Here is a 57,671-nt window from a genome sequence, read left to right as displayed (position 1 = left end):
CATGCCGCTGCTGCGTGAAGGTCCTGCAGCACATCCGGCAATAACGGCTGCCCCTGCGAAGCACCAAAACCCCGATAATCCAGCGCCAACAAGCCAACCCCTTGTGCGGGTAACCAGGCAACACTGAGCAGGTGGGAGCTGATATTTTCTGCATTACCGTGTAGATACAGCACCACGGGTAGCGGCTCCTCGGTGTCGGTGTGTGCGGTCTCTGCAGACAATCCGGGGATTACGGAGTCAGTGCCGTGAGCCTTTTGCCCCGGCAGCCACCAGGCATGCAGCAAGGTGCCATCGGCGGCAGTCAGCTCAACATCGTCATACGCCAGCCCCAGGGCGGCGGGTGTTCGAACCCAGACCTGCTGCGGGTGAAAATACAGGCGCGTCAGCGAAGCACAGCCCGTCATCAATACCAGCAAGCCGATCGTACCAGCCATCACAAAACCGCCACGCCACCAACGGCGTAATGCCATCACAACCAGATCCTCACTTTTACGCCATCCAAACCCAAGACATCACAACCAGGCTGTTCACAACCAAGACATCCACACCATCACACCATCAAAACCGCCATTGGTTGGCCACATGACCCGGACCGCCTCAGAAATACCGCCTCAGAAATACCAGTTCAGGCCAAGCGACCATTGCTCAACCCACTCATGTTCAACGCGGTGGGTACTGGCTTTTAACCGGAGTTGTCCGGAATCCAGAATCGTGCGCCCCAACTGCCCTTGCCACTGCTGAAGGTCCAGTTGTTCTCCGGCAATCCCCGGTGTCCATTGTCCCGACAGCTGCCATTGCCATAACGCTCCTTGATACAGCCAGCCCGCCACTGGCCCCGCCGAGAGGTTCCAACCGGCATCACCCAGTTGTTGCCCGGCCATCAGTCGGGTTTCCAGCAGGGTATAAATACGCCCCATGCCATTGGGAGACAGTGGACTTTGGCCCAGCCCCCAGGTGTAGCCAAACACAGTATTCAGATAGCCATGACCGGCCCCGGCACGGCCGTCAAGGTCGGGCAAACGATCGTAGCCCGCATCCACTCCCCAGGAGAGTGGCTTTAACAGCTCCCCTCGACTGGCCAGAGACAAGACCTTGACCGCCGACAATTGCTGTACCCGGGCGCTGGTATCCGGCTGGTGACGCAGCGTCAGGTGTAACATCTGGATTTCAGAACCGGGGACAAAACCTTTCGCCCGATCCATCACATCGTGGTACGCCGGACGCAAGGACAGGTCGGTAAACCGTTTATCGTCCACCGCCCCCATCGCCACACCAACCCGGGTCGAGCCATGGCCAAGGTCATCACGGGTCGGTGCTTGCACTGGTAGTGGAAAGGCACTGCCGCTGGTCTGGTTCAATTGACTGCGCGCTTTCAGAATGGCCAGAGTCTGCCGCCGTAATGCCGGGCTGGCCTGTTTCTTTTTCACCGAGAGATAACGGGCATAGGTAAACGCAAGTTCAAGCACTTGTGCTTGTTGCTGATCATCCAGGTTATTGGGTAACTGCGCCGGTGATAGTTGACCGGCAACCAGTTGCAACGCCAGTTGAACCTGCGCTGGCGAGCTTTGGTATTCCATATTTTCCAGCTCGGCAGCAGCCGATGGCCGAAACACATGTCCGGCGATCAGGTCGGCGGAGTCCAGCGCCCGAATGGTTTCGACCGGAATGGCAGTTAACACAAAGTCATCAGCCAAGTCTGAACGCTCCGTGGCGGCATCGATCATCGCCAGCACCCGGTAGGAGCAATTTTCATCAAAGAAGAAATAATCAAACCCGGTATCTTTCAGCTCCCAGACATGGCGAACAAACTGGTCCACTTCTGTGGGCGTCAGTGCCAGTGGATACTCCCAGACATTACGATATTCCATATGCTGGTATTCACGGGTTTTGACATGGTACGGCATGACCGAAACCACGCCGGGATAGCCTCCGGTCAGCCCCTTATAGCTGAACACCAGTTCGTTATCATCCGGGTTGGCGTTGGCGGCAAAATTCACGCTGTAGGCCAATAACTTGCTCGACGCCGGGTCCTTGCGATCCATACGTATCAAGGTATGGCCATACATGGAAGATGGCGAATTGATATGCGCCGCCGGAAAGACCAGGGTCAGGGAATAAGCATCCAGTGTGGCACGCCAATCCTCAAATGCCGGGCAAGGCTGATCTTGCCAGTCGTATTCTGGTAACTGTTGTTGCAACCAATGATAACGGGCCGGGAAACGGCATTGTGCAGAAATATCCGGGCCGAGACCCCGTTGTAAAAATGCCTGCACATCGGCCTTGAGCTCTTTGCGCAGCCCTTCTTCGCCTTCCAGATGACCATCCGGGTGAGCCAGATAAAAATCCGGCGAATCATTCTGGGCCATCCAGCGAAAACTGAACGGGTGATAACGATAATGCAGCAAGTGCCGCCACTGAGGCGCGTCGGCCAGTGCATCCAGACGCTGTGATTCTGGTGCGGTCAATGGCTGTAGCATGGAGTCAGGCGGAGATGCCAACAGCATGTCAGGCTCAGGGGTGTCGGCTTGCGCCGGAACCAGGCCCAGACAACCGGCAACCGCACACACAATAAAGGCAAGCAAGCGCCGCGACGGTTCGGTCAAAGGGATACCGCTGCTGCAGCCGGGGTAACTATTCATTCACAATGTGCTCACTGATCAAGCCCATCAGATATCCCTCCTGTCGGGATACCCAACCAGCAACCTATCAATCTTTAGGGGACATCTCTATGTGCGTCCATATCGGCAGATCGAAATCGATAACGTAAATAAAGGACACAAAAAAGTGCGCCTTGGCGCACTTTTTCCAGATCACTGTTCAGCAATCTGTTACCTCTGAGCGATCAGATCAGCCCAGGTATTTTTGCAAGCTGGCATCCGCAGCCATCGCAGCAGTCATGGCTTCCAGCGCGGTAGCAGAAGTCGCATTTTCGTTGAACATGGCGTCAAAATCGGCTTGCAGTGCAGCAGCAAAAGTGGCGCGATCAGACAGATCAACACCCACCACTTCGGCCAGCGCATTCAAGGTTTCGCCTTCACCAACGGCAACATCAGCAGCCAGCTGATCCATATTGTCGTCGATAAATGCCTGGGTCAGTCCCTGGGACAGAGGACCATGAGCCGCCTCACAACCCAAGGTGCCAGAGGTCATGCCAAAAGTCTGGTTACCAGAAGTACCGTTAGTCGTGGCTGCCAGTACATGTTCATGCCATTCATTGGCATCGGGGAAAATAACTGCCGTACCCAAGCCACAACCAGCTGGGCCATTCGCAGCCAGTGCAAATGAAGATGATGCTGTCAGAATGGCAATTGCCGCAATTTTTTTCATAGTTTGTATCCTTGAACCGGGTCAATTCATTACGACAACCAGCGTTTTGTTATGTACTCGCTGCCGCACTCCATGGGGGACATTAATATGCCTTATCCACCTCATTTATGGTACCAACAACTGAAACCCTGTGTACGCCCTCGCTCTCATTTCCGCTGATGCAGCCAAAAAACAGTTGTACCACAGATGAACAATCACCACACAAAACCATCCCCTCTTCTGGTCAAAGCCCGGCGGCTATGGCAGCCTCTGCACAAACCCTGTTCGAGATCACCATGCCCTCACCCACCCCGCCCGCCGTGTTTACGGTCAGTCAACTGAATGAACGCGCCAAGCAACTGCTGGAAATATCCTTCGCCAATGTACGGGTAGAAGGAGAGTTGTCGAGCCTTGCCCGCCCGTCATCAGGCCATTGGTATTTCAGCCTGAAGGATCGCGGTGCCCAGGTGCGTTGTGCCATGTTTCGCTCTCGCACTGCGCAGTTAACTTTCTCGCCCAAGGAAGGTGATCAGGTTGAAATTCGCGCCAAGGTCAGTCTGTACACTGCCCGAGGGGATTACCAGCTGATTGTCGAGAGCATGAAACCGGCCGGAGAAGGGGCATTGCTACTGGCTTTCCAGCAGCAAAAACAACGACTGGCCGCCGCAGGGCTCTTTAATCAGGAGCACAAGCAGCCGATACCCAAAGCCCGCCGCCTGGCCATTATCACGTCATCCACCGGTGCCGCTCTGCACGATATTCTGACGGTGTTACAACGCCGTAATCCGTCCATTGAAGTGGATGTCTACCCGGCTCTGGTACAGGGACAGGACGCGCCAGCACAGCTGGTGTCTGCCCTTGAACGCGCCAACCGGGATCAGCGTGTGGATGTGATTATTCTTGGCCGTGGTGGTGGCTCACTGGAAGATCTCTGGTGTTTTAATGATGAAGCGCTGGTGCGGGCGGTGTTTACCTCGCGCTTGCCCGTGATCAGTGCTGTTGGTCACGAGGTGGATTTTACCCTCTGTGATTTTGTTGCCGACCTGCGCGCACCAACGCCATCCGCAGCCGCAGAGCTGGTCAGCGACGATCAGTCCAGTCGTTATCAGCAACTGGCTCAGCTGTTACAGCGTCTGCTACGGAGCCAGCGCCAGTCCTTACTGACCGCCAGCCAGCAACTGCAGCATCTGCAACAGCGGTTACGTCACCCAGCCCGGCAACTGGAACAAAACGCCCAGCAGCTCGACCAACTGGAGCAGCGGTTAATGGCGTCCTGGAAGCAGCAACAACAGCACCGCCAGTGGCACATCCAGCAATGGCATCAGCGGCTGCAGCACCAACATCCACAAACCACGCTGGCGGCGTTGGGCAGTCAGAACGACCAGTTGGGTATTCGCCTGCGCCATGCCATGCAACGTCTGTTGCAGCAGCGCCAGCAACAGTTGGGTAGTCAGGCGCAGCTGCTCAACAATCTTAGCCCGCTCAATGTATTGGGCCGGGGTTATGCCTTGTGCCAGACCCCCGATGGTGATGTGATTCGTGATGCCCAACAGCATCATGCCGGGGAGCGGGTTCATGCACGACTGGCCCAAGGCTGGCTGGAGTGTGAGATCATCACCCCGCACCCGGACACCGACGGAACGAGCACCTGAGCCGGACACCTGAGCCAACCATAGACATCGCGTACACAACGACAACGCCCGCAGATCCAGCGGCAGATACAGACAAGCAAGAGAAGGAAACAGCAATGATGCAGGATTCCAACACAAGCCGCCCAGCCACAACGACTTCCGGCAGCCTCTCAAACAGCCAGCCAGCCACTCGACGGAACACCACGCTGGCCAAATCCGCCCGTCTGCTATTCGCCACCATGACGGGACTGTGCCTGACGCTACCGGTCAGCGCCGATACACAGCAACAGCCACCCAAACAACCACTGCCCAAGCAACAACTGGTGCCTGGTGGTGTCGCCCTGTTCGACCTTGGCAACAGCGCCACTCCCCCCAAAGTAGAGGTCGGCGGTCGTCCAGTGATGACCATTAATAGCGGCGATGGCGACAACCATCACTGGACCGCCGTCGTCGGCATTGACCTGAAATCATCGCCAGGTCAACGCACCTTGACGATTAACGGCCAAAAACAAACCTTCGACGTTACCCCCCACAGCTACGCCGAACAGTGGTTAACGGTAAAAAACAAACACGTCAATCCCAGTCAGCCCGCGCTGGAACGTATCCGTGCCGAAAGCCGCAAGATGAAAAGTGTCTTTACGTCCTTCACTCCGGTTTCCGGCCAGCAAGCAACGGCTCCGTGGCAACCGATGATCTGGCCGGTAACAGGGCCAATTTCCAGCCCCTTTGGTTTACAACGCTTTTTTAATGGCCAACGCCGCAATCCGCACAGCGGGCTGGATATTGCCGCCGCCACCGGCACCGAGATCATTGCCCCGGCGCAAGCCACCGTGGTGCAAACCGGGGATTATTATTTCAACGGCAATACCGTGTTGCTGGATCACGGCCAAGGGCTGATTTCGATGTTTTGCCACTTGAGCCGTATTGATGTGCAGCCAGGAGACCAGCTGGAGGTAGGCGATCACGTTGGTCTGGTGGGCGCAACCGGGCGAGTTACCGGGCCACACCTGCACTGGACGCTCAGCCTGAACAACGCCCGGATAGATCCCATGCTGTTCCTGGAACCCAAACCGGAAGCTGCCAGCGAGACCGTTCAGCCCTGACGCCAGCCCGCCAGACTAATCCTCTGGCTGGCAATGGCGAATCAGACCTTCCTGGGCGATCGAGGCCACCAGCTTGCCATCGGCAGAAAACACCTGCCCGCGACAGAACCCCCGGCCACCGGAAGCCGTGGGGCTGTCGATGCTGTACAGCAGCCAGTCATCCATCCGGAACCGCCGATGAAACCAGATGCTGTGATCCAGGCTGGCAACCTGCATTTCTTTCTGGAATACCGTTACCCCATGGGGCAACAAAGCCGTTGTGATCAGATTGAAGTCACTGGCGTAGGCCAGCAAGGTCGTGTGATGACGAATGCTGTCGTCCATGGTGTCATCACTGCGCATCCACACCGTTTTGTGTGGTGGCCGTACTTCTGGCGAGAAAATATTAACCGGATCGACAACCCGCATCTCAACCGGCTTGTCGGCGGTATAAATCGGTCGTAAACGCTCCGGGAAACAATCCCGCCACTGCCGCGCCAGCTCCACCTGCGACGCAATGCCTTCCGGGCCTTCGGCGGCAGGTTTCGCGACCTGATGCTCCAACCCGGCCTCCGGGCGCTGAAACGAGCATGTCATGGTCATCACCGCTTTGCCCAGCTGGCTGACCAGCACTTGCCGGTTGGCAAAACTGCGGCCATCCCGCAGCACCGAGACTTCAAATTCCAGGCTGTCCTTGACATTGCCGGGACGTAAAAAATAGGAGTGCAAGGAATGGGGTAGCCAATCGCGATGAATATCACCTGGCAAGGTTTGGGTTGCCGCGGATAGTGCCTGACCCAGAACCTGTCCACCGAACAGGTTTTTAAAGCCAAGATCCTGACAGCGACCTCGAAAACGGTTCACTCCAATTGGCTCCAGGTCGAGTAAACCAATCAACTCATCCAGAACATCACTCATGCCGGGTTCCTTTTATAATTATAATCAATCGCCTGATGATATCAGCGGCCAGCGTTCCAGGAAAAATACCCGGGCAATGACCGCCAGGTTATTTTTCTTTTCAAGCTTCAGTGCAGTACGCTTGTTGTACTTTGCCAGCGCCGTATAATGCCCGGCTTTTTTCATTTACCTTTTTTATTCCTCCGCGGAGCTTACCCGCTTTTATGTCAGATCTGTACCAACCCGGCGTTACGCCAGCGCACTACCCGCAACTACTGGAACAAAAGTGCCAAACCCTGACGCAACGACTGTCTGAATTTGATCCCCCGGCACTGGAAGTGTTTGCCAGCCGGGTAACGCACTTTCGCTTGCGGGCCGAATTTCGTCTTTGGCACAGTGGCGACCGCTGTTTTTACGCCATGTTTGACCCGGAAGACCGCAAAAAACCGCTGGAAGTGCTCGATTTCCCCATTGCCTCAGAACAGATCAACGATCTGATGCAGCGCTTGCTGGCCGAGTTGCAAGACAACCAGCCACTGCGACGCAAACTGTTTCAGGTTGAGTTTCTCACCACTCTCAGTGGCGATGCCTTGATCACGCTGATTTACCACAAAAAACTCGATGCCGATTGGGAAGTGGCAGCCCGTGCCCTGATGGCGCGTATGAATGTCGCCATTATTGGCCGTTCGCGCAAACAGAAAGTTGTACTGGAACGCGACTATGTTACCGAGCAGCTGAGCGTCGATGGCCAGACCTATCGTTATCGCCAGATTGAAGGCGGCTTTACCCAGCCCAATGGTGAGATGAACCAGAAAATGCTCAGCTGGGCGCGTCGCTGTTCCGCAGGAATTGGCGGGGATCTGCTTGAGCTTTATTGCGGTAACGGCAATTTCTCCATCGCTCTGGCCAACTGTTTTGATCGGGTTATGGCCACTGAAATTTCCAAAACCTCCGTGGCTGCAGCCCAGGTCAATATTGCCGATAACCAGATCGACAACCTGATTATCGCCCGCCTCGCCAGCGAGGATTTTGTCCAGGCTTTACGCGGTGAAAAGCAGTTTGAACGGCTGAAAGACGTCGATCTCAGCAGCTATGATTTCCGCACCGTGCTGGTCGATCCGCCCCGGGCCGGACTCGACGACGAATCCGTCAAGCAGGTGCAGGGCTACGACAATATCATCTATATTTCCTGTAACCCGGAAACCCTGCAAGCCAACCTGCGACTGTTATCACAAACCCATACCATCCAGCGCTGCGCACTGTTTGACCAGTTCCCCTATACCCATCATATTGAGACCGGTGTGTTACTCACCCGGAGACCTGTCTGATGGTTGATCCCTGGAAAAACGCCCGCAGTGGCAAACTCGGTTCCCGCTCTTCTGCCCGCACCCGGCGCAGCGAGACACATCCGCAAAAAACCACGGCTAACAATACTGACACCTCTGCTGATTCCAGCCCTGCCGGCAACGCCGCCCGGTCGCATCAGTCCATCACGGATACACCACAGGCAGCCACCATGACCGACTCAACCCCAACCAGCAGTGAATTTGCAGCCCTGGATTTACCCGCAGAACAAATCGATAATCTGCGCACCATGGGTTACACCGCCATGACGGCTATCCAGCAACTGGCCCTGCCGCTGGCGCTGGACGGTAAGGATCTGATTGCCCAGGCCAAAACCGGCTCAGGTAAAACCGCCAGCTTCGCCATTCCACTGCTGACCAAGATCAATCCGCGCTTTTTTGGCGTACAGGGTTTGATTATGTGCCCGACCCGCGAACTGGCATCCCAGGTAGCCACCGAGATCCGCCAGCTGGCCCGTTATCTGGCCAATATCAAGGTCGTGGTATTAAGTGGCGGTGTATCCATTGGCCCACAAATCGGCTCACTGGAGCACGGCGCTCATATTGTTGTCGGCACACCGGGACGCCTGAAAGATCACCTGCGCAAAAACACACTGGACATCAGTCAGGTACACACTCTGGTACTGGACGAAGCCGATCGCATGTTAGATATGGGATTCAGCGACGACATCCAGCACATCATTGGCCACACTCCGGAAGACCGCCAGACGTTGTTGTTCTCCGCCACCTACCCGAACAACATCCAGAAACTGAGCGCTCAATACCAGCAGTCGCCAGAGATCATCAAGGTTGAATCCACTCACACCAGCAACAGCATTGATCAGCGCCTGGTCTTGTGTGATCGCCACCAGCGCCCGGCCGCTCTTGAACGGGTGTTAGCACACTTTGATATTCAACAAGCAGTAGTGTTCTGCAACACCAAGCAAAGCACCGAAGAAGTCGCCCAGCAGCTGAAATCACTGGGCTTTATTGCCCGGGCGATCAACGGCGACCTGGAACAACGCGACCGCGATGCCATTTTGACCCAGTTCAAGCAAGGCTCTGCCAACTTCCTTGTTGCTACCGACGTCGCAGCACGGGGTCTGGATGTTGACGACTTGCCAGCCGTGATTAACGTCGAGGTACCACGCGAGCTGGAAGTCTATACCCACCGTATTGGTCGCACCGGTCGGGCTGGCAAGGAAGGGATTGCCATCACCCTGATCGGCGACAGCGAAGATAACAAACGCAAGGCGCTTAACAACCAGCAAGGTATTGATATTCCTTGTATGGCTGTTGAGGAACTCAGCATCGATACCCCAATCCCGGTGCTGCCGGAATTTGCCACCCTGTGTATTGCCGCCGGGCGCAAACACAAAATGCGCCCCGGCGATGTGCTGGGAGCACTCACCGCACCCGGTGGCATCCAGGGCAAGCAGGTTGGCAAAATCCACGTGCTGGACATGGTGTCTTACGTTGCCGTTGAACGAACCGCCGCCCGACAAGCTGTTGAGGTCTTGAACCAGGGCCGGGTCAAGGGCAAAACCATCAAGGCCAGAAAGCTCTAAGGGATAACGCGGTTATCAGCGACTGGCGCGAGCAAACGAAATGGCAATCGCCACCTGCATCCCCTTGGGCGGACGATCAAATGGCGCACTGGCTGTAGCCGCGGCCAACGCGCGCTGATCAAGCTGGGGAAAACCGCTGCTGCGGGCCAAGTGCAGGCTGCCCGGCTCCAGATGACCATCCTCACGCAGCCGGAAGCTGACCACTGGCATACCAGTCTGGCGATAACGACGGGCATCATCGGGATATTCCAGGTTGCTCTGGATGGATTTTTTCAGCCGTGCTAAATAATGCCGCAAAGCCGATTTTGAGATCTCAGGCCGCTGTAATGTTTGCTGTTGCTGTTGCTGCTTTTGACCTGCATCAATGGCTTGTTTTTCCTCGGCCTGCTCCGTTGGCGGCACTTGTGCTGCCTGAGCTGCGGTCTGTGGCTTTGGTTGCGGCGGTTTTTGCTTCACTTTAACCGGGCTTTCCGGCTGTCGTGGCGCTTTCTTAACCGGGTCTGGTTCCGCTTCTACGGCCTGAGCCGCGGCGACTGGTGGAGGTGTTGGCCTGGCCTCGCCCACCGGTTGGTGAACCTGTGGCCGGGCACCCAGATGCTGTTGTTGTTGCTGGACTTGGCTTTCCAGGCCATCCAGCTCAATCACCAGCAATTCTTTCGACTCCGCCACCGGAGCCGCCTGCAGATCCAGCAGCCAGGGCAAGGCAATCAGTGCATGCAGCAAGACCGATATCAGAGCACCATGCCAAAGCGTAAATGGCCGCAGACTCATATCAGCCCCCTGCTTCCGTTTGGATGGCAACACGAGTAAAACCAAGGGTTTTGAGCGCGTCCATCACATCGACAAATTTCTGCAAGGCGATGCTTTTATCCGCCCGCAGCAGAAACGGTGTCTGGCGATCTTCCCCGGTTAATGCGCTATCCAGTTCCGCTACCTGCACTGGCAAGCTGTCCAGGTATAGCTGTCCTTCGGCATCCAGTTCCAGCATACGTTGCTGGTCACGATCCTTGTCGGTATTGCTGGCACTGGGCAGATTGAGCGGAATCTTGCCACTGACAATAAAGCTTGACGTCATCAGCACAATCGTCAGCAACACCAGCATGATGTCGATAAACGGTACCATGTTCATGCTTTCAAACGCCTTGTCATCCATTGGCGATCTCCCACTTCAGCATCAACACCTTGGCGCGCCGCATCAACAGGTTATAAAACACCACCGCAACCAGCGCGACCAACAGACCGGCAGCAGTGGCTTTCAACGCCAGCGCCAGGCCCACCATGATTTTGAGGGTGTCGATATTGGCGTCCATACCCATCCGGTAAAAGGTCAGCATGATACCCAATACCGTGCCCAGCAAGCCGATATAAGGCGCGTTGGCCGCCACGGTAGAAATCAGAATCAGCTTGTCAGACAACGCCAGTTCAAGACTTTTCAGGTCATTGAAATCGCTAAGTTTCAACTGCCGGTAGCGCACAAAGCGCTCCAGCCCGACGGCGACAACCACCACACTGAGAAACGCGAGAAACAGAATCACGCCATAGTCGATCACACCCGCCAACACATCCATATTCATACACTTGCTCCTGCTCAGAAAGTCCAGCTGGCCTGGGCCCAGATTCGTGGGGTTTTATCATCATCACTTTCCGGTGCCTCTGAACCTGCTTTCCAGGATGAGCTTATATCGACGGTAAAGTCGGCATAATAAAGCACTGCTGAGACCCCAACCGAGCTCAGGTGGCGGTGGTTGTCGCTGTCGTCCCAGCGGTCTTTGTTGATGGTCACGGCACCGTAGTCAAACAGCGCGTTCAACTGTACATAGTGATTGAGGTTGTAGCGCAATTCGGTAGTAGCCAGCCAGCCCAGGTCTCCCTGGGCTTCTCCCTGAGGATAAGCCCGCACACCACTGCTGCCGCCAAGGCTGAATTTCTCACCGCCCCCCAGGTTGCCATCCGCCCACTGGCCGCGCAGGCGGGCAAACAGACTGAAACGATCATCCAGTCGTTGCAGTCGCACCAGTGTTGGCCGTACGGTATTAAAACCACCAATGGCCTGGGCACCCAGTTTGTCGCTGTTTTTGTCTTCGGTGTTGAGCATATTCAAACTGCCGTGGCCCCAGCCCAGCGCAAAGGCATTCATACCGCCACCAAACCAGTGGTCCCGGTTATTGCCTTCCAACGTCAGGGTATTCACCCGGTAGCGATTTTTGCTTTCACTATCGGCCAGATCGATCTGGTCATGCAGACGCCGCCATTGGCGATCGAATTTGACGTCGAGCCACAAATCGCGGTGGGCGATCAGTGGCTGACGGACAAACAAATGACCGGAACGTGCGCTCCCATGGCTGTCGAGGTAGGAAAAATCTTCCCCCAGCTCGTAGGTCAACCAGGAATACCCGCCGCCGATACTGGTACCCCAGCGACCTACGGGAATATCAATGCCACCGTAATAGTACTGCTGGTTGCCGTTGCTGCCGACCAGGTTAAGGTCAACCCGTTCACCCAGCCCCAGCAGGTTATTCACTTTCAGTAACGCCATGCTGCGATAACTGCCGGTGAAGCGGTTGCCACCGTTGTCAATCGACACCTGGCCTTGCAGCGCAGGCTCGGGCTCCAGTGTCACCAGTAAATCAGTCAGGCCCGTGCTGCTGCCAGGGCTGAGCACGGCATGAGTATTAACCCCCGCCCGTTCGTTGGTCAGCAGCAGCGCCCGTTCCAGCGCATCGGTACGAATGGCATCACCGCTTTGCAGTAGCGTCAGCGGTGCCTGTCCAAAAGATCTCAGACGGGTATTGTTGGTGACTTCCAGCTCGCCCAGCCGACCTTCCAGTACCTGCATGTCCACGATGCCATCCTGAATGGTCTGGGCCGGAATCACCACTCGGGTGAGTGGATAACCATGATCGCGATAATGGTGAGTCACACGGGCAGCGGCACCTTCCAGATCACCTAGCCCCATCATGCTGCCAGCCAGATCCGCTAACAGTGCGCTTAATTCAGCATCACTGAAGACCTGATTGTCGATAAAGCGAAATCCAACTATTTGCATGGTTGTACCTGCAGACGAACGAGCAACAGGGTCAGCCATGGCAGGAATGGTCAGGTCCAGTTCTCGCGGTGCGGGTAATTCTGCCGCTGGCTGGATTTCTCGTAATACCTGATCGCCTGCGGGTGCAGTCTGGGCCATCACGGCCGTTGGTAATATGCCGATCGGTAATAACAACAGAGCACGATAAAGCAATCGATTCATGGACGATCCTCCCCCTGACAAGGTGGGTTATTGCATTGACCCGGCATGGCAATTCCCCCCTGCCGGATTTCAAACAGTGAATCGGGTTCGTTCTGCTGATGGAAGGTCACCCGGTCGGTCAATGGTTGCAGCAATTGTTGCTGGGCAATCTCTGTTTCTATTGCCTGCAACTGCTGGGCAGCGCTACCACCATGCTGTTGCACAGTGACGAACGGCTGCGGTTCAGGCTCGGCTGCCGCGGGCAAAGCCAGCAGCGCCAGAGTAGATGGCAGCAACGCTGCCTTCAGCAGAACAAGCAGCGGCTTGACAGTGCCAGATGGCTGGTTATTACAGCTTGGTTTCAGAGTGCTCACTGGTCGTCTCCCTGGCAGTCTTCGTTGGCTGGATCACAGTCGTCTTCGCTTAACTGATAGATCACCCCGTCAATCTCGATTTCATGGACGTCGGCGCTGTAACTGCCGTCATCCTGTTCACCACCGCCTTCACGGGCAGCAATCAGTGCCAGATCGTCGCTGGAGTCACCGTCAAAACGGTCGGTAGCGGATTCGGTTTCAGGCAGGTCTTGCTGGCTGGCATCCGCAGCAGCGCGTGCTGCTGTGGTTGCAGAGGTTGAGGTGTTGATATCTGAGTCGTCAGGATCCCTATCTGAGAGGGTACCTTCGGAGTTATCAATGGCCGATTGCGGCTCCAGAATATAGGAGACATCGCCACTGGATGTGGAGTTGGTGTAGCTGCCCTCTTCGTCGTGACCGACCAGGCCACCCGTGGCAACGGCGCCGTCAACATTACCACTGGCACTGGAATCGCTGACGCTGCCACCTTCGTTCTGGCCGACCAGGCCACCGACCATACTACCGCCAGTCACGTTACCAGTGGCGCTGGAGTTACTGATGGTGCCGTCTTCGAGAGTGCCGACCAGACCGCCGACTCCCACACTCATATAGGTGTAATAAGGGTCGTCAGTTGAATCGGCATAAACATCCCCGCTGGCACTGGAGTCCGAGATACTGCCTCCAGACATGTCGCCAATCAGGCCGCCAATGCTGGTCTGGAAGAAATGGTCGTTTTCGACGTTGTAGGCATAGACATCGCCACTGGCGGAGGCATCACTGATATCACTGTCGGTTGCAGCACCGATCAGACCTCCTGTGTAGCCGCCGCCATAGACATCGCCGGTGCTCCAGACGTGGCTGATAATGGCGTTGGCCACACTGCCAAAAAGACCGCCAACGGCGTAGGAAATATTTCCGGCAGTACCGTCGTCCAGGTAGACGTCGTCACCGCTGATGCTGCCCGTGTTCCAGGCGTATTCCACAACTGAGTCCACAACGGTGCCATCGGTGGCTGTGTAGCTATTGATTCTGCCAATCAGGCCACCCACACCAGAGTGCCCCATTACGTCGCCGGTGTTATAGGCGTTGGTCAGGGTAATGCCGGTGGCTCCACCGATAAGACCGCCAATGTTACCTGTAGTAATAGTGAAATCTGCACTGATAGCATCAGCCTGATTGCCTGTGACGGTGGCGGAGGACGACACATTATTTACGTTGCCCAGGGCTATGGCCCCGGCAATACCCCCGATGTTTGTATTGGTTTCAGTGCCGGTCTGGGTATTATCAACATTACCCGTAACCGCACCACTGACACGAATATTGTCGAGGGTGATATTGCTGCCATAGCCCAGCAAGCCACCGATATATGCGAACCCGGCAATATTAATGGTATCTAGAAACAGATCGCGGAACACAGCGTCGGTGGCCTGACCAATCAGGCCGGCGTAGTTCTCGTAACCAGTATCCACCGAGAGATTGGCAATGGTATTGCCCAGCCCGGCCAGCACGCCGGTAAATGTGGTGACGACCGCTTCGGTATAGCTGTAGGCACTGGCGTCAATGGTATTGGCAATGGCGTAGTAGCCACTGCCGCCGGCGTCATTGATGGCTTCAATATCATCCATATCATGCAGCAACCCATAGTCGTTGCCACCGATGGTGAGGCTGGCATTGGCACCACTGAGGGTAATGCCGGCGTCGGCATAGCCTGTGGTGTCAGCGTTGTAGTCCAGATGCTCGCTGTTAATGACGTAATCGCCCTCGATAATCAGTCCGGCACTGGCGCCGCTGGCGTCCAGGCGAGCATTGATGTCCAGGGTGTCTGTGCTGGCCAGTCCAAGGGTGCTATCGCTGCTCCAGCGGATGTCATCACTGATGGTGATGCCTCCATCCATGGCATTGAGCAACAGGTTGCGTACGGCCAGTTGGACTGCTACTTCGTCGGCGCTGAACAGGCCGCTGTCGCCAATGCTGATGGCAGGCACAGAGACGGACCAGGTTGCCGCTGCGCTGTCGTCGATCAGCGTCAGGCTGTCGAGGTTGAGGGTTTCACCGGCGGTTTCCAGCAGACCATTACTGATGCTGGCGCTACCACCGAATGTCAGTGCACCGCTGACATCGTCCAGCTGGTAGTCAGTCAGCCCAGTGTCGTCGGTGGTCAGTGTCAGCCCGGAAGTCGCGGCCAGTACCACACTGCCATTGGTGGCGGAGAGACTACCATTCTGGCTGACGCCCTGGCTACTGAGCAGCGCCAGCAAGCCCCCGTCGGCAATCACGATATCACCCTCGCTGACCACCGAGCCGGTTTCACTGGAGCCAACGGAGAAGATGTATTGGTCGTCACCGTCCATCAGCTCATCGTTGCTGAGGCTGAGCGTGCTGGCGACCAGAGCGGCCACGTCGACGTAGGAGCTGCTGCTGAACAACACGCCATTGGAGTTAAGAAGGAATACCCGGCCATTGGATAGTAAGGTACCGTCAATAATACTGGCGGCATCGCCGGTGACACGGTTCAGCAATACCGAACTGCCATCTGGCTGGGTGATGGTGACGGTTTCGCTTGCGTCAATCGAGAAGACCTGCCAGTTGATCCAGCTGCTGGATTCGGTGGTGGTGATGCTGGTGGTGTTGACGTCTTCATCCAGGGTGACGCCGTCACTGCTGGATATGGCGACCCGCAAGGCCTCGGAAATCACAAAGCTGGCATCAGCATCTACCAGAGTGTAGTTGCTGTTATCAATGCCCAGATTACTGATATCCAGTTCATTGCTTCCCTCTTCACTGGAAATCAGATCGGCACTGCCGCTGAGGTTGACAGTATCGCCTTCAAGCACACCAGAGAGGCTCAACTCGTCGGCGCTGATCGTCGTGCCGTCGAGTTCGGTGTCGGTGGTGCTGCCATACACGGTTAATACCAGTGGGTTGATGCTGGCTTCCGTGGTACTGGTGTCGTTTTCCAACAGATAATTAGCGGCACTGTCGCCAGCCAGGCTGATACCGCTGACGGTGACTGTCTGATCATCGCCAGCATCGGCGCTGTCGAAGTCGGCACTGTCGTACTCCAGGCTCAGTTCGCCACTGGCAAGGGTGTCAGCGGCGAGGCTGTCGGTGATGCTGAGGCTGACATCGGCAGTGGTCGTGCCGTCATAGGTCTTGTCACTGGCGCTGCTGCTGAGTTCCGAACTGTCGACCAGCCGTTGGGAAATTACTGCGCTGGCGGTAAAGCTGTCGCTTTTGAGAACATAGTTGGAAGACTTGCCGCCGTTGTCACCATCGCTGACACTGATATTGTCAACGGTAATAGTCTGGCTGGTGACATAGCCGTCACTCCAGGCGACATCGGCGGAGTCGTATGAGGCATCGTAGCTGAAGGTAAGGGTCTGGTCGCCGATCAGACCATTAAAGCTGCTGTTACCGTCAAGGTTCACATCCGTGGTGCCATCGTATTCTTTAGCGGCGTAAGTGGTGTAGTTATTATAATCGAGGTTGATCTCTGCCGGAGTGACGGTGAAATTACCGAGGATGCTGTAACCATCAACACTGCTCACCGTCACATCGGTGGCGTTGTAGTCGCCGGCATCCAGATACCCCCAGGACAGCGCACTTTCATCAATGAACAGCACATCGGCAGCGGTGTCGCCCGCCTGCAGGCCATAGGTGAAGAGATTCCCTGAGGTATACGCATCTTCGCCATAGTCCAGCGTTGTTCTGCTACTGAGTGAGTTGGACACATAAACCGCATTCAGTGCCGCCAGCATGGGGAAGCCGCTGCCAGCACTGCTCCAGATGTCCGAATCGAAACCGACATAGTTGGCGAAGCCGGAGGCTTCTTCAGCACTCAGCTCTGTGGTGAGATCGACGTAGTCATCAGAGCCATCGTCGTCGACAGAATCCACCGCCGTACCACCTTCGCTATGGGTCCAGTAGCTGTTGCTGATGGTACCGCTGTTATAAGAGATAAAGCCGTAGACGATGGTGGATGAATAGGCATCACTGGTATAGCGAGCGTAGCTGTTTGTAATGGTACCGCTGTTGATATAAGCAAAACCGGCGGCGGAGCCTCGATTGCCATCGAGCATATCGTAGGCATAGGCATTGGTAATGGTACCGGTATTTTCGCCAACAAAACCGCCCACACTGCTGAAGTACTTGGCCATGGTGCCGCTGCCACTTTCGATATCGTGATAGGCGTAAGACTGATCAATAATGCCGTTATTCTGGCCGACAAAACCGCCAGCGATCAGCTCGGGATAATCCTCTTCATCATCGTTACTGGTATTGATCAATACCGTCGAATAGCTGTTGCTGATAGTGCCGTTATTGACTCCAACCAAACCTCCCAGATAAGTCACCGTGTCGGCATCCGCACGCACGCCGGCACTATTGGCTCGGGTCGAGCTGTTAACAATCACACCGCTGGTTTCATTGGTACCGACCAGACCACCACCAATATTGACGCTATAAAGAACACCAGAATAAGTGTAACTGTTGGCCAACAGACCATAGTTGATACCCACCAGGCCACCAATGCTGGAGTTACCCTCGTCATCGGCCAGAATATCTTTCACTCCGACTGCGCTACCGACGTTGATAATGCTGCCGTAGTTGATATTGGCCAGTGCACCAATAGCACTGGCTGAGCCGCTGTCCTGACCGTCGATATTGCCAGCGGTCAGAATCAGGTTGGAGACCAGGGCGCTGTTTTCCAGTGTACCGAACAGGCCGCTGGCAATGCCGCTGTCGTCATAGTCGTTGCTATAACTGAACGTATGGCCAAAGCCGTTCAAGACACCGGCAAAGCTGCTAATGGTCTGGTCATCGAAGTCATCACCCAGATCCGCGCCCAGTACGTAGTAACCGTCGCTGGCAATATCGGCCAGCTGGCTGGCGTCGGTAATCACGGTATAGCTATTGCCGTTCATCACCACACCGACGCTATCGTCCAGGTTGACCTGGCCAGCGAAGCTGGAGGTTCCCTGTTGGGTATACAGGCCGTAGAGAACGCCGTCCTCATCGGTGCCAGTACCGTAATTGGCGACCAGTCCGGCGTTGTCGGTGGCTGTCATTACGGCATTGACGTTGATGTTATGGGTGGCGGTCAGAGTCAGAGTATTACTGCTCCAGCTGACATCGTCGGCAATGGTGATATCGCCGTCGTCGCCACTGCCATCGGTCGATTGAATGGTGACATTGCTGGTTTGCAGGGCGCTGGTCAGGGATGCTGCGGTCATATCGCCGTCGTCACCGACGGTAAAGCCATCCGGGTCGAGTAACCAACTGCCGGTTGCCCCGTTCGCAGCACTGGTGTCTATGCTGATGTCACTGGCGACGCTGAGGCTGCTGGCGCTGGTTTCAATCAGACCGCCGTCGCCGGAGGTGCTGCTACCGGTGGCGGAATACTGGCCACCTACCTGGGTGTCTTGTTCGGCGTACACCACAATGGTGCCACCGTCGCCGCTGCTGCCAGCGTCGGCCAGCAGGCTGCTGTCGTTATCAATGCTGATACTGGTGGCTTTGGTGAGACTGCTGCTGTCGGTCAGGCCGGTCGACGAATAATCACTGCCCTGATAACCGGCGCCGATTTCAATGCTGCCACCGCCTGTGGTGCCTGATACGTCCAGAGTGGCCGCTGTGAGGCTAATGCTGCTACCGCTGATCTGAATGGTTCCGCCGCTGCTGACTTCCTCGTCGGCTGCTGTGGTGTCGGCTGCTGTGGTGTCGAGAGTACCGGACACTTCAACAGCACCATCGCCGCCGTTGAGCACTATGGTGCCGTTATGGTCTTCCAGGCTGGCAGCCTGAATGATGCCGTCGTTATTCACCACGGTCTGTAACAGGCTGTCGGCGGCACTGGCGGTCAGAATGACCTGGCCGCCATCGGCCTGAATCAGCTGGTGGTTGGCAACCAGAGCATCCAGCGTGGCTTCATCAATGGCGATGGATAACAGACCATCGCCAGCAAAATCCAGTGTAATGACGTTACCTGCCGCGAGGGCTACCGTACCCAGTCGGGCACTGATGACACCGTTGTTGGTAACGCTGCCGCCAAGCAGGGCGACGGCACCACCATCGCTGCGGAGGCTGCCGTTGTTAACCACGGCGGCATTATCGCCATCGCCACTGAACTGGTAATTGCCGTCCAGAAAGTCGTCATCGCTGATATCCAGGGTCGAAGCCACCAGACCGGCAGTATCCACCGAAGCATTTTCACCAAACAAGATACCGCTGCTGTTGATCAGAAATACCTTGCCATTGGCACTCAGACTGCCGTAAATCTCCGACGCATCACTGGTCACTACCCGGTTTAATGCCACCGAATCCGACGATGGCTGAACAAAGGTCACACTGTTTTCTGCACCAATATCAAAGGTTTGCCAGTTGGTAATCAGGCTGTCTGTGCTCTGATTGATGGCCATATCGTTGCCGCTGGTACTGATACTGGCCTCGCCAGACACAATATCGGCACCGGTGGGTAAATCGGTCGCCAGAGCAGGCTGGCTGGCCAGCAAGCAAGAGGCCGATAACAACAGACCACCACTACGAATAGCAGCATGGGATATGGAACGAACAGTGGCACTACGGCTGTGGCGGCGGCTGAGTTCAGACGTCGCCTGATATTCACCCACCGCCGGGTTAAATACCGTGCGATAACATCGGTTCATACAAAGACTCTCCTAATACCAGACCCGCCAGTGCAGGTGGCATAGACATCAATAACGAGTTGAAACAAGAGGAACCCTGCAGTGATATCTGACAGGGAAGGCGAAATCAGAACGCCAGACAGTAGTCTTCCAGCTCGGCCTGACCGGCGCTGCTGGCAAGCCAGTCCATAAAGGCTTCGGCGGCATCATCGACATCACCGTCACCGCTGTAGATCTGGATTGCACCGTGATCGTAGGTGTCGTCAAACACATGATAGGTGGCACCGCTCGGCACACTGACGGCGCCACTGCTGCAATTCAGCGCAGTGGGAACAAAGCCGGATTCCATGGAACCTGAAGCCACTGCGCTATCGACGGCTTTAATCATTCCATACTGGGTGGTATCAGAAGACGATATGGGAGAATAGTCTGCAGCAATGACATCCAATGCCGCCTGACCATAAGGACCATTGGTCGGGTTGCAGATGCCAATACCAGGGCTGGTGTAGTTGGCAATAAAGTCTGTAGGCCAGTTGCTGGCGACATCAACGTTGCCGTTAGACCAGTGCATCAGCTTACCTTGGGAAACTACTTCTACATCGGAGGTATGACCCAATGCGTAGTAGTTATCATATAGGTCATCTGGATAGTCTGTATCGGCGGAGATAAACAGCTCATAGAGCACTACGTCGTTATCCAGATTATTGGCTATGGTGCTGGCGTAGGTGCCCGCTGGGCCTCTGGCGACGGTAAAATCGACGCTATAACCCAGACTGGTGTAGGCCGTGGAAGTTTTAAAAGCCTGAATCACCGGGCCTTCCACATCATAGGCGGTATCCCAAAGAGCATCTTCAAACAGCTTGGCAGCAGCGATATTCACTGTGACCGCTTGGGCAGAAGCGCTAAAGGTGATTGCCATGGCGAGGGTGCTGAACATTGGCAGAACTTGCTTTTTCATCGTGTTGTTCTCCATCAAGTGTCACTGGTGAGGGTTACCCGCTCGATGTTGCTACCACTTGCCAGCGCAGGGTTCTGGCAAGCGAATACTTTTATATGATGTTTAACTAAATAACGACACATACGGAGGGAATAGCAACAGATATACCAGTTGTTGCATGAAGTTTTATCAACCAGAAAAACCACCATCACTTAAAAATAACTATTTGATTTTTAAGTAAATAAATAAAAATTACAGTGATATACCGTGATGTACTGAAGGTGGCATCAACAGGAGATTGGCGGTGTTTGGCAGGCTTGCAATGTTATATGTAGTACAAATACCTATAATTGTCGTAAATAAGACGGAATTGTGTTTTTAGTAGCTTTTTGGTTCTTTTTTGATCCGCTTTTTGACTAGAAGGCTGTTTTTAGATCAAACAAGCCTGAGAAATATCCTATTTTTATATTACTTATATTTACATATATTGAGTCAACTGATTGTTAATCGAAGCTAGATTGACTTGTAGGGCTGGATAGCCAGTCCATTGAGACGGGGCAAGGCATGCGCCAGTGCGTTCACACTTCAGGTCACATCTATAAATGACAGTGCTCCAATAAATTGGAGCCTTCCCAAAAGCCGGGGTGATTCAGTTTTTGACTTCTGAACCCCAACCCCACTCTCAGCTTTCTTGAGGATTATGATGGTAACGCAAGGCGGGATAACTGCTTTCGTCCAACTGGTACAGCGTCCGGATAGACGCCGGGTTAATCACTTCTGGTGGCGGCCCCTGCTGCAGGATTTTTCCTTGATGCAACAACACCGCCCTCCCCGGCAACCCCAGAGCATGATCCGGGTAGTGGGTGGTTTTTATAATGCTGTAGCCGTCGGCGGCGAGATCTTTTAGCAGGGAAAGCAAACGCCACTGGTTACCAAAGTCCAGGCCGTTCACCGGTTCGTCCATCAGGATCACCGTCGTTTGCTGCGCCAGCGCCCGGGCGAGAAAACAGAGCTGTTGCTGACCACCAGAGAGTTCGGTACAGGTTTTATTGGCCAGGTCGGAGATCCCCAAACGCTGCATAGCCTCATCAATTGCCGCGTCATCATCTTTGCCAGGTTGATGATAAAAGCCGTGGTGAGGAATACGCCCCATCGCGACCAGGTCCCGTACCCGGTATGGGAAAGGCAGCTGTCCCGCCTGAGGAACATAAGCAATCAGCCGGGAAATATCCCGCCGCGTCCACTCCTGCACTCGCTTGCCAAGCAAGTAAACATCGCCTTGAGTCGGCTGCAACAACCCTTGCAACAGTTTCAGCAAGGTGCTTTTACCGCAGCCATTGGCGCCCAACAAGGACACCACTTCTCCAGTGCCAATATGAAAACTGATGTCATTCAGAATTGTCTGCTGAGGTTGGTGCGGGTAACGGAATGTCAGGTGACTAACCGTCATCACAATATCGTTCATGTATTCCACCCTTTACGAACATTACGCAACACCAACAGAAACACAGGCAGTCCGATCAGTTCGGTCACAACACCAATAGGGAGTTCCGCCGCCATCAGGCTTCTGGCTAACACGTCGGCGAACAGCATGAAAATGGCGCCAACCAGGGCGCTGGCCGGTATCAGCTGGCGATTTAATGGCCCGACCAGCAGGCGGGCAATATGAGGGGCCAGCAAGCCAACCCAGCCGATCATACCCACCAGCGAGACCGTTAATGCCGATGCCAGCGTTGCCAGCAGAATCAGCATCAGCCGTACCCGACTGACCGACAACCCCAGCGCCGTTGCACTATCGTCTCCCAGGGTCAGTATATCCAGCACCCTCCCCTGTAACGTCAAACCAATAATCGCTGCCAGCATCAGTGGTGCATACAGGGCCAGATCATCCATATTGGCTAACCCCAGCGACCCCATCAGCCAATAGATAATGGCTGGCAACTGCTCATAAGGATCGGCAGCGTATTTTACCAATGCCAGCAGGCCGGCAAACAAGGCGCCGGTAAAAATACCGCCCAGCACCAGCATAATGGTCGAGGCATTACCAAACATGCGGCCAATTCCCAGCGCCACTACCACGGCTAACAGGCCTCCAGCGATGGCCCCCAGCTGTACCATCCACCAGGCTGGCGCCAATACCATCATCAAGGCAGCACCGAATGAAGATCCTGCGAGTACTCCCAATAATCCGGGAGAAACCAGAGGGTTAATAAACACCGCCTGATAGGTTGAGCCAGAAACGGCCAGCGCAGCCCCCACCAAAGCCGCAGTTAGCAACCGGGGCAAGCGAATCTCCATCAGCAAGGTTTCCAGCAACTCGTAGCGATTGCTATCCATTGTCTGCCAGCCAATATGGGCCATAAAAAACTGTACAATATCCTGTATTTCCAGTGCATAACGGCCTGAAACCAAGGACAGTAGAATGGCGGCTGACAGTAGTCCGACCAATAGCATCCAGCGGCCAGACAGGTAATCTGGCCAGTGGTATGACAGTCGCCCGGAGGCTTTTAATAACCAGTCCGTCATTGCTCTAGGCGGCCAAACGCCGCCAGGTTGGCCAGCAGACTGGCCTGGGCATCTGCCAGCCGATAACGCGATAACGGCTCCATACGTGTGCGGCGGTTCACCATACGTAAAGAAAATGCCTCCATCCAACGCCAATAGGTGTCCCGCCAGTGCGATGGAAAGTCCACATCATCAAAGCTGCGCAATAATTCCAGCAACCAGACATCACGTGCGGCTTCATCAATACTGACAGGGAAATGTCGCTCACGCATACGCACCTCTCCATGCCGTTCGGTAAAATCAACCGGCCCCCCGGCCCCTTCCAGAATAAAGGCCACACTTTTGGCGACCGTAGCGGCAAAGGCATGTGGTTGCTGTGGAAACAAGGTACCGATCACGCTGAGCTGAAGCCGTTGGTGATGCCGCTCAACCAAGCCGGTCAGAGCCTCGGCCCCGACCTCGTTATACAATGCGCTGGAGGGTAATGGCACCGCTGGAAAAGCTTCTGTCTCTTTACGATTCATCCAGCGTTCCTGCGGTTCGGCTTGCAGCTGGGAGCCACTGCAAAAGCAGTCTATTTGTTTGGCATCTGCTGGTATCCGGTTCAATTCGTCGATATCACGCTTGCTCATTACTCATCTCCTTTGATTGCCTGGTCGCTATCCAGCAAGATTGCCAGCTGCTGATCGGTCAGATCCACACCCAGAAACAGCTGGTAAAAATGACGGGTTTCTTCTTTCAGGTTGAATGGAAACTGTTGTGGATAAAACGCATTCGCCAGCCACTGGATACCCAACGCCCGCATAAAAGACGGTGGCCGATCCAGCCAGTTCATGGGTAAATGCGGCACAGTCAGTACCCGTTGATTGAGGAAGGCTGAAAGCCGCTGCCAGCGTTTATCGGCAGCTGCCCTACGAGTAAACATAGAGTCCTGGGCGACGATATACTGCGGATTCCAAAGCATGACCTGCTCCATATCCACTCGCTCCTGCCCCATCATGGTTTTCGGCTGACAACGATAAAGGTTGTACCCGTGAGCCAGGTTGATTGCTTCAGTATGGAAGGAGGTATGACAATCGGTAGCCAGGCCGTCGGCTGTTTCGGCGTAATACACGGTCACCCGTTGTTTATTGCCAATACCAGCCAACCCGCTGCTAACCCGTTGCAAGGACTGGCGGATATAGGCGGCCAGTTGCTTGCCCCGTTCAGCCCGCCCAACCAAAGACCCGACATACTCAAATGCGGCTATCCAGTCTTCCAGCGTATCCAGCTTGACGTACACAATCGGAATGCCGGTGGTGCGGAACGGCTTTTCAATCACATCACTGCCTGGGGACATAAACCGGTTTAACCAAACCAGTGCCACATCCGGCTGCAATTGCAGCAAGGTTTCAGGGTTAACCTGGCGGCCATGCCCCATGGAACTGCCAATAATCGGCAGGGTCGACATCCGAGGATCAACAAAGCCATCGCTGGCCGGAGAAAAAGGAATATTCAACGCCAGTACCAACTCAGGATCGAGTGCGTAAAGCAGAGCAGTCAAGGGAGGAGCGGCCCCGAGTGGGCGATGTATATGATCAGGCAAGATGACTTCTCTGCCAGCCATATCGGTTGTCATCGACGTTGTCTTGGCCGCGACCACAGCCTGATGAGCAGACAGTAACATCACCCCCAAAAGGATATGCAGCAGCCAGCTATTACATCTTCCGGTTTTTTCCCACAACACGTTCACTTTGGTTACCTTTATAGGAATGCTTCAATAGTAATAACTTGAGAAGCAAAACAGGTACCATCTGTATAAATTTATAATATATTGATTTTTATAGATTTTTATAAATCAAACGTGACAGCTCATGTCGCAAAACAGACACCATGTCGTTATATATACAAACTACCTAACGAAGTAACAAACCTAATAAAAACAGCCTCCGTTGCAGATCCGGCAATCACAACAATGGCCTGAGGAGAGATAATCCATCAACACTGATCAAAAACAGCAACGCCCGCTTGAGACGAAGCTCAAGCGGGCGCTGTCATGCCAGACCAATGGCAGGGATTATTCAGAAAGGTGTTACTGGGTCGTGCCTAGTGGTCATGACCACATTCATGATCGGTATTATCGAAATCGATGGCCATAAAGATCGCGCTTTGTGGGAAGTCGGCCGGGTAGCACATAAAATACTGGGTCGCTTCATCGACCGGCCACCAGCAAGAAGCAGCACGCGGAATATCGGCCAGTTCAACGCGTTCGATGCAGTAATGAAGACCAAGACCAGCCACTTCAGGGAATTCTTGTTCGAAGCTGGCCGGGAACCCATCAATCGCTGTATCGGTTTTATCTTCCAGGCTCAGTGCCTTGAGTTTCTCTTCCCACTCTTTTGCCTGAGTGCATTCGACAAAAAAATCAGCCAGGTAACGTGTATGGTATTTTTTGGTGATACGGGCATTTGCCATGTAAATATCCTGTTGAAGCGGTTGTTGTAGCGGTGTGTATAACGAATGTCACCAGGGTAAAGGCTGGCCATTGGAGTGCCAGAAACCACCACTGTTGCTTATTGTCAGTTCATCGATGCGAGCAACCAGCCCTTCGGCTGCTTGCTGCGGAGAAATATCACCCGCAAAGTTCACCATGCGGGTTTGGACAAAGCCGGGATGTAATTGTGCCACGGCAATACCGCGAGGTCTGAGATCTTCTGCCAGGCTTTTGCCGAACGCGTTTAATGCAGCCTTGGATGCTCGATAGCCGTAGTAACCACCGGAACCATTATCTGCCATAGATCCCATGCGGCTGGTGATATTGGCAATTTTACTGCCCTCACACATCAGCGGCAGCAAGGTGTGTACGAGCCGCAGCGGTGCCAGGGTATTCACTTCAAACTGGCGACTGATCTGCTCGAAGTCCAGCTGATCCAGAGTGTCGTTGGCAAAGATACCGGCATTATTGACCAGTAGATCGAGCGGTCCATCCAACAGCTCCGCCACGATCGTTTGCAACCCCTGGACAGCCTCGGCATCGGTCATATCGATACCGGTAATAATCTGGTCTGCCAGTGTATCCAATGCTTCCGAAGACTCACGACAAACCGCCATAACGCAGTCTCCACGACTGGAAAAATGACGTACCAGTTCTAGCCCAATACCCCGGTTGGCCCCGGTAATCAGTACATTCGCCATGCCTCTCTCCTGTCTGGTCGGTTGATATGAACAATCCGCGCCATACTAACCAAGGGCCGTGACAGGATGCAATGACTATGGTGTTTTCCTGGCGACCACCTCTGATCAGGCAGGCGTCAGTTCAAGCATCAACGCCTGCATACGCTGGTGCTGCATTCTGAGCGCATATTCCAGCTCCTGGTAGCGCGTACGAATCGCCGCCTTTTCCCAGCGACAAGCCAGAGACTGACGCGTACTGGAGTAACGCTCCCCTTGCAGGTTGGTCCAGTCGTTCAGCATGGATTTAAACTGGGCATATTCATTTTCCAGCACCGCACTCCAGCGCTGGTAATCGGCTTCTTTAAGCTGCCGCAAAGCCAGCTCTTCCTTCGCTCGCTTGAACTGCATCTGAACCTTGGCGCGCTGGATTTTAAAATCAGATATGGTTTTCAGATTAGAGGCCAGGCCAACCCATGAGCAGGCCTTGATAAACCATTTGGTTGGGTCCCAGTGATACCAGCGAATACCATTGCGGTAGTCATTCTGGAAAATATGGTGGTAATTGTGATAGCCCTCACCATGGGTCAGAAAGGCAAAAAACGGATTATCGCGTGCAGTATTTTCATCGGTATAAGGCTGGCTACCCCATTTATGAGCAATGGAATTAATAAAAAAAGTAACGTGATGGGTCGTAAACAAGCGCAGCAAACCCGCCAGCAGCAACATGCCCCAGACATCCCCGAACATCCATCCCAGCGCAGCAGGCAGACCCACGTTCATGGCTAATACAATCCAGACGTAGTATTTGTCTTGCCACATCACAATGGGGTCTTTCAGCAGGTTTTTGACGTTGGCGTAGTCAGTTTTGCCTGACGGCCACTCTCGCAGCATCCAGCCGATATGGGAAAACCACAACCCCCGCTTGGCGGAGTATGGATCATGCTCGACATCATCAACATAACGATGGTGCTTGCGGTGGCCAGAACACCATTCCAACACGGTATTCTGCAGGGCAGAAGCTCCCCACAAGACGTACCACAGCCGCAACACCCAATGTGCTTCATAGGCATTGTGCGACCAGAGACGATGATAGCCACCGGTAATCGCCATCCCTGTCAGCCAGGTGATCACAATATAGGTAACCCAGGCCGAGGTCTCATAACCATAGGTGAAGCCATACCAGGGCACCAGGGTCAAGACGCCCAGCGTGCTGGCTGCAAACATGATGGTCGGAACCCAGTAGATAGGCGGCTTGTTATTGTTCTGATTATTTTCACTCTGCTCGCTGGCAGATGGTGCTTGATCGTTTGACAGCATAATACCCTTTCTAGTGACGGTCGGTGCAGTAACAAACACACCTCTAGTATTTATACTAAACCACGATTGTGTCATTCGACATGCGACATGAGTGAAATAGACTGAAATAGGGTTAAAAATGCCCCATTGTCACAATACCTTCCTGATGAGCCCGAGTTTCACTACCTTTCTATCGCCAGAAAACCGGGTAGCCCTCTTTGCGCTCAAATAACAGGCAAAAAAAAGCCGCGCTGTCAGCGCGGCTTTCAGGAACAACTCAGTGATCAGCCACCGAAGTCATCCAGCATGATGTTCTCAGGCTCAACACCCAGAGAAAGCAACATGTTGATTACAGACTGGTTCATGATTGGAGGCCCACACATATAGTACTCACAATCTTCTGGCGCAGCGTGATCCTTGAGGTACTGTTCATACAGTACGTTATGGATAAAACCGGTCAGACCGTCCCAGTTATCTTCTGGCTGTGGATCAGACATCGCCACGTGCCATTCGAAGTTTTCATTCTCTTCAGCCAGCTTGTCGTACTCTTCCTGATAGAACAGTTCGCGTAATGAACGCGCACCGTACCAGAAGCTGATCTTGCGCTTGGAGTGCAAACGCTTGAGCTGATCGAAGATATGCGAACGCATCGGTGCCATACCGGCACCACCACCGATAAAGACCATTTCCGCATCGGTATCACGAGCAAAGAACTCACCAAATGGACCGTATACCGTCACCTTGTCACCTGGTTTCAGGTTAAAGACGAAGGTCGACATAATACCTGGCTGAATACCCTGGGATCCTGGTGGTGGCGTTGCAATACGAATATTGAACTTCACCAAACCTTTTTCTTCAGGATAGTTAGCCATGGAATAGGCACGAATGGTGGTTTCCTTGTTAACAGCCTTGATGTCGAAGAAACCAAAACGCTCCCAGTCACCGCGATACTGCTCTTCAATATCGAAGTCAGAGAAGTTGATTTCATACGGAGGACATTCCAGCTGCACGTAACCACCAGCACGGAAGTCAACGTTTTCGCCCTCAGGCAAAGCCAGTGTCAGCTCCTTGATAAAGGTTGCCATGTTCGGGTTGGAAACAACGGTCGTTTCCCACTTTTTCACCCCAAACACTTCTTCCGGAACTTCAACCACCATATCTTGCTTGACTGGTGTCTGACAGGATAACCGCCATCCTTCACGGGCCTCACCCTTGGTGAAGTGAGAGGCTTCGGTAGGTAGCATTTCACCGCCACCTTCCGTTACCTTGCACTTGCACTGGGCACAGGTACCACCGCCGCCACAAGCAGACGACAGAAAGATATTATTAGCGGCCAGAGTTTGCAGCAGCTTGCCACCGGCTTCGGTTTTTACTTCCCGCTCGCCGTTGATCATGATGGTTACATCACCCGAGCTAACCAGCCGGGAGCGAGCGCCTAGAATGATGAACACCAGTGACAATACAATCACGGTGAACATCACTACGCCCAGAATAATTTCAATATCCAAAACTTCGTCTCCTTACAGTGATACGCCAGAGAAGGACATGAAGCCAAGAGACATCAGACCTACAGTCATAAAGGTAATACCCAGACCTTGCAGACCTGCTGGCACATCGCTGTACTTCAGTTTTTCACGAATGCCTGCCAAAGCAGCAATGGCCAACGCCCAACCCACACCGGCACCAATACCGAATACGGTACTTTCACCAAAGTTGTAGTCACGTTCCACCATGAACAAGGCAGCACCCATAATGGCGCAGTTCACCGTGATCAGCGGCAGGAATACACCCAGCGCGTTATATAAAGCCGGTACATATTTATCCAGCACCATTTCCAGAATCTGGACCATGGCGGCAATAACACCGATATAGGTCAGCAGGCCCAGGAAGCTCAGATCAACCGCAGCAAAATCGTTGGAGATCCAGGTCAACGCACCTTCTTTAAGCAAGTAGGTATAAATCAGGTTGTTGACCGGTGTGGTAATACCCAGCACCACGATAACCGCAACACCCAAACCAATCGCCGTTTGAATTTTCTTGGAGATTGCCAGGAAGGTACACATTCCGAGGAAGAACGACAGCGCCATGTTCTCCACAAAGACGGACTTAACGAACAGACTGATATAGTGTTCCATTAGTGACCTCCTGAGTGTTCAGTGTTAGGCAGGATTTTGAAATCTGGTGCTTCGACCTGTTCGGTCTTCACAGTACGCAGAATCCAGATGAAACCACCGATAATAAAGAAGGCAGACGGTGGCAGCAGCAGCAAACCGTTGGACTGATACCAGCCACCATCCTGAATCAATGGCAGGATCTCGAAACCAAACAATTTGCCAGAGCCAAACAACTCACGCACGGTCGCAACAGAAACCAGAACCACGGAGTAGCCAAGACCATTACCGATACCGTCAAAGAAGCTCAGCACCGGGCCATTTTTCATGGCAAAGGCTTCTGCGCGTCCCATCACGATACAGTTGGTAATGATCAGACCAACAAACACCGACAACTGCTTGCTGACTTCATAGGCATACGCCTTGAGGATCTGATCCACCACGATAACCAGTGACGCAATAATGATCATCTGTACGATGATTCGAATATTGTTTGGAATATGATTACGGATCAGCGCGATACCAAAGTTGGAACACGCCGTTACCGAAGTCAGCGCCAGACACATAACCAGTGTTACGTTCAGGCTGGTCGTTACTGCCAATGCAGAACAAATACCCAGAATCTGAACTGCAATCGGGTTTGCGCTGAAAAGCGGTTCGGTAAGAACTTTCTTCAGATCAGACATATTACGCCCCCTGTCCTTTCAGTTTGTTCAGCAATTCGCCAAAGCCTTTGCCACCAACCCAGAAACGTACCAGATTGCTGACACCACGGCTGGTCAAGGTAGCACCAGACAAGCCATCAACCTGATAAGGGTTACCGGCTTCTGCACCACCTTTTACGACACTGATTGCGACATTGCCTTGATCATTAAAGACTTTTTTGCCCACCCACAGTGCTTTCCACTTGGGATTATCGACTTCACCACCCAGCCCCGGGGTCTCAGCATGAGAATAGAAACCCAGGCCAACGATGGTATCCATGTCGCCTTCCAGCGCCAGGAAGCCATACAAGGTAGACCACAGACCATAGCCGTGAACCGGCAGGATAATCTTCTCGATATGATCGCTACCGCCGACAATAAAGACCGCCGCGTATTTTTCCAGACGCTTGATGCTGGCTTCATCTTCTTCAGAAGACAAGGCACGAGACAGCGCAGGCGTCTTGGACGATTTTTTCTGATCGAAGTTTTCGACCGTCAAACCGGCATCACGGATTTCCTGGAGTTCAGCATCCGTCGCAAAACGTCCTGCTTCCAGATTAACAATACGGGTAGAAATCTGTGTGAACTGATCAGCTACCGGCTGGCCTTCGACATACAAATCAGCAGCCTGTAATACCGCGATTTTTTTATCATTGGCCTTGTTTTCATTCTGTTTGCCACGCAAACCCACTGCGGCACCGGCAACAATCACCGAGCACACCAGGCACAGCAAAATAGCAACCGTCAGAGTTTTTTGAATGCTGTCGTTATTAGCTGACACGGGCGATCCTCCGCTTGATGTTTGCCTGCACTACGAAATGGTCGATCAGTGGCGCAAACAGGTTGGCAAACAGAATGGCCAGCATCATGCCTTCAGGGAAGGCCGGGTTAACCACCCGAATCATAACCACCATAAAACCGATCAAGGCACCAAAAGCATACTTGCCGGTATCGGTCATGGAAGCGGACACTGGATCGGTAGCCATAAAGATCATACCGAACGCAAAACCACCAACGACCAGATGCCAGTACCACGGCAGGGCAAACATATAGTTGGTGTCTGAGCCAATCATATTCAGCAACAGACTGAAGACCACCATGCCGCCAAACACACCCGCGACAATACGCCACGCAGCAATATTCATCACCAGCAGTACCACACCACCCAACAGGATCGCCAGCGTACTGGTTTCACCCATGGAGCCCTGGATAGTGCCGAAGAATGCATCACTCCAGCTAACACCCGCATCAATAATAGCTTGTACGCCGCCTTCAGCCGCATTACTCAATGCTGTCGCACCGGTAAAGCCATCGGCTGCCGTCCATACCGCATTACCTGACATATTGGCCGGGTAAGCAAAAAACAGGAAAGCACGACCCGTCAGTGCCGGGTTGAGGAAGTTTTTGCCCGTACCACCGAACACTTCCTTGCCGATCACAACACCAAACGAAATGCCCAGAGCCACCTGCCACAGCGGAATGCTGGGGGGCAAGGTCAGAGCAAACAGCACGGAAGTCACAAAGAACCCTTCGTTGACTTCGTGGCGACGAATGGTGGCAAACAACACTTCCCAGAAACCGCCCACAATAAAGACCGTGGCGTAAACAGGCAGGAAATAAGCAGCGCCAAAAACAAAGTTATCCCAGAAGCTGGCCGCATCGTGAGCACCACCGCCCAGCAATACAATCAGAAACTCGCGCCATCCTTCAATGACGGTACCGGCACCGGCTGCCATGGCTTCGTTCGCCTGCAAGCCAATGTTGTACATACCAAACAGCATCGCCGGAAAGGTACAGACCCATACCGTGATCATGATACGTTTGAGGTCAATGCCATCCCGTACGTGCGCCGTGTTATTGGTCACATTCGGTGGTGAAAACAGACCGGTATCAACCGCTTCATACAGCGGGTACATCTTTTCGTACTTGCCGCCCTTCTCAAACAAAGGCGCCAGGTTATCAAGCATAGTTCGCAGACCCATAATCAGCCCTCCGCCTCAATTCGAGTAAGATTTTTACGCAGGATCGGGCCGTACTCATATTTGCCTGGGCAAACAAAAGAACACAGAGCCAGATCTTCTTCATCCAGCTCCAGTGCACCCAGCGCAACGGCCGATTCCATATCTTCAACAATCAACGCTCGCAACAACTGGGTTGGCAGCATATCCAGCGGCATCACACGTTCATAAGCGCCGACAGGCACCATGGCACGTTCACTGCCGTTGGTTGAAGTCGAAAACGGAAAGCTCTTCTTCATCAGATTGGACAGGTAAATCGGCATCACAGAGAAGCGATTGGCACCTGGAGTCAGGTAATGCAGCAATGGACGCTCACGCCCTTCCCGCAGTACGCTGATCTGGTTGTGGTAGCGACCCAGAAAAGACTCAGCTCCGGCGGCAGTACGACCACCAAACACAGAACCTGAAACAATACGGTTCTCGGCATTGACCAGTTCACCAGCAGTCAACTGCTGCAAGCTGGCACCGACCAGAGTACGGATCAAGCGCGGTTTTTTGACTTGTGGGCCAGCCAGCGCGACGACGCGCTCGGAAGACAACTTGCCCGTCGTAAACAGGATACCAATGGCAATCACATCCTGATAACCGATTGTCCATACGGTGCGCTGTTCACTGACAGGGTACAGAAAATGAATATGCGTGCCCGCCAATCCAGCCGGGTGAGCTCCCGCAAACTCTTCCACTGTTTCTACACCAGCGGCCGGGATATTGGCGCCCGGTGCCTTGCAGACAAACAGCTTGCCAGTTGTCAGGTTTTTCAGCACCTGCAGCCCATGCTTGAAAGCATCGGCTTGCTCGGCAATGATCAATTCCGGATTGGCTGCCAGCGGGTTGGTATCCATGGCATTGACAAAGATAGCATCAGGCGTGCTGTCCAGTGCCGGTACCCGGGAATATGGACGGGTACGCAGAGTGGTCCACAAACCGGAGTTCACCAGATTGCTCTGGACATCGGCTGCCGCCAGGGATGACAGCGCATCTACTGGATAATGATTGAAGGTTTCTTCATCAGAACCTTCGAGCTGGATAACAATCGACAAGAATTTCCGGCGATCGCCGCGGTTTACCGCCTTGATCACACCCGCAACCGGAGCGGTAAACTGCACCCCCTCGGTCTTCTTGTCTGTAAATAGGACTTGTCCCTTCTTGACCGAATCACCTTCCTGAACAGCCATTGTTGGCTTCATACCAACATAGTCCGCGCCCAGTATCGCAACTTCCGTTACGTTCTGGCCCGATGTAATGGTTTGCTCAGGAATTCCGGTGATAGGTAAGTCGAGACCTTTTTTAATTTTGATCATATGCCTCGCCTAATCACATGAGTCCGCTGCGCCAGAATCCGCAACACAAACACACGAACAGGCCACCAAAATCATCACTGAAGCTGGAAGCAGGCTCGTATTACTTGCAATTGCATTGGGAAACAAGCACTTGGATACTCGTTTGCTAAGTTTACTAAGTGAAAAATCGGCGGTTAGTATAAAGAGGCGCACCCGAATAATCTAGCGATCAAGGGTGTAGGTAGATCATGCTTTAGAGGGAACAATCTATACCAAAAAGAGGCTATTCAGTGCCAAACAGCAAGAAACAGGAGTATCAGGAAGGTAGTCATGACAGGGAAATCAGAACGTTATCGAGAAGAAAATCGCTGCTTTCTCCTCGATAACGGCATGCATTGTACCGGCTCAGCAGCCCATTCAGAGCAGTCGTGAGCCGGTCAGCACTCAGTTTTGTACCGGTGGGTAAGTCGGGTATTCAACACCACACAACTGATGCGCGATACGGATAACCTGGCGGCTGTAGCCGTATTCGTTATCGTACCAAACGTACAGGTTGGCGTGATTGCCATTCACAATCGTCGCCTTGGCATCCACGATACCGGCATGGCTGTTACCAACAAAGTCGAGAGATACCACTTCCGGTGAGTTTACCCAGTCGATCTGACGATGCAGGTCAGAGCGCAGGGAAGCTTCACGCAAGTACTCGTTTACCTCATCAACGCTGACGTCCTTGCTCAGGTTCAACGACAGGATCGCCATGGAAACGTTAGGCGTTGGAACCCGGATCGCGTTACCGGTCAGCTTGCCTTTCAGTGCTGGCAATGCCTTGGCAACCGCCTTGGCAGCACCTGTTTCCGTAATTACCATGTTCAGCGGTGCAGAACGGCCACGACGATCCCCACTGTGGTAGTTATCGATCAGGTTCTGGTCGTTGGTATAGGAGTGAACGGTTTCAACGTGGCCGCTGACAATACCGTACTCATCGTTCATCACTTTCAGAACCGGCGTAATCGCGTTGGTGGTACAGGAAGCCGCAGACAGGATCTTGTCGGCTTCTGTGATATCACCGTTGTTAATGCCATAAACGATGTTCTTGATATCGCCTTTGCCTGGTGCAGTCAGCAGCACACGGGCAACGCCGTTACATTTCAGGTGTTGGCTCAGGCCATCTTCGTCACGCCATACACCGGTGTTATCAATCACCAGAGCGTTCTTGATGCCGTATTCCGTGTAATCAACGTCAGATGGGCTACCAGCGTAGATGATTTTAATCACGTTGCCGTTAGCGATCAGGCATTCGTTCTCTTCATCGACAGACAGGCTGCCACGGAAAGTACCGTGTACTGAATCGCGACGCAGCAAACTGGCGCGTTTGACCAGGTCATCACCCTTGCCGCGACGAACCACGATGGCACGCAAACGCAAACCACGGCCACCGCCGGATTTTTCAATCAGGATACGAGCCAGCAAACGACCGATACGACCAAAGCCGTACAATACGATGTCACGGTTTTCGCCATCTTCTGTGGTTTGGCCAACGGCGTCACCCAGCTCGTCAGTCACAAAGGTGCGCAGGTCGCGACCATTTGCCTCAGTGCGGAATTTTACCGCCAGACGGCCGATATCAACATGGACACGGTTGATATCCAGCTCTGCCAGAACCTGAAGAATCGGGAACGTGTCGCGGACAGTGACTTCCTGTTTTTCCATGTGACGGACAAAACGATGTGCTTTCAGAATATCAATCACAGAACGATTGATGATCGCACGACCATACAGGGATGTGATCACATTATGAGTGCGGTACAAACCACCAATCAGGGGAATCATGGATTCAGCAATCGCTTCGCGTTCCATCCAATCCTGCAAGCAGGTGTCGCGCATATCTTGAGTCACAGGCAAACCTTCCATTTAATTGTTCGAGGGATCATTACGGTGCAGATTATGCACGTGCCGGCCCAAGTTCACAATCCGACCAAAAAGCAACCGACTTTGTAGAAAACCTACCTATTTTTTCGAATTTGGTGAACCAGACGACCATTGCTCCTCCCATGCCACCATCAATCAGCCAGACCGGTTCAGGCCAGTACGGCCAACAATAGCGACTCAGCAAAGGCATATTCCATAGCATAGCCCCTGTTTGTCGTTATCTTGTTGTCATCGTCCTCAATACCCAAACCTGTCTGTCCCTCGCGACCAGGTCGTGGCTTTTGAAATCACCATCACAACACTCTTACCTCGATTCACATAATGACAAGCTGCACAATTAACGTAGTTAATTTCCAACAAAAACCGACCCAAACTGACAAAATACTTCCATTGCCCATTGGTTGACACAGGGTAAACAGCGGATTATTGGGCTCAAAAGGTGTCAAAATTCCTCGAATTGACACAATTCCATGACAAAACAGTCACGTGGTTACGTTCTCTCCAGGAGATACACAAGGCCCAACCGCTGATGATTTCTCAATGATTTCCTAATACCAGCCTGTCTGATCCGCATTGGCAGGGCAAAACAGCAGCCCTCTGACGGGAAACCTGTGACACCCTTCCAGCCATTGATTACACTTGACCGCCTGCCGATTCCACCCTTCGATATACGCACGGAGAACGCATGACCAGTCCGATGACTCCCGACCTGCCAACCAAAGCTGCCGAACGTCGCTTCTGGGGCAATCTTGAGGGAGCAAGCCTGGCGTTGGCCATTGCCCAGGCCGCATCATCCAATCAGGGCCTGACCCTGGTGGTATGCAACGACACCACCAACGCCTTGCAGCTGGAAGAAGATATTCGTTTTTTCGCCGCCAAACTGCCCGTGCTGTTATTTCCCGACTGGGAAACCCTGCCCTATGATGTGTTTTCTCCCCATCAGGACATCATTTCCCAACGGATCGCCACCCTCAGCCAGTTGCAGGATATTCGTCAGGCCGTTCTGATTATCCCGGTCGCAACCCTGTTGCATCGCCTGCCCCCTGCCAGCTTTTACCAAGGCCAGAGTTTTGCACTGGACGTCGGCCAGCACTTTGACGTCGACAATACCCGCAAGCAGTTACAGGCCGCCGGTTATCATTGTGTTGACACCGTGTATGAACACGGCGAATTTGCTGTTCGAGGGGCCATTGTCGATATTTTCCCAATGGGTCAGGCATTACCATTCCGCATCGATATGTTTGATGACGAAATCGAGACCCTGCGAACCTTCGACCCTGAAAACCAGCGCACGCTGGATAAAGTCGACAGCATCCGCATTCTGCCCGCCCGGGAATTCCCGCTCAATGCCGCCGCCATCAAGATGTTCAAACATCGCTGGTTCGACTTTTTTGAGCACAACCCCAACGACTGCTCGGTGTATGTCGACATCGGCCAGGGCATTGCCCCGGCGGGTATCGAATACTATTTACCGCTGTTTTTTGCCGATGATCTGGGTAACTTTTTTGACCACCTGCCCCGCAATACCCTGATCATTCACGATGCCGGTATCGAACCCGGTGCCAAACATTTTCGTAATGAACTGGAGCAGCGTTACGAAAGCCGCCGCTACGACCGCACCCGCCCGATCCTGGCGCCAGGTGAGCTGTTTATCGCAACCGACCAGTTGTTCAGTCATCTCAACGATTACCCACGCATTCAATGGCATGATGCCGACCTGCCCAGCCGCGGCGGTGCCGTCCGGTTTGACACCCACCCCCTGCCCGACATCAGTATCGACTCGCGACTGGATCAACCATTGCAACGCCTGCAATCCTGGCTGCAAGCCAACGCCAACACCCGAGTGCTGTTTTGTGCCGAGTCAGCCGGTCGTCGGGAAGCCCTGAAAGAATTACTCAGCCGCATCAAAATCCGGGCCAGTGAGCACCCGGACTGGATCACTGCGACCCAGAGCAACGACCAGCTCATGCTCACCACCGCACCGCTCAGCAAGGGCGTTGTGATCGACGCCAGCCAACCGCTGGCCCTGATTACCGAAAATGAATTGTTCGGCCAGCGCATTCGTCAGACCCGCCGCCGCAACAAACAGAAAACCGATGCCGACAACACTATCCGTGACTTGTCCGAGCTGAAACCCGGCGCCCCCGTGGTACACCTCGATCACGGCATCGGCCGCTATCAAGGGCTACAGGCGTTGGATGCCGGTGGCCAGCTGAATGAATTTCTGGTGCTGGAATACGCCAACAACAGTAAATTGTACGTACCGGTGTCGTCGTTACACCTGATTTCACGCTACGGCGGAGCCGAAGACGGGGCAATTCCAATCAGCCGCCTCGGCACCGAAAAATGGGCGGCCGCCAAACGCAAGGCCGCCGAAAAAATTCGTGACACCGCCGCCGAGCTACTGGAAATCTATGCCCGCCGGGAAGCCCGCAAAGGTTTTGCTTTTAACGGCCCGGACGAAGAATACGACCGCTTTGCTGCGGGCTTCCCTTATGAAGAAACCCCGGATCAACAGACCGCCATCGACGCCGTTGTCAACGATATGTGCTCACCACGCCCCATGGATCGGCTGGTGTGTGGCGATGTAGGCTTTGGTAAAACCGAAGTGGCCATGCGAGCTGCCTTTATGGCGGTACAAAGCGGCAAGCAAGTCGCCGTACTGGTCCCTACCACGTTGCTGGCACAACAGCATTACCAGAACTTTGCCGACCGCTTTGCCGAATGGCCGGTCAAGGTCGATGTACTGTCGCGTTTCAAGTCCGCCAAGGAAACCCAACAGGCTCTTGAACGCATGCTTGATGGCAAAACCGATATCGTCGTCGGCACCCATAAGCTGCTGCAAAAAGACGTACGGTTTGAACACCTCGGGTTGTTGGTCATCGATGAAGAACACCGCTTCGGGGTACAGCAAAAAGAACGCATCAAGGCCTTGCGCGCCAATGTCGATATTCTGACCCTGACCGCCACGCCGATCCCGCGTACATTGAATATGGCCATGGCCAGCATTCGCGACCTGTCGATCATTGCCACCCCACCGGCAAGGCGACTGAGCGTCAAAACCTTTGTACGCCAGTACGACGAAGCCACCATCAAGGAATCCATCCTGCGGGAAATCCTCCGTGGTGGTCAGGTGTATTACCTGCACAACGAAGTCAAAAGCATCGAGAAAATCACCCGTGAACTGGACCAACTGGTGCCGGAAGCCCGGGTTGTATTTGCCCACGGCCAGATGTCGGAGCGCGAACTTGAAAGCGTGATGAGTGATTTTTACCACAAACGCTTTAATGTGCTGGTTTGCACCACGATTATTGAAACCGGCATCGACATTCCCTCAGCCAACACCATTATTATTGAACGGGCCGACAAATTCGGCCTGGCCCAGCTGCATCAGCTGCGTGGCCGGGTTGGCCGTTCACACCATCAGGCCTATGCCTATCTGCTGACACCGCCGCCCAAAGTGATGACCAAGGACGCTGAAAAACGTCTGGAAGCCATTGCTTCGGCACAAGACCTCGGTGCGGGCTTTATGCTCGCAACCCATGACCTTGAGATCCGGGGTGCCGGGGAATTATTGGGCGAAGAGCAAAGCGGCCAGATCGAAACCATCGGCTTTACCCTCTATATGGAAATGCTGGAACAAGCCGTACAGGCGATGCGCTCCGGCAAGATTCCATCTGACGACCTGACCCCGAAACAGATGGCCGATGTCAATTTGCATATTGCGGCGCTGATCCCGGACGACTACCTGCCCGACGTCAACAGCCGCCTTACGCTCTACAAACGGATTGCCAACGGCCAGAGCGATAACGAACTGAAAGAACTGCAAGTCGAAATGATCGACCGCTTTGGGCTACTGCCAGACCCGGTGAAAAACCTGTTCCGCCAAACCGCGCTGAAATTGCGGCTCAACCCGCTGGGCATTGCCAAGCTCGACGTTGGTTCCGACTCCGGTCGACTGGAATTCAGCGCCGACACCAAAATCAACCCCTTCACGCTGGTCAAGCTGGTACAAAGCAAATCCCACAGCTACAAACTGGAAGGTGGCCACACCTTGCGTTTCTACTTCAACATGGACACTATCGACCGGCGCTTTAACGTCATCGACCAGGTGCTGACCGAACTGCAAAAGGAACTCTGACCCTTGAACCTGTTTCACTCTGCCAAAGTGGCGTTCTTTCTGAGCCTCACCACATTATTCACACTGCCCACCAGCGCGGTGGCCGCCACTCCGTTAAGCGATAACTGGTTTCAGGTTGAAATGATGCTGGTCGCCTATCGTAATAACAGCGACATCGACCAGGAATACTGGCCCAAAGTCATCCTCGACAGCCAGTCGCTCTTTGCAACGATGACACCCAAGTCCAGACGCCTTGACCCGGTCGCCAAACATTACCGTTACCGCCGGCTACAAACGCAGTTTCTCAATGCCATCAAGCTCCCGGTCAGACTACCGGATAGCCTGTGGCAACCCCTGGCACCGCTGTCCAGCCTTAAACTGAAACGGGAAGCCAACCGCATCAACCCACAGGCCGATATGGATGTGGTATGGCACCAAAGCTGGCTGGAACCCGTACAAAGCCAGGAAGGCACCATCGTCCACAAGGTCAACCTGACCGTCGGCGGAGAACCGGAAATCCAGATTACCGGCGGTTTCAGCCTCTACCTCAGCCGCTACCTGCATATTTCGACCGACTTTCATGTGCAACACCTCAGCAGCCAGATGCCCGCCGAGCCACAGTTACAGGCATTCAGCACAGCCATCAATACCGACGGCACATCGACCCCGGCCATACTGGCAAGCCAGCAGCCATTGACCATTCATGGCCTCTACCCGATACGGGCCACCGAGGTTCGTCAGAAACGCCGCATGCGCAGCAAGGAATTGCATTATATCGACCACCCGATGCTGGGCGTTGTATTGATTATTACACCGGTTGAGTTTCCAGACCTGACAGCTGGCGAATAGACTGGCGAGCACAGACGACCGCCACCAAATCATCCGTCACCCCGGGCCTTGATCCCGGGGCAGAGGACACACACGAAGCTACGGCACAGACATAACCGGCGGACACCGACAGAGCCGGGAGCCGGCCCTTACAGTGACAACAAGACCGCTGCCAGCAAGTCCCGAACGTTATTCATACCGCTGTCCAGTACCGCCTGAATATCAGCCATGGTAATTTCGGCATCGCTGCGACCCGCCGCCGGGTTCACCACCAGGCAGACGCTGGCGTAGGGTATGCCTAGCTCCCGTGCCAGTACCGCTTCCGGCATACTGGTCATTCCAACCAGGTCACAACCAATACGCTCGAGGTAATTCACTTCGGCGGTGGTCTCCAGCCGTGGGCCTTGGGTCACGCCAACCACGCCATAATCACTCACCGGCGCCGGTAACACCCTGGCGGCTTCAATCAGTGCCTGGCGTAATCCGGCATCAAATGGCTCGGTGAAATCAATATGGTTCAGTGGCTGATAACTGCCGTCAAAAAAGGTGCTTTCCCGTCCCCAGGTCAGATCGATCAGTTGATCCGGAATCACAATGGCCCCTGCGCCCATATCCGGGTGAATCCCCCCGACCGCATTGACGGCGAGAATGGCTTCAGCCCCCAGCTCCTGTAATGCCAACAGGTTGGCACGGTAGTTCACCTTGTGTGGCGGCACCGAATGCGGATGGCCGTGCCGGGCCATAAACAGCACCTCACGCCCTTCCCAGAAACCCTCATGGACACTGCCAGACGGCGTCCCCAGGACGGTATTAATATCATGGCGAGCCGTTACCTCCGGCCCCTCCAGATGAGTCAGGCCAGTACCACCAATAATGCCAATACGCTGATAGGACATGCGAGCGCTCCTGTTAATCAAGCAAAAAAGGGAATGCGCCCGATAGCGGACGCCAAAACAGTGTGATTTCAATCAGGATGCGGTCAATACTGCCAGCTCGGCACGAATACGTTCAAGTGACGAATCCGTTGCTGCAGTGGTGCTGTCTGTCGCTGGCAAACATCGCCAATCCGACAGATCCAGCCGTGGCCGTCCTTGTGCCAATGCCTGTTCGACATGCTGTAACACTTCCAGCTCACCAGACTGGCGATTACATACCACCAGCGCGTTGCAACCGGCAGTCATTGCCAGCTCCGCCCGCTGGCGGTAACTGCCATAACTGGCAGCACCTTCCATGGTCAGGTCATCACTGAAAATAACCCCGGAGAATGCCAGCTGTTGTCGTAACAGGGTCAACCAACGGCGGGAAAATCCAGCCGTCTGTACGCTATCCAATGCCGGATATATGACATGTGCCGGCATCACACCCGCCATGCGCCCGGATGCAATCAGGTGCTGAAAAGGCCGCATGTCATAATCCAGCTGGGCCAGGCTGCGGTAATCAACCGGCAGCTCCCGGTGCGAGTCGGCAATCACTGCGCCATGCCCCGGAAAATGCTTGCCCACGGCTTGCATGCCAGCGGCCGCCATACCATCCACCAGCGCCGCCGCCAGCACGCTGACAACCGCCGCATGGGTGGCAAAAGCCCGATCACCAATCACCTGGGAGCAGCCGCGCTCGATATCCAGCACTGGCGCAAAACTGACGTCCACACCACATGCGGCCAACTCCGTTGCCATCAGCCAGCCAATATCGTGAGCCAGTGTTTGGGCTGCCTCTGGATCAGTCTGAAACCGCTGCCCCAGCAGTGCCATCGCCGGCAAACGGGTAAATCCTTCCCGAAAGCGCTGGACGCGGCCCCCCTCTTGATCGACAAACAGAGGCAAATCCGGCCGCAGCTGGCGAACATCGGCCGTCAGCCTCTGCAACTGTTGCGGGTTCTGGTAATTACGCCCAAACAGAATCAGGCCACTCAGAGCTTCCGACTCCAGCACCGGCCAATCTTCTTTCAGCAGTTGTGGTCCCAGCAAGTCGGCCACGACGCCAACTGCTGCGGTATCGTTCAAGACAGCTCGCGACATGGAATCCTCGAAAAACTGTGTGGCTGAATCCACACCGGTGTATCAATGCTCACCTGATCAAACAGGGCCAGCACATCCTGGTTACGCATACGAATACAACCATGGGAGCGGGCAATGCCCATCGGTTCCGAATCCGGTGTGCCGTGAATATAAATATAGCGCCGCATCGAATCCACGCGCCCCATACGATTGAAGCCTATTTCCATGCCCTGTAACCAGAGAATCCGGGTAAGAATCCAGTCCCGGGCCGGATGCCTTGTGGCCAGCTCAGTGGAGTACAGCTCTCCGGTAAAACGTCGCCCGACAAACACCGCATTCTGCGGCAGGCCTCCGCCGATACGGGCGGCAATTCGATGCCAGCCACGCGGCGTACAGCCGGAATTTTCTTGCTCACCAACCCCATTCAGGGCGGTGGATATGGGGTAGACAATACACGTTTGCGGTGTCGTCAGACGTAACTGCTGATCCGCTATCGAGATCTCGATCATGATTCCTTGTCCGTCCGGTCCATTCTTTGCCAAGGTTGCCATATCCTCGTTATTCCAGGTCTATTACATTCGGTCCAGCGGCTAGTCTTGATGAGGTGCCTGAAAGCCGGATGACAAAAAAGGCACCAGCTTGTCGATCACGCCATCAATCCCGGTACTGACACCAAGATCATGCTGCGCCATGGCGGTCAAGGATTCCACCCCGGAGAGCGTAAACACCGTTGCCCCCAGCATAAAGTGAATACGCCAGAAACGCTCTTCATCGCTCAATTCAGGAGAGGCGGCAGTGACCAGCTGCATATAACGCTCAAACACCGCGCCGTACTGGTTACGCAAGAATTTGCGCAAGTGACCCTGTTCCTGCGAGTAAGCCAACCCCAGCAAGCGCATGAAAATACCCAGCCGCCGGGCGTTGCCACCTCCGGCAGCCATGGAAGTTTCAGCCAGCAGCCGCAACAGTGCCCCCAGTTCCGGAGACTTGCCCGCCAGGCCATGTTCATAACCTCTCAAGGCCTTGCCAAGGTCGTCGCAAAACGGCGTCAGAAAGCGGGCAAAAACGGCCTGGATCAACTCTTTTTTAGAGCCGAAGTGATAATTCACCGCTGCCAGGTTGACCCCGGCTCGCGTGGTAATATTCCGCAACGAGGTTTCTGCAAAACCTCGTTCAGAAAACAGCTCCTCAGCAGAATCCAGAATACTTTTAGCGGTGTCTTTTTGAGCCATCAGAGCCATATTCCCAGCCTACAAGTTGGTTTTAAACATACGTTTAAAACAACACCCATGCAAGATGAAGACAGCTAAGTCATTCATATCCAGTGGAAATTCATTCAGGAATAACAGGCAACAGCGCCTGTATTGGCAGCGGTTAAAACACTGGGAGAGGAACGAGAGGAGCAACACAAGCCCGGCTGACAGCCGCCGCGGGCTTGTTTATATCAGCCCGGTACCTGTTCGGCATCCTGGGCAGCCCAGAACTGTTTCTTGCGATAAATGGTCGAGGCGCTGATATCCAGCATCGCCGCAGCCTTGGGAATATTGCCGTGATAATGGTTTATGGCCCTTTCGATAATGCGCTTTTCTTCGAGCCATAACGGCAACACCGGGGCTTCAACCGCAACCGGGACTGTTGTTGCTGTTATTGCCGGAACCACCTCGGGTATGGTCGCAGCACGGGGAGTTGGCGCTTTTTCCTGCTGCTGGAAAAAGTCGGGCAAATGCCCCGTTTCTATTTGTCGCCCCTGGTTCAGAACCACCATATTACGCAATACATTGGCCAGTTCCCGTACGTTGCCGGGCCAGCGATAACTCATCAAGCGTTCTTCAACACCACGACTGATACTCTGGAAGGATTTGCCTTCATCTTCGTTAAACAGCCGCAAAAACGCGTTGGCTATACGTAAAATATCCTGTCCGCGTTCCCGCAATGGTGGCATATGGACCGGAATCACATTCAGCCGATAAAACAGATCCTCACGGAAACGTCCGGCCCGGACTTCAGTCAGGGGATCGCGATTGGTGGCACAGACAAACCGCACATCAACCGTGACTTCCTGATTGGAGCCAACCGCCTGAAACGTCCCCAACTGGATAAACCGCAGCAACTTGCTCTGCAAGGACAGCGGCATTTCGCCAATTTCATCCAGAAACAGGGTGCCGCCATGCGCACGCTGGGCCGCGCCTTCACGGTTCTGGCTGGCACCGCTGAAAGCACCCTTGATATGCCCAAAGATCTCACTTTCCATAAGCTCCAACGGAATCGCCGCGCAGTTCAGCGCGATAAACGGCTTCTTGCTGCGAGGGCTTTCCCGGTGCAGCGCTTCAGCGCACAACTCCTTGCCGGTACCACTCTCTCCGGTAATAAACACCGTCGCCTTGCTGGATGCTGCACTTTCAATGATGCGATACACCGCCTGCATCGGAAGGGATGCTCCCACCATATTGTAGAAATGACTGCGGTCGAAGGTCTTTTCATAGGTCTCGACCAATGAGCTGAGCTGGACTGTTTTCAGTACCTGCTGCAAGGTGTGCTGCAAGCGGGTTTTATCAAACGGCTTGGTCAGAAAATCGTTGGCTCCCAGACGCATGGCATCAACCGCCACTTCCACGGTGCTGTGCGCGGTAATAATCACCACCGGCAACTGCTGATCCCCTTCACGCAGGGTTTTCAATACCTCCAGACCAGAGATATCCGGTAATTGCACATCCATAACCGCCAGCTGAAAACGATGACGATGCAGCGCATCGATGGCATCTGAGCCGGTATACACCACGGTGACGTCAAACAGATGTTCCAGATACGTCGCATAAACCATGGCCGTTGATTGACTGTCTTCGACCAATAGCAGCCTGGGCAGTGATATTGATTTGGTCATCCGTTGTCTCTCTATTCAGCCTATTCAGCAGCCATCGACTGCATGTAGTTGCGATAACATTCCAGCGTTTGCCGGACCAGTAACATCAGTTCCTGAGTCGCGCTGATTACCCGCGCAAAATCCGCTGCATTGCCATAACACAGCTGCTCCAGCTGTTGCGCTGCCTGTTGCAGCGCCAGAGCACCAAACACCGCCGAACTGCTTTTCAGGGCATGGGCCTGACTCCCCAGTTCCTGTGGGTTGTTGCTCTCCAGCGCGCGATCCAGATCGTCCATCCGCCGGGTCAGCTCGGCAATAAAGCTGTTCAGCATCCGTGGTAACGCCTGCAAAGATGTTTCGGCGGCCAGCTTTTCCAGCGTTGCCTTGTGCAGCAGTCGCGCGTCCAGCTCTGCCTGCGCCGCGGCCTGACGGGCCACACTGGCAGCGTGACCCGGTTCATCGTCTGGCGCTGCCTCAGGCGGTGTATCGTGCAGCTGTTGATGCTGATACACCTGTCGGTTGATAACGGCCAGCAGGTTTTTGGTAAAAAAGGGCTTGCTGACAAAGTCATTCATGCCGGCGGCCAGGCACCGTTGCATTTCGCTTTTCTCGGCATTGGCGGTCAGAGCAACCACGGGAATATGCTGATTTGTACCGGGGCAGGCCCTGAGCCGGGTCACCGCAGCAATGCCATTCATCACCGGCATATGCAAATCCATCAGCACAATATCGTAATGACCCACTTCCAGCGCCTGCAAGGCTTCAACACCGTTACAGGCATGATCGACCTGATAACCCGACTTGGTCAGTATTCCGCCCAGTACAATCCGGTTCGCTTCGATATCTTCCACAATCAGGATACGGTTATGGCTGCCCGTCACGGTCGCAGTCTGGCTGGGCGTTGCCGCTTCATCGCAGGCCTGCCCGCGCAGCAGACGTTCAATTTTCTGATATGACAGGGGTTTGTACAGCACGCTTTCCTGTTCAGAACAGGGGACAGATTGATCCTGCCCCAATCGGGTCAGCCGCACCTTGCTTATGGACAGCTGCTGATACCAGTCGAGTTCTTGTCCTGTGGCTGGCAGTTCGGCCTCATCGATCAATACCACCTCGGTCGACGTCGGCTGGCGCTCCTGCTGGCTGGCTTTGAAGTGCGCCAGGGAAGCAAACGCCGACAGGGCAACCTCCAGCGGTTGTACACACTCTGCAATTGCCTGCTGCAACGCCTCGTTGCCGGTAACCAGAATCACGCGGCGAAATTGCAAGGGTGGCGGTGTGGCCTGCCGGATCATTTCGAAGGAACGTAGCGGCACAGTAAAACGGAATACACTGCCCAGATTCGGGGTTGAACTGACATCCACCGTGCCTCCCATCCAGACAACCAAACGTTTGACAATCGCCAACCCCAGGCCAATGCCTCCGGCGCGGGTATCCTCACGGGCATGGACCTGCTCAAACTCATGAAAAACATCTTTCAACTGGGCTGCCGGAATACCACGACCGGTATCATGGATGGATATCGCCAGACACGATGTCTGCCCGGTGCCTGGCACCAGGGCGATTTTAAGGCGAATCAATCCTTTGTCGGTAAACTTGATGGCGTTATCCACCAGGTTTCGAATCACCTGGATCGTATGATCAACATCAAACTCTGCCCGACAGGGCACGCCGTTTTCGATCTGGCAAAACAGCTCAACCTGATCGGTATCGAGCTTGCTTTCCAGTGTGGTGAGCAAGCAGCTGGTCATATCGGCCAGATCAACCGTTGCATAATCCGTGTGCAAGTTGCCTGCTTCAATCCGGGAAAAATCCAGAATTTCATTAATCACCGCCAGCAAGCTGCTCCCGGCAGTATCGGCAATGGTCAATAAACGCCGCTGGCTGGCCGATAAGGATTCCAGCTCCAGTAACTGCAAGATCCCCATCACGGCGTTGAGTGGCGAGCGTATTTCATGACTCATATGGGACAGGAAGCGGGACTTGGCCTGACTGGCGAGTTCTGCGGTTTCTTTCGCCGCTATCAACTGGGCCTGATTGTTTTTCTGCTCGGAGATATTGCGTACAAACGCCGTAAAATAGGTGTTTTTCTGGCTCTTGAAGATAACAGAAGAGACCTCGACCGGTATACGCTCCCCGGCCCGGGTCAGCATAACGGTTTCCCGTCGAGCCCCTTGCCCATAGTACTGTTTTGCACTTAACAAGGCTTTCCGTCGCGCCAGATGGCCATCGATCAGCTCTTCTGGCACCAGGGTCTCTTCCACTTTTTTACCAATGATATCCTCACGCCGCCAGCCAAAAATCAGCTCCGCCGCGCTACTGAATTCGATGATATTACCCTGCTTGTTCAGCGTAATCATGGCATCCAGGCTGGCCTCGTAAACGGCGGATTTGATCGCATCCTCTTCTCTCGCCTGGGCCAGCTTCTCCACCATGTCGTTAAACGACTGGACGGTAACGGCCAACTCATCCCGGCCATTCACCGGTAATGGCTCGACCATTTCTCCTTTCGACAGACGCTGGGCCTGCCGGGTCAGGTGCGACAAGGTGCGGGTCAGGTAACAGCCCAGAATCCATGAAACCAGCGCAACCATAAATAATTCGGCCAATGCGATCCCGATCAGCCGCGTTTTTGATTCACTAATCAGAAAACTCAGTCCGGTTGTTGATATGCCCAGCTGTATGGTGCCCAGATAAATATCCTCTTCGAACACCTGATAGTCGACATCCAACATGCCATCGTGAATATCGCCAAAATTAAGGTCGCGCTGAAAGTTCCAGTCATGCTTTTCAGGGACACCGGCACTGGCCAGAATACCGCGCTGATCGAGTATCCTGACGTATTCAATATTGCCTTGTGCCATCAGCTGATCGACCATCTCGTTCAGAGTGGCCAGATCGGTGGCGATCAGGGCATTTTCGACCTGGGTGCCAAACAGGCCAACGGTTTCTTGCGCTCGGGTCTCCAGCGCCTGCTGATTGGACAGGGTCAGGATCTGCATGGCCTGCCACACCAGCAAGATCAGAAAGACTGCTTCAATAGCCGCGACGCCAACAATGGTTTTCAGTTTCAAGGACATCGAGTGCTACCTGTCGGAAGGTTGAATATGTAACGCCCTGACATCATTCCAGTCGGCGTATTGGGCGGCGATAAAGCCTTCCATTCCCAAAGCCTCGAGGGTGGTGTCGATACCAGGTTCATGCGGCAATTCAGTAAACGCCGCCACCAGCCGTTGACGCAGTGCCGGTGACAGCCGTGGATGAGCCGCAATGGCGTGAGGGGTATAACCGGGCGAGGTCCACAAGACCCTCAGCTGGTCCTTGATTGAGGTATCCAGCAGATTAAAGGTACGGATAATGCCGCCTCCCGCCGGGTAAAACCCTGCCGCAACGGCCTGATAAACCGCATCATGAGAGCCAACATACTGGCTGCCAAAATCGATGCCTTTCAGGCCCAGACTGGCCTGCGTCAGCAAAGTGGCGGCAAAGGCTCCCACCGATGGAAATGCCAGCGTCTGCCCGTGCAGTTCGTCCAGCCGGGTCAAGGTCGACGCCTGGTTTACAACAATAATGCCCTTGATCTGCCTGTTCTGTACCCGCACCAGGGGCACATAACCCGGGTCATCGGCAAACACCGTCAGGTGATACGGACTCATATACGCAATGTCGTACAGGCCATCGCGCACACGTTGCTCAAAGGCCGGGATATTGGGTGCCGTGGCGAAGCGTATTGCCACCCCTGTCGCGTCACTGATGACGCGCAGCAAGGGCGTCCATTCCCGCAACATTCTGGTCACCGCTTGTTGCGGCACCACACCGAATGTCAGCGTTGCTGTCTGTGTTTCTGCCGCTGCAGCGGTGACCACCGGAGCCTCTGAAGCCGCTGCCGTCGCCGTTAACAGGGTCATGCCGGCCGCCACTGCCATCGTTACGCCGGTCAACAGCCATATCACTCCCACGCGTAACCATTGTTTCATCATGACTTGTTGCCTCATCCAGGTTGTTTGTCCGGCAATGTCTGACCCAAAACACTCACCTACTGATTGTGTTGCTATAAACCACAAGCCAATCGTTCTCTCCGACCTGCCGTGCCCCTCGCCATCAAGGGCGCCCTTCCACACCATCGGGTGGTGTGCTGATCCAGACATCCGACGCCGCCGCTGGCAGTGTGACCTGAAACGGCGGCTCAAATGGTTCCAGAGCATTCATTGCCGGGTCATCCGCACTGGCAACCGATTCAGCTGCCCGCAAAGGCAGGGTTGGTTTGCAGGTCAGCTCAGCGGGACTCAGCAATGATTCCAGCAGCGACTCCAGCTCGGCCTGCTCCAGGGCAGACAAGGCCAGCTGGCTCAGCTGGTCTTTCAAGACAAGATACGCCAGGGTTTCGACCAACCCGGATTCGTTCAACTCCGAGGGAGTTTCACAACAAATTGTGCCCAGCCCATCACTGTCAAAAGGCGGAGCAATCAGCACACCCAGCGTGGCAAAGGTCTGGTCATACAAATCCCCGACCAGAGGCGCTACCTGATCAATCAGATTAAACTGGTCGGTGGTCCCCGCAGGGCACGAACAATTCAGGTCAAGACTGGTCGGGTCCAGCGGATCGGTGAGCAATGGCGTCACATTCAGCAGGCACCCGGTGTATGCCGGGACACTCATGTCTTCCACCGTCAGCTCCTCGCAGGGCAACCCGGTCACAACGCTCTGGGAGTGCCAGCGCGATTGCACGTCGTCCAGATCAAAGTCACATTGCTCCGGACTCTCCCGATACAAAAAACCCGGCAAACCATCGCTGCCTGGCCCCACCGCATAATTCGCTCCGCCTTGCAGGGCGTTCAGATAGCTGACATTACCGCTCCGGTTCAAGCGGGATGCTCCCTGGCTGTCGGTCAGTTCATCACTGACACTTTTGATACACGGATCACCCTGACAGCTGGCGCTATCGAAATACACCGCTTCCCGGCTGGAGAACCGATCATCCCGGATGCCAATCAGCACCCGTCCCAACGGATCGGTGCTACGGTCGATATAGGCCAGCAAGGGCGCTTCGTGCTCATCATAGGCCACAGGCTCTCCCAGCAGCCGGCCTTGCTGGTCCAGTACCTTGGGGGTCATGTTCTGTTGCTGCACCTTGTGTTTGAACAACGCATCACGAATTGCTACCAGCCCCACCAGAGACCCTAATATCAAAATAGTCGTAATTAGCAGTAATTCCATGGTAATCACGAATCCTTGCTGCCGTTTTGGCGATGCCTGACTCATAACGCCCTCCATCATCAGGTGTATTGAGAGTGGTAGAATCAAAGCGAAACGCCCAATTCCTGAAACAACCGGTATATTTTGTGAACAGCAGGAAAGACCACCAGCACCCCAAACACAGGAAAGGCCACCAGTAACATCGGGAACAATGACACCAGGCTGCGGCGGGCAATCAGCTTGCGCACCCATTGCTGCTGACGAGTACTCATGGACTCCGCAAACGCCCGCAGGCTTTCACACAAGGGAACCCCCATGCGACTGCCCATCTGCACCAGAGCGGCCAGCCGTTCGATTTCAAGGCAGGGCAAACGGAACCGGAGCGCATCAAAGGCATCGTCCTGCGAGACTCCCAATTCAATTTCCCGCATCACCAGCCCCAGCTCCATCACCAGCACATCATCCTTGCGATGACACACATCGATGCTGGTTTTCAGCGCCTGCGGCAAGCTCACTCCCGCCGCCAGATAGGCAGCCAGCATGTCGATAAAAAACGGCAGTCGCTGCCGTACTTCGGCAACACGCTGGCCCCGCAACAACAACAAAACCAGTAACGGCAAGCTGGTCGCCAGCATGCCCACCAGCAAGGCCAGCGGCCACACCAGACCAAACTCGTTCAGGGTCAGTAAAAACGTCAGCGGCATCAGAATCAGACTCGACGGCACAAACCAGAGTGCAACGCCATCCGGGGACAGCCCGGCTTGCCGTACCAGTTTGCGCGGGGCGATCCAGTGGTTGGTGTACAGCAGTGAATGATCGGCATCCAGCCTGGCCCTGCCTTGTAGCGGCAGCCCCCAGATCACCATCGCGCCCAGCAGGATGGTGACCAGCAGTCCCAGTAATAACGCATCAATCAGATTCATGGACGTCATAGACTTTGCCTCGCCAGGTAACGTAGCCAGAAGAACCCCAGCAGCTGGGTCAGTACCGCCAGTACCACCAGTGTTGGCCCTTTCGGATGCTCAACAATCAGGGTCAGCCAGGTTGGATCTTTCCACTGGAAAACCAGAATCAACAGGTAGGGAAACAAGCCGATAAAAACCGATGCCGACAGCAGGCTGGACAGCCCGGTGCGGATTTCGGCACGGGTATCCAGTCGCCGCTTGAGCAGGTTGCGTACCGATCGAATCAGGGTTAGCGGGTCGCCGCCGGTGTTCCAGCTGGAGTCAACTGCCGCCGTAAACGCCCGCACCCCTTCATTGGGGTAACGCTGGTTCAGCAAACTGAAGGACTGATCGGCACTGAGTCCGCCATCCAGACGATGCAGAACCCGCTGCATTTCCAGACGAAACGCCCCTTTGGATGAGTGGGCCACCGTCCGCAAACCGTCGGTGATGGGCACCCCCACCATCAGCGATGCCGACATCAATTCCATGGCTTCGTACAGTTGTTGTTCAAACCGGTTCTGTTGGAACGCCAGGCCATCTTTCATAACAATGACCGCCAGAATAACCACACCGGTGGCGGCACCGGTGGCGGCCAGATAATGCGTCGGAAACAGCGTCAGCATCGCCAGCAGTACCGCAGCAGCCACCAGAAACACACCGGTCCCCAGCAGCAGCACGCCAAAACGAATACCAAGCGTGCTCAAGCGCTGGTTCATGCGGTGCTGCCAGCGATGAAAACCGGAACGCTGTTCCGTCGCACCGATTGTCAGACAGGATTCCGACCAGGCCCGGTCACGCAGAAAGAAGAACAGCCCGCCGGAGATCAGACTGACCAGTGCCGCCAACAATACGCCCAGATAATCAATCATTGCCTCACCTCTGCTAACTCCTCGGCCCATAGGTCGATGTCGTTTCATAAGTCGTTTTATTGATCGTGGCGGACGCCGCCTGAAAGCGGATTTCCAGTTCGGTACGAGTATCCGACTGGGTCAGGGTGGCAATGCTGGCGATACGCCGATGACCATCGGCATCCCGCTGCAGATGAACGATCACATCGATCGCTGACGCGATCATTTGCTGGATCATGGCCGGAGGCATCGTCGGCAGGCTTTTCAGTGCCAGATATTCAAACCGGTTAAGCACATCTCTGGGGCTGTTGGCATGCACGGTGGTCATGCTGCCATCGTGGCCGACGTTCATGGCCTGCAGCATGTCGAACACTTCATCCCCTCGCACCTCACCGACAATGATGCGGTCTGCCCGCATCCGTAACGCCGTTTTGAGCAAGTCAGTCAGGCGGATAACACCAAGCCCTTCACCATTTCCCAGCCGGGATTCAAGCGTCACGACATGGGGGTGATCCAGCGTCAGTTCCTGGGTTTCTTCAATGGTGATAATCCGTTCGGTCAAGGGAATCTGGCCCGACAACACATTCAGCAGACTGGTCTTGCCCGCCGAAGAGCCTCCGGCAATCACCATGTTTGCGCCCTGGCAGATAGCATCCGATAAATAGGCCCACATCGCCGGGGTCATAAAGTCTCGTTCGATCAGGTCGTCCGACGTCAGCGGTGTCAGCCGGAAACGACGAATGGAGATCACCGGGCCACGGGGAGACGGCGGCGCAATCACGGCATTCAGGCGGCTGCCATCGCTCAGCCGGGCATCCACAATCGGGTTGCCCATATCAATATGCCGCCCCTGCTGGCTCAGAATCCGGTTCAGAAAGCGCAACAAATGGTCATTGCCATCAAAAGCGACACTGGTGCGCTCCAGACGGCCGTTGCGATCAACCCAGATATCGTTATAGCCGTTGATCAGAATGTCGGATATCCGTGGGTCCAGCATCAGCTCGGTAATTGGCCCCAGCCCCTGGATTTCATCGGCCACGGTGCCCAATAACTGGCTGCGCACCCCGTCCGCCAATGCACGGCCATGGCTTGCCAGCAAGTCATCCAGATGCTCTTGCAGATGGCGAATCAGGGCCACCCGATCCACCACCGAGTGTTCGGACACACCTTCCAGCCCTTCCAGCACCCGCCGATGCAGTCGGCGGCGCAGGTGGCTGTATTCTTCCGATGCCAGTGGAATCAGCGCTTCATCCATCCTCTCGGCCTGGGTCATAAGGACACCTCCATCTCCAGGCTCATTTGCAGATACTGGTAGCAAACGGGGTGGTATGACAGCCCGGTCAGACGGCCTCTGGAGGCCCGATGATCCGGCTTGATCGCCAATGCCTGGCTGTAATGGCTGCACGCCAGATCCGGATGGGATTGTGCTTCCTGTACCAGCCCTTGCAGATACTGAATGCGCCAGGCTGGAGACCCCAGCCGACCGGCCTGTTCCAATAATTGCTCGGCCTGCACATAATCACCCGACACATAGCGGACGGCGGCCAGACCTTCCCTGATTTCCGGGTAATCCGGGGATTGCATCAACGCTTCTTCCAACAGGCTGCCTGCCAACCGCAAGTTGCCTTGCTCCAGTGCAATCCGGCTGCGAAGCAGACGGGCCTCCGGCCGCGGACTGGGCAGCCAGACCAGTTGATCCAGCAGTTCCTGGGCAGCATTAACATCACCAACGCGGTAGTGCATCACCGCCGCCGCCATCCGGATACGTTCATGATAAGGGTGCAGCAACACCAGCTCATCCAGCGCACGCAGGTGGCGCAAACAGTCACGGACACCCGATCGCTGGCTTGATGGATCCACACAACCGCTACTGAAATCCTCCGATGACTGCAAGGCAGCCAACTGCCGGGTCAGGGCTTCTTCCGGGGCATAATCGGTTTGGGACTCAGGAGACATGGATGCACACCCCGTCAGCAATAATCCCACCAAGGCCAGCTTCAGAGTTGTTATAACAGGCGTTGCAGGCTTCATGGTCGTGTCTCCCCGGAGATAGAAGAATGATGATTCAACGGCATGGGGTTGACTGCCCATTGCAGCAATTCACTGCTGTCGGCAAATTCCCACAAGGCCGTCTGATGCAAAGGCTCCCGTACAATGGTCGGCGTCACCACAATCACCAGTTCACGGTCGCGATAGCTGGACACATCGGAACTGAACAGTTTTCCCAGGAATGGAATCTGCGACAGAAACGGCAACGACTGGTTACTCTCGGACTGATCCCGCGATACCAGGCCACCCAGTATCAGCGGCTGGCCATCACGCAGCCGGGTCGACGTATTGATACTGCGGACATCAAAGGCCGTGGTGTCCAGTGTCGAACCGGTACTGTCGGTAATGTGCTGGGACAGCGCGGTATCCGGCGTGGAGACACTGGGGTTCAGCTGCAAGGCGATATGATCGGTCTCATCGATCACCGCACTGACGGTGAGCTCGATACCGTATGACTTGAACTCGGTACTGCTTAACAGCGCGTCACCCAGTGCACTGCTATCGGTACTTTGACCAAAGTTCGTGTAGGTCGTCCGGATTGGCACTTCCCCACCCACCTGAATGGTACCGGTGTCTCCGGACATCAAGGTGATTGTTGGTTTCGACAAGGTGCGGGAAATGCCTTCTGATTCCAGCATCGAAAACAGCGCATTCAACGACGCCTGTTGCCCGGCGATCTGCAACTGCCCGGACAAGGCCCCGTTAAAAATATTCAGCGCGGTCTCCAGACTGTCGTTGCCCAGAGCCGTCGACGTATCGGCGGCATTGGAGCTCAGACCAATGCCCGGCTGCCATTCTTTCAGACGACTGAGACTGACCTCATACATCTGCACCGAGACCCGTAACTGGGGAATGTCTTTCACCCGGATCATCGACAGCACCCGGCCACCGGCAATGGACAGTACATTGGCCCGCGACAGCTCGGCCGTTGTTGCCTGAACAATGCCCTGATTGGTGCCACCCTGGGGCGACGACACCACACGACCCGCTTCGTCGGCATAAATCTGAATCAGGCTGTTGAGCAAGATTTCATCCTCATCCGGGCGAATAAACAGACGCGACACCACCGCCAATACCCGCGACAGCTCAGCCTGTGTTTGTACTTCGCCCTCCAGCATCAAGGTATCGTCCTCGCCATTAAAACGGGCCTGCTGCCGAATGCGCCGCACCCTGACGGAATCCGTGCCGATTTCCTTCAGGGCACGGCCAATACGATCTTCAATTTTCTCCGCCTGATGACGGACACGGATCAGGTTGATCAGCGGTAACGAGTTCTGGTAGATATCGGCCAACGGCACATCGCTCACCAACCCCTGGTTAACCAGCCCACCCTGACGCTGCAAATAACGGGATACCGCCCGCTCGGCGGTGTCTTTCTGATGCTGATAACCCACGCTGCCACTGAGCAGCAAGACCTGGCGGTCCGGTGCCGCTTCGATACGAATATTGGCGTCGATATTTTTTAATGCAGTCTCCAGAAACGACAGATCGGCCGTGACACTCAACATATAGGCATGGCTGCTGCCATCCACGAACCACACCATCATGCTGGTCTTGCCGACGTCTTTGGCCAACACCAGCAATTCTTTTTCATTCAGTACATCGATCTCGGCGATCGCCTCCTGCCCTACCGCAACGCGGCGCAATTCCCGGTTAAAGACAAAACGAACATGTGTCCAGCGCATCAATTCATCAATTTTTTCCGAGCGCTCACCATTGGCCTGCTCAATGTAATTCAGTGGGTTGCTGGTATCGGCCACCACAGGTAATGACACCAGTACCAGGGTCGCCAACAGCGAAAAAAAGTATTTCATGACATAGCTCCTGGCTGTCTGAGTGAACGACAGGAATCGCCGCCCTGATACAGTTCAATCCGGCGATAATGGGAATGTTGAGGCGGATAATCGTGATAATCCCCCGTCCGCAGCGGTCGGCCCTGAATACTGATCTGGATGCGACGGATGCCGAAGGTCGACAGGTACTGGTACACCGCCAGCGCCCGCTGGTAAGCCAGCTTGCGGTTATAAAGTTCATCACCACGTATATCGGTTGTCGCCAGAATCAGAATGGCTTCATCACGGTTTTTATTAAGCTTGGCCCAGGCCAGCAGGTGCTCAACTTCTGCGGCTTTTACTTCTGCCTTATCGGTATCGAATGCGTTGTAACCCAGATAAACCAGACGCTGGATATCCACCGCGGTTGCCTGTGACGGACTGGTTTCATCCGGTAAATGCACCGAGCAATAAATCATCGGCGTTGTGACCGCATCCTGATCCAGCCGGGTTTCACAGACCTGAAAACCGTTTTCCCGGCGGCAGTCCAGCTCATGCGGTGGCGTAAACACCTGCTCACGATGCCCTGTTGCAGGTACCGTAACCGGGTAAGTAGCAGGGTAAGACGTCTCACCGGCGGCGTTGACAGGCACAATGACAGACAAGACACCCAGTCCGATCACGATCATCTGTTGAATAAAGTTCGGCACATCAACCCCCTTCTGTTGAATGTAGTCAGAGGGTGTTTGCAGGACGCATACCAACTAGTATTTTAAATTTTTACCTTAAAATTCAATAACTTATAATTATCGAAATACAACAGCACAGCGATTACTCAAATTGCATTGCAAAATGCGAAACCAGCCAGAGCGAATCGCAATATGCGGACGGGCAAGAACAGACAAGAATAGTCGCGCATAAGCGGCTGGAGGCAACCCCAGGAGGGAGCACGAAGATCGAACAGCAAAGTTCGACGCCACAGACCGTAACGAGGATAAAAACAGAGACAGAGACAGAGACAGAGACAGAGACAGAGACAGAGACAGAGACAGAGACAGAGACAGAGACAGAGACAGA

Annotated in this window: 46 protein-coding genes (1 of these 46 running past the window's edge); 6 read left to right on the top strand and 40 right to left on the bottom strand. The window is 54.4% G+C overall.

Annotated elements, in window-relative coordinates; all coding sequences use genetic code 11:
- The 3 genes from Q8W24_RS12710 to Q8W24_RS12700 all read right to left on the bottom strand — a co-directional run.
- Nucleotides 1-470 carry the 5' portion of an alpha/beta hydrolase gene (locus Q8W24_RS12710; RefSeq protein WP_305475518.1) on the bottom strand. 457 nt of this gene lie to the left of the window's left edge, so 470 of the gene's 927 nt are visible here — the first part of the coding sequence; it begins with the start codon at nucleotides 468-470; the stop codon falls past the left edge of the window.
- Nucleotides 471-611: 141 nt separating this feature from the next.
- Nucleotides 612-2,639, bottom strand: coding sequence for a DUF4105 domain-containing protein (locus Q8W24_RS12705; RefSeq protein ID WP_305475517.1), 2,028 nt, complete (start codon nucleotides 2,637-2,639; stop codon nucleotides 612-614).
- 208 nt (nucleotides 2,640-2,847) lie between these two features.
- Nucleotides 2,848-3,327, bottom strand: a complete 480-nt coding sequence (locus Q8W24_RS12700; protein ID WP_305415278.1) for a DUF3015 family protein — start codon at nucleotides 3,325-3,327, stop codon at nucleotides 2,848-2,850.
- 239 nt (nucleotides 3,328-3,566) lie between these two features.
- Here Q8W24_RS12700 and xseA point away from each other — a divergent pair, with 239 nt between their 5' ends.
- Together xseA and Q8W24_RS12690 are read left to right on the top strand one after the other, a co-directional pair.
- Complete coding sequence (xseA, locus tag Q8W24_RS12695) at nucleotides 3,567-4,958, top strand: exodeoxyribonuclease VII large subunit (RefSeq protein WP_305475515.1); 1,392 nt, start codon at nucleotides 3,567-3,569, stop codon at nucleotides 4,956-4,958.
- Nucleotides 4,959-5,053: 95 nt separating this feature from the next.
- The gene (locus Q8W24_RS12690) at nucleotides 5,054-6,040 is read left to right on the top strand and encodes a peptidoglycan DD-metalloendopeptidase family protein (protein ID WP_305475513.1); all 987 of its coding nucleotides are present in this window, start codon (nucleotides 5,054-5,056) and stop codon (nucleotides 6,038-6,040) included.
- 15 nt (nucleotides 6,041-6,055) lie between these two features.
- On the opposite strand, the gene Q8W24_RS12685 is transcribed toward Q8W24_RS12690, so the two are convergent.
- Both Q8W24_RS12685 and Q8W24_RS12680 read right to left on the bottom strand, forming a co-directional pair.
- Nucleotides 6,056-6,937, bottom strand: coding sequence for an acyl-CoA thioesterase II (locus tag Q8W24_RS12685; protein ID WP_305452229.1), 882 nt, complete (start codon nucleotides 6,935-6,937; stop codon nucleotides 6,056-6,058).
- Nucleotides 6,938-6,961: 24 nt separating this feature from the next.
- Nucleotides 6,962-7,102 carry a hypothetical protein gene (locus Q8W24_RS12680; RefSeq protein WP_303432000.1) on the bottom strand — a complete coding sequence of 47 codons (141 nt, stop codon included), beginning with the start codon at nucleotides 7,100-7,102 and terminating at the stop codon, nucleotides 6,962-6,964.
- 38 nt (nucleotides 7,103-7,140) lie between these two features.
- Between Q8W24_RS12680 and trmA the strand changes: the two genes are divergently transcribed.
- Together trmA and dbpA are read left to right on the top strand one after the other, a co-directional pair.
- Entirely contained in the window at nucleotides 7,141-8,244 is a 1,104-nt protein-coding gene (gene trmA, locus Q8W24_RS12675; RefSeq protein WP_305415284.1) for a tRNA (uridine(54)-C5)-methyltransferase TrmA, read from the top strand.
- Nucleotides 8,244-9,827 (top strand): ATP-dependent RNA helicase DbpA, encoded by a 1,584-nt coding sequence (gene dbpA, locus Q8W24_RS12670; protein ID WP_370693332.1) that lies wholly within the window; start codon nucleotides 8,244-8,246, stop codon nucleotides 9,825-9,827. The genes trmA and dbpA overlap by 1 nt, the downstream gene beginning before the upstream one ends.
- A 15-nt stretch (nucleotides 9,828-9,842) precedes the next feature.
- Here dbpA and Q8W24_RS12665 read toward each other — a convergent pair whose 3' ends face one another.
- The 21 genes from Q8W24_RS12665 to Q8W24_RS12565 form a co-directional block, all read right to left on the bottom strand.
- The gene (locus Q8W24_RS12665) at nucleotides 9,843-10,598 is read right to left on the bottom strand and encodes a TonB family protein (protein WP_305475511.1); all 756 of its coding nucleotides are present in this window, start codon (nucleotides 10,596-10,598) and stop codon (nucleotides 9,843-9,845) included.
- A gap of 1 nt (nucleotide 10,599) precedes the next feature.
- Complete coding sequence (locus Q8W24_RS12660) at nucleotides 10,600-10,980, bottom strand: biopolymer transporter ExbD (protein WP_305475510.1); 381 nt, start codon at nucleotides 10,978-10,980, stop codon at nucleotides 10,600-10,602.
- Nucleotides 10,973-11,401: a TonB-system energizer ExbB gene (exbB, locus tag Q8W24_RS12655; RefSeq protein ID WP_303431996.1), complete on the bottom strand. Its 429-nt coding sequence runs from the start codon at nucleotides 11,399-11,401 to the stop codon at nucleotides 10,973-10,975. The genes Q8W24_RS12660 and exbB overlap by 8 nt, the downstream gene beginning before the upstream one ends.
- A gap of 14 nt (nucleotides 11,402-11,415) precedes the next feature.
- Nucleotides 11,416-13,074 (bottom strand): ShlB/FhaC/HecB family hemolysin secretion/activation protein, encoded by a 1,659-nt coding sequence (locus Q8W24_RS12650; protein ID WP_305415288.1) that lies wholly within the window; start codon nucleotides 13,072-13,074, stop codon nucleotides 11,416-11,418.
- Complete coding sequence (locus tag Q8W24_RS12645; RefSeq protein ID WP_303431994.1) at nucleotides 13,071-13,427, bottom strand: hypothetical protein; 357 nt, start codon at nucleotides 13,425-13,427, stop codon at nucleotides 13,071-13,073. The genes Q8W24_RS12650 and Q8W24_RS12645 overlap by 4 nt, the downstream gene beginning before the upstream one ends.
- Nucleotides 13,424-20,068, bottom strand: coding sequence for a filamentous hemagglutinin N-terminal domain-containing protein (locus Q8W24_RS12640; protein WP_305475508.1), 6,645 nt, complete (start codon nucleotides 20,066-20,068; stop codon nucleotides 13,424-13,426). The genes Q8W24_RS12645 and Q8W24_RS12640 overlap by 4 nt, the downstream gene beginning before the upstream one ends.
- A 106-nt stretch (nucleotides 20,069-20,174) precedes the next feature.
- The gene (locus Q8W24_RS12635; RefSeq protein WP_303431992.1) at nucleotides 20,175-21,005 is read right to left on the bottom strand and encodes a substrate-binding domain-containing protein; all 831 of its coding nucleotides are present in this window, start codon (nucleotides 21,003-21,005) and stop codon (nucleotides 20,175-20,177) included.
- Between the two features lie 661 nt (nucleotides 21,006-21,666).
- Complete coding sequence (locus tag Q8W24_RS12630) at nucleotides 21,667-22,449, bottom strand: ABC transporter ATP-binding protein (RefSeq protein ID WP_303431991.1); 783 nt, start codon at nucleotides 22,447-22,449, stop codon at nucleotides 21,667-21,669.
- Nucleotides 22,446-23,510 carry an iron ABC transporter permease gene (locus tag Q8W24_RS12625; protein WP_305452232.1) on the bottom strand — a complete coding sequence of 355 codons (1,065 nt, stop codon included), beginning with the start codon at nucleotides 23,508-23,510 and terminating at the stop codon, nucleotides 22,446-22,448. Before Q8W24_RS12625 ends, Q8W24_RS12630 begins: the two co-directional genes overlap by 4 nt.
- Nucleotides 23,507-24,121: a hypothetical protein gene (locus tag Q8W24_RS12620; protein ID WP_303431989.1), complete on the bottom strand. Its 615-nt coding sequence runs from the start codon at nucleotides 24,119-24,121 to the stop codon at nucleotides 23,507-23,509. The genes Q8W24_RS12625 and Q8W24_RS12620 overlap by 4 nt, the downstream gene beginning before the upstream one ends.
- Complete coding sequence (locus Q8W24_RS12615) at nucleotides 24,121-25,107, bottom strand: ABC transporter substrate-binding protein (protein WP_305415295.1); 987 nt, start codon at nucleotides 25,105-25,107, stop codon at nucleotides 24,121-24,123. Before Q8W24_RS12615 ends, Q8W24_RS12620 begins: the two co-directional genes overlap by 1 nt.
- A gap of 467 nt (nucleotides 25,108-25,574) precedes the next feature.
- Nucleotides 25,575-25,943, bottom strand: a complete 369-nt coding sequence (locus tag Q8W24_RS12610) for a hypothetical protein (protein ID WP_303431987.1) — start codon at nucleotides 25,941-25,943, stop codon at nucleotides 25,575-25,577.
- Nucleotides 25,944-25,991: 48 nt separating this feature from the next.
- Nucleotides 25,992-26,663: an SDR family oxidoreductase gene (locus Q8W24_RS12605; RefSeq protein ID WP_303431986.1), complete on the bottom strand. Its 672-nt coding sequence runs from the start codon at nucleotides 26,661-26,663 to the stop codon at nucleotides 25,992-25,994.
- A 105-nt stretch (nucleotides 26,664-26,768) separates the two neighbouring features.
- Nucleotides 26,769-27,959, bottom strand: coding sequence for a fatty acid desaturase (locus Q8W24_RS12600; protein ID WP_305415296.1), 1,191 nt, complete (start codon nucleotides 27,957-27,959; stop codon nucleotides 26,769-26,771).
- Between the two features lie 263 nt (nucleotides 27,960-28,222).
- Nucleotides 28,223-29,446 carry an NADH:ubiquinone reductase (Na(+)-transporting) subunit F gene (gene nqrF / locus Q8W24_RS12595; RefSeq protein ID WP_303431984.1) on the bottom strand — a complete coding sequence of 408 codons (1,224 nt, stop codon included), beginning with the start codon at nucleotides 29,444-29,446 and terminating at the stop codon, nucleotides 28,223-28,225.
- A 12-nt stretch (nucleotides 29,447-29,458) separates the two neighbouring features.
- On the bottom strand, nucleotides 29,459-30,073 hold the full coding sequence (gene nqrE / locus Q8W24_RS12590) for an NADH:ubiquinone reductase (Na(+)-transporting) subunit E (RefSeq protein ID WP_303431983.1): 615 nt from the start codon (nucleotides 30,071-30,073) through the stop codon (nucleotides 29,459-29,461).
- Nucleotides 30,073-30,735 carry an NADH:ubiquinone reductase (Na(+)-transporting) subunit D gene (locus Q8W24_RS12585; RefSeq protein ID WP_303431982.1) on the bottom strand — a complete coding sequence of 221 codons (663 nt, stop codon included), beginning with the start codon at nucleotides 30,733-30,735 and terminating at the stop codon, nucleotides 30,073-30,075. The genes nqrE and Q8W24_RS12585 overlap by 1 nt, the downstream gene beginning before the upstream one ends.
- Nucleotide 30,736: 1 nt before the next feature.
- Entirely contained in the window at nucleotides 30,737-31,534 is a 798-nt protein-coding gene (locus tag Q8W24_RS12580) for a Na(+)-translocating NADH-quinone reductase subunit C (protein WP_303431981.1), read from the bottom strand.
- Nucleotides 31,524-32,735, bottom strand: coding sequence for an NADH:ubiquinone reductase (Na(+)-transporting) subunit B (locus tag Q8W24_RS12575; protein WP_303431980.1), 1,212 nt, complete (start codon nucleotides 32,733-32,735; stop codon nucleotides 31,524-31,526). Before Q8W24_RS12575 ends, Q8W24_RS12580 begins: the two co-directional genes overlap by 11 nt.
- Nucleotides 32,736-32,737: 2 nt before the next feature.
- Complete coding sequence (locus tag Q8W24_RS12570; protein ID WP_303431979.1) at nucleotides 32,738-34,072, bottom strand: Na(+)-translocating NADH-quinone reductase subunit A; 1,335 nt, start codon at nucleotides 34,070-34,072, stop codon at nucleotides 32,738-32,740.
- A 423-nt stretch (nucleotides 34,073-34,495) separates the two neighbouring features.
- Nucleotides 34,496-35,947 (bottom strand): glyceraldehyde-3-phosphate dehydrogenase, encoded by a 1,452-nt coding sequence (locus Q8W24_RS12565; protein WP_303431978.1) that lies wholly within the window; start codon nucleotides 35,945-35,947, stop codon nucleotides 34,496-34,498.
- A gap of 718 nt (nucleotides 35,948-36,665) precedes the next feature.
- Between Q8W24_RS12565 and mfd the strand changes: the two genes are divergently transcribed.
- Together mfd and Q8W24_RS12555 are read left to right on the top strand one after the other, a co-directional pair.
- A complete protein-coding gene (mfd, locus tag Q8W24_RS12560; RefSeq protein ID WP_303431977.1) occupies nucleotides 36,666-40,121 on the top strand; it encodes a transcription-repair coupling factor in 3,456 nt (1,151 codons plus the stop codon).
- 3 nt (nucleotides 40,122-40,124) lie between these two features.
- Nucleotides 40,125-40,949, top strand: coding sequence for a CsiV family protein (locus tag Q8W24_RS12555; protein WP_305415302.1), 825 nt, complete (start codon nucleotides 40,125-40,127; stop codon nucleotides 40,947-40,949).
- Nucleotides 40,950-41,077: 128 nt separating this feature from the next.
- On the opposite strand, the gene Q8W24_RS12550 is transcribed toward Q8W24_RS12555, so the two are convergent.
- The 14 genes from Q8W24_RS12550 to Q8W24_RS12485 all read right to left on the bottom strand — a co-directional run bounded on the left by Q8W24_RS12550 (nucleotide 41,078) and on the right by Q8W24_RS12485 (nucleotide 57,304).
- Nucleotides 41,078-41,824, bottom strand: coding sequence for an S-methyl-5'-thioinosine phosphorylase (locus tag Q8W24_RS12550; protein ID WP_305415304.1), 747 nt, complete (start codon nucleotides 41,822-41,824; stop codon nucleotides 41,078-41,080).
- A 72-nt stretch (nucleotides 41,825-41,896) separates the two neighbouring features.
- Nucleotides 41,897-42,946 (bottom strand): beta-N-acetylhexosaminidase, encoded by a 1,050-nt coding sequence (gene nagZ, locus Q8W24_RS12545; RefSeq protein ID WP_305475507.1) that lies wholly within the window; start codon nucleotides 42,944-42,946, stop codon nucleotides 41,897-41,899.
- Nucleotides 42,928-43,476 (bottom strand): L,D-transpeptidase, encoded by a 549-nt coding sequence (locus Q8W24_RS12540; protein WP_303431973.1) that lies wholly within the window; start codon nucleotides 43,474-43,476, stop codon nucleotides 42,928-42,930. Before Q8W24_RS12540 ends, nagZ begins: the two co-directional genes overlap by 19 nt.
- Before the next feature lie 39 nt (nucleotides 43,477-43,515).
- Nucleotides 43,516-44,166: a TetR/AcrR family transcriptional regulator gene (locus tag Q8W24_RS12535; protein ID WP_368501365.1), complete on the bottom strand. Its 651-nt coding sequence runs from the start codon at nucleotides 44,164-44,166 to the stop codon at nucleotides 43,516-43,518.
- 203 nt (nucleotides 44,167-44,369) lie between these two features.
- The gene (locus Q8W24_RS12530) at nucleotides 44,370-45,806 is read right to left on the bottom strand and encodes a sigma-54 dependent transcriptional regulator (protein WP_305475506.1); all 1,437 of its coding nucleotides are present in this window, start codon (nucleotides 45,804-45,806) and stop codon (nucleotides 44,370-44,372) included.
- 20 nt (nucleotides 45,807-45,826) lie between these two features.
- Nucleotides 45,827-48,862 (bottom strand): response regulator, encoded by a 3,036-nt coding sequence (locus Q8W24_RS12525; protein ID WP_305475504.1) that lies wholly within the window; start codon nucleotides 48,860-48,862, stop codon nucleotides 45,827-45,829.
- Nucleotides 48,863-48,868: 6 nt separating this feature from the next.
- Nucleotides 48,869-49,762, bottom strand: coding sequence for a phosphate/phosphite/phosphonate ABC transporter substrate-binding protein (locus Q8W24_RS12520; protein WP_305475503.1), 894 nt, complete (start codon nucleotides 49,760-49,762; stop codon nucleotides 48,869-48,871).
- Between the two features lie 121 nt (nucleotides 49,763-49,883).
- The gene (locus Q8W24_RS12515; protein ID WP_305475502.1) at nucleotides 49,884-51,044 is read right to left on the bottom strand and encodes a hypothetical protein; all 1,161 of its coding nucleotides are present in this window, start codon (nucleotides 51,042-51,044) and stop codon (nucleotides 49,884-49,886) included.
- A 38-nt stretch (nucleotides 51,045-51,082) separates the two neighbouring features.
- Entirely contained in the window at nucleotides 51,083-51,910 is an 828-nt protein-coding gene (locus Q8W24_RS12510; RefSeq protein WP_303431968.1) for a type II secretion system F family protein, read from the bottom strand.
- Nucleotides 51,907-52,794: a type II secretion system F family protein gene (locus Q8W24_RS12505; RefSeq protein ID WP_303431967.1), complete on the bottom strand. Its 888-nt coding sequence runs from the start codon at nucleotides 52,792-52,794 to the stop codon at nucleotides 51,907-51,909. The genes Q8W24_RS12510 and Q8W24_RS12505 overlap by 4 nt, the downstream gene beginning before the upstream one ends.
- Nucleotides 52,795-52,807: 13 nt before the next feature.
- Entirely contained in the window at nucleotides 52,808-54,046 is a 1,239-nt protein-coding gene (locus Q8W24_RS12500; protein WP_303431966.1) for a CpaF family protein, read from the bottom strand.
- Nucleotides 54,043-54,804 carry a M48 family metallopeptidase gene (locus Q8W24_RS12495; RefSeq protein WP_303431965.1) on the bottom strand — a complete coding sequence of 254 codons (762 nt, stop codon included), beginning with the start codon at nucleotides 54,802-54,804 and terminating at the stop codon, nucleotides 54,043-54,045. Before Q8W24_RS12495 ends, Q8W24_RS12500 begins: the two co-directional genes overlap by 4 nt.
- Nucleotides 54,801-56,636 (bottom strand): pilus assembly protein N-terminal domain-containing protein, encoded by a 1,836-nt coding sequence (locus Q8W24_RS12490; protein WP_305475500.1) that lies wholly within the window; start codon nucleotides 56,634-56,636, stop codon nucleotides 54,801-54,803. The genes Q8W24_RS12495 and Q8W24_RS12490 overlap by 4 nt, the downstream gene beginning before the upstream one ends.
- Nucleotides 56,633-57,304 (bottom strand): OmpA family protein, encoded by a 672-nt coding sequence (locus Q8W24_RS12485; RefSeq protein ID WP_305475498.1) that lies wholly within the window; start codon nucleotides 57,302-57,304, stop codon nucleotides 56,633-56,635. The genes Q8W24_RS12490 and Q8W24_RS12485 overlap by 4 nt, the downstream gene beginning before the upstream one ends.
- Nucleotides 57,305-57,671: the final 367 nt, after the last annotated feature.

This window comes from Oceanobacter sp. 4_MG-2023 (assembly GCF_030689165.1).
Lineage (GTDB): Bacteria > Pseudomonadota > Gammaproteobacteria > Pseudomonadales > Oceanobacteraceae > Oceanobacter.
This window is presented reverse-complemented; position numbering and strand designations above follow the sequence as displayed.

What these genes read in the sequence shown, in the direction of transcription:
- Q8W24_RS12705 (WP_305475517.1), bottom strand. Translation starts at nt 2,639, where the DNA reads ATGAATAGTTACCCCGGCTGCAGCAGCGGTATCCCTTTGACCGAACCG.
- Q8W24_RS12700 (WP_305415278.1), bottom strand. Translation starts at nt 3,327, where the DNA reads ATGAAAAAAATTGCGGCAATTGCCATTCTGACAGCATCATCTTCATTT.
- xseA (WP_305475515.1), top strand. Translation starts at nt 3,567, where the DNA reads ATGGCAGCCTCTGCACAAACCCTGTTCGAGATCACCATGCCCTCACCC.
- Q8W24_RS12690 (WP_305475513.1), top strand. Translation starts at nt 5,054, where the DNA reads ATGATGCAGGATTCCAACACAAGCCGCCCAGCCACAACGACTTCCGGC.
- Q8W24_RS12685 (WP_305452229.1), bottom strand. Translation starts at nt 6,937, where the DNA reads ATGAGTGATGTTCTGGATGAGTTGATTGGTTTACTCGACCTGGAGCCA.
- Q8W24_RS12680 (WP_303432000.1), bottom strand. Translation starts at nt 7,102, where the DNA reads ATGAAAAAAGCCGGGCATTATACGGCGCTGGCAAAGTACAACAAGCGT.
- trmA (WP_305415284.1), top strand. Translation starts at nt 7,141, where the DNA reads ATGTCAGATCTGTACCAACCCGGCGTTACGCCAGCGCACTACCCGCAA.
- dbpA (WP_370693332.1), top strand. Translation starts at nt 8,244, where the DNA reads ATGGTTGATCCCTGGAAAAACGCCCGCAGTGGCAAACTCGGTTCCCGC.
- Q8W24_RS12665 (WP_305475511.1), bottom strand. Translation starts at nt 10,598, where the DNA reads ATGAGTCTGCGGCCATTTACGCTTTGGCATGGTGCTCTGATATCGGTC.
- Q8W24_RS12660 (WP_305475510.1), bottom strand. Translation starts at nt 10,980, where the DNA reads ATGGATGACAAGGCGTTTGAAAGCATGAACATGGTACCGTTTATCGAC.
- exbB (WP_303431996.1), bottom strand. Translation starts at nt 11,401, where the DNA reads ATGAATATGGATGTGTTGGCGGGTGTGATCGACTATGGCGTGATTCTG.
- Q8W24_RS12650 (WP_305415288.1), bottom strand. Translation starts at nt 13,074, where the DNA reads ATGAATCGATTGCTTTATCGTGCTCTGTTGTTATTACCGATCGGCATA.
- Q8W24_RS12640 (WP_305475508.1), bottom strand. Translation starts at nt 20,068, where the DNA reads ATGAACCGATGTTATCGCACGGTATTTAACCCGGCGGTGGGTGAATAT.
- Q8W24_RS12635 (WP_303431992.1), bottom strand. Translation starts at nt 21,005, where the DNA reads ATGAAAAAGCAAGTTCTGCCAATGTTCAGCACCCTCGCCATGGCAATC.
- Q8W24_RS12630 (WP_303431991.1), bottom strand. Translation starts at nt 22,449, where the DNA reads ATGAACGATATTGTGATGACGGTTAGTCACCTGACATTCCGTTACCCG.
- Q8W24_RS12625 (WP_305452232.1), bottom strand. Translation starts at nt 23,510, where the DNA reads ATGACGGACTGGTTATTAAAAGCCTCCGGGCGACTGTCATACCACTGG.
- Q8W24_RS12620 (WP_303431989.1), bottom strand. Translation starts at nt 24,121, where the DNA reads ATGAGCAAGCGTGATATCGACGAATTGAACCGGATACCAGCAGATGCC.
- Q8W24_RS12615 (WP_305415295.1), bottom strand. Translation starts at nt 25,107, where the DNA reads ATGACAACCGATATGGCTGGCAGAGAAGTCATCTTGCCTGATCATATA.
- Q8W24_RS12610 (WP_303431987.1), bottom strand. Translation starts at nt 25,943, where the DNA reads ATGGCAAATGCCCGTATCACCAAAAAATACCATACACGTTACCTGGCT.
- Q8W24_RS12605 (WP_303431986.1), bottom strand. Translation starts at nt 26,663, where the DNA reads ATGGCGAATGTACTGATTACCGGGGCCAACCGGGGTATTGGGCTAGAA.
- Q8W24_RS12600 (WP_305415296.1), bottom strand. Translation starts at nt 27,959, where the DNA reads ATGCTGTCAAACGATCAAGCACCATCTGCCAGCGAGCAGAGTGAAAAT.
- nqrE (WP_303431983.1), bottom strand. Translation starts at nt 30,073, where the DNA reads ATGGAACACTATATCAGTCTGTTCGTTAAGTCCGTCTTTGTGGAGAAC.
- Q8W24_RS12585 (WP_303431982.1), bottom strand. Translation starts at nt 30,735, where the DNA reads ATGTCTGATCTGAAGAAAGTTCTTACCGAACCGCTTTTCAGCGCAAAC.
- Q8W24_RS12575 (WP_303431980.1), bottom strand. Translation starts at nt 32,735, where the DNA reads ATGGGTCTGCGAACTATGCTTGATAACCTGGCGCCTTTGTTTGAGAAG.
- Q8W24_RS12570 (WP_303431979.1), bottom strand. Translation starts at nt 34,072, where the DNA reads ATGATCAAAATTAAAAAAGGTCTCGACTTACCTATCACCGGAATTCCT.
- mfd (WP_303431977.1), top strand. Translation starts at nt 36,666, where the DNA reads ATGACCAGTCCGATGACTCCCGACCTGCCAACCAAAGCTGCCGAACGT.
- Q8W24_RS12550 (WP_305415304.1), bottom strand. Translation starts at nt 41,824, where the DNA reads ATGTCCTATCAGCGTATTGGCATTATTGGTGGTACTGGCCTGACTCAT.
- nagZ (WP_305475507.1), bottom strand. Translation starts at nt 42,946, where the DNA reads ATGTCGCGAGCTGTCTTGAACGATACCGCAGCAGTTGGCGTCGTGGCC.
- Q8W24_RS12540 (WP_303431973.1), bottom strand. Translation starts at nt 43,476, where the DNA reads ATGGCAACCTTGGCAAAGAATGGACCGGACGGACAAGGAATCATGATC.
- Q8W24_RS12535 (WP_368501365.1), bottom strand. Translation starts at nt 44,166, where the DNA reads ATGGCTCTGATGGCTCAAAAAGACACCGCTAAAAGTATTCTGGATTCT.
- Q8W24_RS12530 (WP_305475506.1), bottom strand. Translation starts at nt 45,806, where the DNA reads ATGACCAAATCAATATCACTGCCCAGGCTGCTATTGGTCGAAGACAGT.
- Q8W24_RS12525 (WP_305475504.1), bottom strand. Translation starts at nt 48,862, where the DNA reads ATGTCCTTGAAACTGAAAACCATTGTTGGCGTCGCGGCTATTGAAGCA.
- Q8W24_RS12520 (WP_305475503.1), bottom strand. Translation starts at nt 49,762, where the DNA reads ATGATGAAACAATGGTTACGCGTGGGAGTGATATGGCTGTTGACCGGC.
- Q8W24_RS12515 (WP_305475502.1), bottom strand. Translation starts at nt 51,044, where the DNA reads ATGAGTCAGGCATCGCCAAAACGGCAGCAAGGATTCGTGATTACCATG.
- Q8W24_RS12510 (WP_303431968.1), bottom strand. Translation starts at nt 51,910, where the DNA reads ATGACGTCCATGAATCTGATTGATGCGTTATTACTGGGACTGCTGGTC.
- Q8W24_RS12505 (WP_303431967.1), bottom strand. Translation starts at nt 52,794, where the DNA reads ATGATTGATTATCTGGGCGTATTGTTGGCGGCACTGGTCAGTCTGATC.
- Q8W24_RS12500 (WP_303431966.1), bottom strand. Translation starts at nt 54,046, where the DNA reads ATGACCCAGGCCGAGAGGATGGATGAAGCGCTGATTCCACTGGCATCG.
- Q8W24_RS12495 (WP_303431965.1), bottom strand. Translation starts at nt 54,804, where the DNA reads ATGAAGCCTGCAACGCCTGTTATAACAACTCTGAAGCTGGCCTTGGTG.
- Q8W24_RS12490 (WP_305475500.1), bottom strand. Translation starts at nt 56,636, where the DNA reads ATGAAATACTTTTTTTCGCTGTTGGCGACCCTGGTACTGGTGTCATTA.